Origin of the sequence: Paenibacillus sp. NPDC057967, from assembly GCF_042887015.1 — a bacterium.
Lineage (GTDB): Bacteria > Bacillota > Bacilli > Paenibacillales > Paenibacillaceae > Pristimantibacillus.
In genome coordinates, this window is record NZ_JBHVQB010000006.1 from 115,343 (window position 1) to 173,013 (window position 57,671).

General features: G+C 44.4%; 59 protein-coding genes (2 of these 59 running past the window's edge). 46 read left to right on the forward strand and 13 right to left on the reverse strand.

Going from position 1 to position 57,671, the window contains the following annotated elements:
* Positions 1 to 1,653, forward strand: the end of a protein-coding gene (locus tag ACFVSO_RS16745) for a family 10 glycosylhydrolase (RefSeq protein ID WP_387475525.1). 6,969 nt of this gene lie to the left of the window's left edge; the window shows 1,653 of its 8,622 coding nt (coding positions 6,970–8,622); its start codon lies beyond the left edge, outside the window; its stop codon occupies positions 1,651 to 1,653.
* A 333-nt stretch (positions 1,654 to 1,986) separates the two neighbouring features.
* Here ACFVSO_RS16745 and ACFVSO_RS16750 read toward each other — a convergent pair whose 3' ends face one another.
* The gene (locus ACFVSO_RS16750; RefSeq protein WP_387475527.1) at positions 1,987 to 3,741 is read right to left on the reverse strand and encodes a WG repeat-containing protein; all 1,755 of its coding nucleotides are present in this window, start codon (positions 3,739 to 3,741) and stop codon (positions 1,987 to 1,989) included.
* Positions 3,742 to 4,341: 600 nt separating this feature from the next.
* Between ACFVSO_RS16750 and ACFVSO_RS16755 the strand changes: the two genes are divergently transcribed.
* The 8 genes from ACFVSO_RS16755 (at position 4,342) to glmM (ending at position 15,152) form a co-directional block, all read left to right on the forward strand.
* On the forward strand, positions 4,342 to 5,316 hold the full coding sequence (locus ACFVSO_RS16755; RefSeq protein ID WP_387475529.1) for a hypothetical protein: 975 nt from the start codon (positions 4,342 to 4,344) through the stop codon (positions 5,314 to 5,316).
* 439 nt (positions 5,317 to 5,755) lie between these two features.
* Positions 5,756 to 7,993, forward strand: coding sequence for a hypothetical protein (locus ACFVSO_RS16760; RefSeq protein ID WP_387475531.1), 2,238 nt, complete (start codon positions 5,756 to 5,758; stop codon positions 7,991 to 7,993).
* Between the two features lie 20 nt (positions 7,994 to 8,013).
* Entirely contained in the window at positions 8,014 to 9,183 is a 1,170-nt protein-coding gene (locus ACFVSO_RS16765; protein WP_387475533.1) for a hypothetical protein, read from the forward strand.
* A 68-nt stretch (positions 9,184 to 9,251) separates the two neighbouring features.
* Complete coding sequence (locus tag ACFVSO_RS16770; protein ID WP_119802689.1) at positions 9,252 to 10,652, forward strand: glycosyltransferase family 2 protein; 1,401 nt, start codon at positions 9,252 to 9,254, stop codon at positions 10,650 to 10,652.
* A gap of 32 nt (positions 10,653 to 10,684) precedes the next feature.
* A complete protein-coding gene (locus tag ACFVSO_RS16775; protein WP_387475535.1) occupies positions 10,685 to 11,488 on the forward strand; it encodes a response regulator in 804 nt (267 codons plus the stop codon).
* 29 nt (positions 11,489 to 11,517) lie between these two features.
* Positions 11,518 to 12,870, forward strand: coding sequence for a nucleotide sugar dehydrogenase (locus ACFVSO_RS16780; protein ID WP_387475537.1), 1,353 nt, complete (start codon positions 11,518 to 11,520; stop codon positions 12,868 to 12,870).
* Positions 12,871 to 12,952: 82 nt separating this feature from the next.
* Positions 12,953 to 13,777, forward strand: a complete 825-nt coding sequence (locus tag ACFVSO_RS16785) for a hypothetical protein (RefSeq protein ID WP_387475539.1) — start codon at positions 12,953 to 12,955, stop codon at positions 13,775 to 13,777.
* Between the two features lie 16 nt (positions 13,778 to 13,793).
* Positions 13,794 to 15,152, forward strand: a complete 1,359-nt coding sequence (gene glmM, locus ACFVSO_RS16790; protein WP_387475541.1) for a phosphoglucosamine mutase — start codon at positions 13,794 to 13,796, stop codon at positions 15,150 to 15,152.
* Between the two features lie 15 nt (positions 15,153 to 15,167).
* On the opposite strand, the gene ACFVSO_RS16795 is transcribed toward glmM, so the two are convergent.
* The 4 genes from ACFVSO_RS16795 to ACFVSO_RS16810 form a co-directional block, all read right to left on the reverse strand.
* A complete protein-coding gene (locus ACFVSO_RS16795) occupies positions 15,168 to 15,617 on the reverse strand; it encodes an MmcQ/YjbR family DNA-binding protein (protein ID WP_387475543.1) in 450 nt (149 codons plus the stop codon).
* Entirely contained in the window at positions 15,523 to 15,933 is a 411-nt protein-coding gene (locus ACFVSO_RS16800) for a VOC family protein (protein ID WP_387475544.1), read from the reverse strand. Before ACFVSO_RS16800 ends, ACFVSO_RS16795 begins: the two co-directional genes overlap by 95 nt.
* A gap of 567 nt (positions 15,934 to 16,500) precedes the next feature.
* Entirely contained in the window at positions 16,501 to 17,154 is a 654-nt protein-coding gene (locus tag ACFVSO_RS16805; RefSeq protein ID WP_387475546.1) for a transcriptional regulator, read from the reverse strand.
* Positions 17,155 to 17,362: 208 nt separating this feature from the next.
* Positions 17,363 to 18,934: an MFS transporter gene (locus tag ACFVSO_RS16810; protein WP_387475548.1), complete on the reverse strand. Its 1,572-nt coding sequence runs from the start codon at positions 18,932 to 18,934 to the stop codon at positions 17,363 to 17,365.
* A gap of 136 nt (positions 18,935 to 19,070) precedes the next feature.
* On the opposite strand from ACFVSO_RS16810, the gene ACFVSO_RS16815 reads away from it, so the two are divergent.
* The 11 genes from ACFVSO_RS16815 (at position 19,071) to ACFVSO_RS16865 (ending at position 30,925) form a co-directional block, all read left to right on the forward strand.
* Positions 19,071 to 19,931, forward strand: coding sequence for a LysR family transcriptional regulator (locus tag ACFVSO_RS16815; protein ID WP_387475550.1), 861 nt, complete (start codon positions 19,071 to 19,073; stop codon positions 19,929 to 19,931).
* A gap of 349 nt (positions 19,932 to 20,280) precedes the next feature.
* Positions 20,281 to 22,398 (forward strand): MMPL family transporter, encoded by a 2,118-nt coding sequence (locus ACFVSO_RS16820; protein WP_387475552.1) that lies wholly within the window; start codon positions 20,281 to 20,283, stop codon positions 22,396 to 22,398.
* A gap of 28 nt (positions 22,399 to 22,426) precedes the next feature.
* A complete protein-coding gene (locus ACFVSO_RS16825; RefSeq protein WP_387475554.1) occupies positions 22,427 to 23,098 on the forward strand; it encodes a response regulator transcription factor in 672 nt (223 codons plus the stop codon).
* Positions 23,095 to 24,504, forward strand: a complete 1,410-nt coding sequence (locus tag ACFVSO_RS16830; RefSeq protein ID WP_387475556.1) for a sensor histidine kinase — start codon at positions 23,095 to 23,097, stop codon at positions 24,502 to 24,504. The genes ACFVSO_RS16825 and ACFVSO_RS16830 overlap by 4 nt, the downstream gene beginning before the upstream one ends.
* Positions 24,505 to 24,738: 234 nt before the next feature.
* The gene (locus tag ACFVSO_RS16835; protein ID WP_387475558.1) at positions 24,739 to 25,869 is read left to right on the forward strand and encodes an NAD(P)/FAD-dependent oxidoreductase; all 1,131 of its coding nucleotides are present in this window, start codon (positions 24,739 to 24,741) and stop codon (positions 25,867 to 25,869) included.
* A gap of 168 nt (positions 25,870 to 26,037) precedes the next feature.
* Positions 26,038 to 26,598, forward strand: a complete 561-nt coding sequence (locus ACFVSO_RS16840; RefSeq protein ID WP_387475560.1) for an RNA polymerase sigma factor — start codon at positions 26,038 to 26,040, stop codon at positions 26,596 to 26,598.
* The gene (locus tag ACFVSO_RS16845) at positions 26,582 to 27,271 is read left to right on the forward strand and encodes a DUF4367 domain-containing protein (protein WP_387475562.1); all 690 of its coding nucleotides are present in this window, start codon (positions 26,582 to 26,584) and stop codon (positions 27,269 to 27,271) included. The genes ACFVSO_RS16840 and ACFVSO_RS16845 overlap by 17 nt, the downstream gene beginning before the upstream one ends.
* A 285-nt stretch (positions 27,272 to 27,556) precedes the next feature.
* Positions 27,557 to 28,516 carry a sensor histidine kinase gene (locus ACFVSO_RS16850; RefSeq protein WP_387475564.1) on the forward strand — a complete coding sequence of 320 codons (960 nt, stop codon included), beginning with the start codon at positions 27,557 to 27,559 and terminating at the stop codon, positions 28,514 to 28,516.
* Entirely contained in the window at positions 28,476 to 29,162 is a 687-nt protein-coding gene (locus tag ACFVSO_RS16855; RefSeq protein WP_387475566.1) for a response regulator transcription factor, read from the forward strand. Before ACFVSO_RS16850 ends, ACFVSO_RS16855 begins: the two co-directional genes overlap by 41 nt.
* Before the next feature lie 79 nt (positions 29,163 to 29,241).
* Positions 29,242 to 30,168 (forward strand): ABC transporter ATP-binding protein, encoded by a 927-nt coding sequence (locus tag ACFVSO_RS16860; protein WP_387475568.1) that lies wholly within the window; start codon positions 29,242 to 29,244, stop codon positions 30,166 to 30,168.
* Positions 30,161 to 30,925, forward strand: coding sequence for an ABC transporter permease (locus ACFVSO_RS16865; protein ID WP_387475570.1), 765 nt, complete (start codon positions 30,161 to 30,163; stop codon positions 30,923 to 30,925). Before ACFVSO_RS16860 ends, ACFVSO_RS16865 begins: the two co-directional genes overlap by 8 nt.
* A 310-nt stretch (positions 30,926 to 31,235) precedes the next feature.
* Here ACFVSO_RS16865 and ACFVSO_RS16870 read toward each other — a convergent pair whose 3' ends face one another.
* From ACFVSO_RS16870 to ACFVSO_RS16880, 3 genes are all read right to left on the reverse strand, one after another.
* The gene (locus ACFVSO_RS16870) at positions 31,236 to 32,315 is read right to left on the reverse strand and encodes a saccharopine dehydrogenase family protein (protein WP_387475572.1); all 1,080 of its coding nucleotides are present in this window, start codon (positions 32,313 to 32,315) and stop codon (positions 31,236 to 31,238) included.
* A 94-nt stretch (positions 32,316 to 32,409) separates the two neighbouring features.
* Entirely contained in the window at positions 32,410 to 32,730 is a 321-nt protein-coding gene (locus ACFVSO_RS16875) for an ArsR/SmtB family transcription factor (protein WP_387475574.1), read from the reverse strand.
* Between the two features lie 142 nt (positions 32,731 to 32,872).
* Complete coding sequence (locus ACFVSO_RS16880; protein ID WP_387475576.1) at positions 32,873 to 33,340, reverse strand: winged helix-turn-helix transcriptional regulator; 468 nt, start codon at positions 33,338 to 33,340, stop codon at positions 32,873 to 32,875.
* An 82-nt stretch (positions 33,341 to 33,422) separates the two neighbouring features.
* On the opposite strand from ACFVSO_RS16880, the gene ACFVSO_RS16885 reads away from it, so the two are divergent.
* Both ACFVSO_RS16885 and ACFVSO_RS16890 read left to right on the forward strand, forming a co-directional pair.
* The gene (locus ACFVSO_RS16885; protein ID WP_387475578.1) at positions 33,423 to 33,722 is read left to right on the forward strand and encodes a YciI family protein; all 300 of its coding nucleotides are present in this window, start codon (positions 33,423 to 33,425) and stop codon (positions 33,720 to 33,722) included.
* Between the two features lies 1 nt (position 33,723).
* Positions 33,724 to 34,191, forward strand: coding sequence for a DinB family protein (locus tag ACFVSO_RS16890; RefSeq protein WP_387475580.1), 468 nt, complete (start codon positions 33,724 to 33,726; stop codon positions 34,189 to 34,191).
* Positions 34,192 to 34,287: 96 nt separating this feature from the next.
* Here the strand turns inward: ACFVSO_RS16890 and ACFVSO_RS16895 are convergent, their stop codons facing one another.
* Positions 34,288 to 35,361, reverse strand: coding sequence for a phosphotransferase enzyme family protein (locus tag ACFVSO_RS16895; protein WP_387476220.1), 1,074 nt, complete (start codon positions 35,359 to 35,361; stop codon positions 34,288 to 34,290).
* 334 nt (positions 35,362 to 35,695) lie between these two features.
* Between ACFVSO_RS16895 and ACFVSO_RS16900 the strand changes: the two genes are divergently transcribed.
* The 5 genes from ACFVSO_RS16900 to ACFVSO_RS16920 are packed head-to-tail and all read left to right on the forward strand — an operon-like array spanning position 35,696 to position 38,252.
* A complete protein-coding gene (locus tag ACFVSO_RS16900; RefSeq protein WP_387476222.1) occupies positions 35,696 to 36,004 on the forward strand; it encodes a PadR family transcriptional regulator in 309 nt (102 codons plus the stop codon).
* Complete coding sequence (locus ACFVSO_RS16905; RefSeq protein ID WP_387475582.1) at positions 36,001 to 36,348, forward strand: DUF1048 domain-containing protein; 348 nt, start codon at positions 36,001 to 36,003, stop codon at positions 36,346 to 36,348. Before ACFVSO_RS16900 ends, ACFVSO_RS16905 begins: the two co-directional genes overlap by 4 nt.
* Before the next feature lie 12 nt (positions 36,349 to 36,360).
* Positions 36,361 to 36,711 (forward strand): DUF1048 domain-containing protein, encoded by a 351-nt coding sequence (locus ACFVSO_RS16910; RefSeq protein ID WP_387475584.1) that lies wholly within the window; start codon positions 36,361 to 36,363, stop codon positions 36,709 to 36,711.
* 11 nt (positions 36,712 to 36,722) lie between these two features.
* Positions 36,723 to 37,469, forward strand: a complete 747-nt coding sequence (locus ACFVSO_RS16915; protein ID WP_387475586.1) for an ABC transporter ATP-binding protein — start codon at positions 36,723 to 36,725, stop codon at positions 37,467 to 37,469.
* A gap of 12 nt (positions 37,470 to 37,481) precedes the next feature.
* A complete protein-coding gene (locus ACFVSO_RS16920; protein WP_387475588.1) occupies positions 37,482 to 38,252 on the forward strand; it encodes an ABC transporter permease in 771 nt (256 codons plus the stop codon).
* Between the two features lie 32 nt (positions 38,253 to 38,284).
* On the opposite strand, the gene ACFVSO_RS16925 is transcribed toward ACFVSO_RS16920, so the two are convergent.
* Entirely contained in the window at positions 38,285 to 39,430 is a 1,146-nt protein-coding gene (locus ACFVSO_RS16925) for an epoxide hydrolase family protein (RefSeq protein ID WP_387475590.1), read from the reverse strand.
* Positions 39,431 to 39,926: 496 nt separating this feature from the next.
* On the opposite strand from ACFVSO_RS16925, the gene ACFVSO_RS16930 reads away from it, so the two are divergent.
* The 3 genes from ACFVSO_RS16930 (at position 39,927) to ACFVSO_RS16940 (ending at position 42,507) form a co-directional block, all read left to right on the forward strand.
* A complete protein-coding gene (locus ACFVSO_RS16930; RefSeq protein ID WP_387475592.1) occupies positions 39,927 to 40,391 on the forward strand; it encodes a helix-turn-helix domain-containing protein in 465 nt (154 codons plus the stop codon).
* Positions 40,392 to 40,424: 33 nt separating this feature from the next.
* A complete protein-coding gene (locus tag ACFVSO_RS16935) occupies positions 40,425 to 40,994 on the forward strand; it encodes an SF0329 family protein (protein WP_387475594.1) in 570 nt (189 codons plus the stop codon).
* 322 nt (positions 40,995 to 41,316) lie between these two features.
* Positions 41,317 to 42,507, forward strand: a complete 1,191-nt coding sequence (locus tag ACFVSO_RS16940) for an ABC transporter substrate-binding protein (protein ID WP_387475596.1) — start codon at positions 41,317 to 41,319, stop codon at positions 42,505 to 42,507.
* A gap of 273 nt (positions 42,508 to 42,780) precedes the next feature.
* On the opposite strand, the gene ACFVSO_RS16945 is transcribed toward ACFVSO_RS16940, so the two are convergent.
* Positions 42,781 to 43,728, reverse strand: a complete 948-nt coding sequence (locus ACFVSO_RS16945) for an NAD(P)-dependent oxidoreductase (RefSeq protein ID WP_387475598.1) — start codon at positions 43,726 to 43,728, stop codon at positions 42,781 to 42,783.
* A 91-nt stretch (positions 43,729 to 43,819) separates the two neighbouring features.
* Here ACFVSO_RS16945 and ACFVSO_RS16950 point away from each other — a divergent pair, with 91 nt between their 5' ends.
* Positions 43,820 to 44,200, forward strand: a complete 381-nt coding sequence (locus ACFVSO_RS16950) for a MerR family transcriptional regulator (protein ID WP_387475600.1) — start codon at positions 43,820 to 43,822, stop codon at positions 44,198 to 44,200.
* Positions 44,201 to 44,252: 52 nt separating this feature from the next.
* Here the strand turns inward: ACFVSO_RS16950 and ACFVSO_RS16955 are convergent, their stop codons facing one another.
* Positions 44,253 to 45,008 carry an SDR family oxidoreductase gene (locus ACFVSO_RS16955; RefSeq protein WP_387475602.1) on the reverse strand — a complete coding sequence of 252 codons (756 nt, stop codon included), beginning with the start codon at positions 45,006 to 45,008 and terminating at the stop codon, positions 44,253 to 44,255.
* 436 nt (positions 45,009 to 45,444) lie between these two features.
* Here ACFVSO_RS16955 and ACFVSO_RS16960 point away from each other — a divergent pair, with 436 nt between their 5' ends.
* From ACFVSO_RS16960 to ACFVSO_RS16970, 3 genes are all read left to right on the forward strand, one after another.
* Positions 45,445 to 46,452, forward strand: coding sequence for an alpha/beta fold hydrolase (locus ACFVSO_RS16960; protein WP_387475604.1), 1,008 nt, complete (start codon positions 45,445 to 45,447; stop codon positions 46,450 to 46,452).
* A gap of 387 nt (positions 46,453 to 46,839) precedes the next feature.
* The gene (locus ACFVSO_RS16965) at positions 46,840 to 49,089 is read left to right on the forward strand and encodes a 5'-nucleotidase C-terminal domain-containing protein (RefSeq protein ID WP_387475606.1); all 2,250 of its coding nucleotides are present in this window, start codon (positions 46,840 to 46,842) and stop codon (positions 49,087 to 49,089) included.
* A 237-nt stretch (positions 49,090 to 49,326) separates the two neighbouring features.
* Entirely contained in the window at positions 49,327 to 50,064 is a 738-nt protein-coding gene (locus ACFVSO_RS16970; protein ID WP_387475608.1) for a metal-binding protein ZinT, read from the forward strand.
* 103 nt (positions 50,065 to 50,167) lie between these two features.
* On the opposite strand, the gene ACFVSO_RS16975 is transcribed toward ACFVSO_RS16970, so the two are convergent.
* On the reverse strand, positions 50,168 to 50,581 hold the full coding sequence (locus tag ACFVSO_RS16975) for a MerR family transcriptional regulator (RefSeq protein ID WP_387475610.1): 414 nt from the start codon (positions 50,579 to 50,581) through the stop codon (positions 50,168 to 50,170).
* Positions 50,582 to 50,759: 178 nt separating this feature from the next.
* On the opposite strand from ACFVSO_RS16975, the gene ACFVSO_RS16980 reads away from it, so the two are divergent.
* The 12 genes from ACFVSO_RS16980 to ACFVSO_RS17035 form a co-directional block, all read left to right on the forward strand.
* Positions 50,760 to 51,593 carry an oxidoreductase gene (locus ACFVSO_RS16980; RefSeq protein ID WP_387475612.1) on the forward strand — a complete coding sequence of 278 codons (834 nt, stop codon included), beginning with the start codon at positions 50,760 to 50,762 and terminating at the stop codon, positions 51,591 to 51,593.
* Positions 51,594 to 51,923: 330 nt separating this feature from the next.
* Positions 51,924 to 52,562, forward strand: coding sequence for an NAD(P)H-dependent oxidoreductase (locus ACFVSO_RS16985; protein ID WP_387475614.1), 639 nt, complete (start codon positions 51,924 to 51,926; stop codon positions 52,560 to 52,562).
* 92 nt (positions 52,563 to 52,654) lie between these two features.
* A complete protein-coding gene (locus tag ACFVSO_RS16990; protein WP_387475616.1) occupies positions 52,655 to 52,993 on the forward strand; it encodes an ArsR/SmtB family transcription factor in 339 nt (112 codons plus the stop codon).
* A gap of 14 nt (positions 52,994 to 53,007) precedes the next feature.
* Positions 53,008 to 53,457, forward strand: a complete 450-nt coding sequence (locus ACFVSO_RS16995) for an SRPBCC family protein (RefSeq protein ID WP_387475618.1) — start codon at positions 53,008 to 53,010, stop codon at positions 53,455 to 53,457.
* A gap of 11 nt (positions 53,458 to 53,468) precedes the next feature.
* A complete protein-coding gene (locus ACFVSO_RS17000) occupies positions 53,469 to 53,876 on the forward strand; it encodes a hypothetical protein (RefSeq protein ID WP_387475620.1) in 408 nt (135 codons plus the stop codon).
* 168 nt (positions 53,877 to 54,044) lie between these two features.
* Positions 54,045 to 54,467 carry a DoxX family protein gene (locus ACFVSO_RS17005; RefSeq protein WP_387475622.1) on the forward strand — a complete coding sequence of 141 codons (423 nt, stop codon included), beginning with the start codon at positions 54,045 to 54,047 and terminating at the stop codon, positions 54,465 to 54,467.
* Positions 54,468 to 54,488: 21 nt separating this feature from the next.
* Entirely contained in the window at positions 54,489 to 54,818 is a 330-nt protein-coding gene (locus ACFVSO_RS17010; protein ID WP_387475624.1) for an ArsR/SmtB family transcription factor, read from the forward strand.
* Positions 54,815 to 55,234: an SRPBCC family protein gene (locus tag ACFVSO_RS17015; RefSeq protein ID WP_387475626.1), complete on the forward strand. Its 420-nt coding sequence runs from the start codon at positions 54,815 to 54,817 to the stop codon at positions 55,232 to 55,234. Before ACFVSO_RS17010 ends, ACFVSO_RS17015 begins: the two co-directional genes overlap by 4 nt.
* Positions 55,235 to 55,308: 74 nt before the next feature.
* The gene (locus ACFVSO_RS17020; RefSeq protein WP_387475628.1) at positions 55,309 to 55,902 is read left to right on the forward strand and encodes a YdeI/OmpD-associated family protein; all 594 of its coding nucleotides are present in this window, start codon (positions 55,309 to 55,311) and stop codon (positions 55,900 to 55,902) included.
* Positions 55,903 to 56,090: 188 nt separating this feature from the next.
* Positions 56,091 to 56,708 carry an acetate uptake transporter gene (locus ACFVSO_RS17025; protein WP_387475630.1) on the forward strand — a complete coding sequence of 206 codons (618 nt, stop codon included), beginning with the start codon at positions 56,091 to 56,093 and terminating at the stop codon, positions 56,706 to 56,708.
* Between the two features lie 203 nt (positions 56,709 to 56,911).
* The gene (locus tag ACFVSO_RS17030; RefSeq protein ID WP_387475632.1) at positions 56,912 to 57,520 is read left to right on the forward strand and encodes a TetR/AcrR family transcriptional regulator; all 609 of its coding nucleotides are present in this window, start codon (positions 56,912 to 56,914) and stop codon (positions 57,518 to 57,520) included.
* A gap of 6 nt (positions 57,521 to 57,526) precedes the next feature.
* Positions 57,527 to 57,671: the 5' end (the start) of a GNAT family N-acetyltransferase gene (locus ACFVSO_RS17035; RefSeq protein WP_387475634.1), read on the forward strand. Its footprint extends 449 nt past the window's final position; 145 of the gene's 594 nt are visible here — the first part of the coding sequence; the start codon lies at positions 57,527 to 57,529; the stop codon falls past the right edge of the window.

Below are 57,671 nucleotides of genomic sequence, written 5' to 3' on the forward strand. Positions count from 1 at the left end.
ACTGAGGATGGAAATAAAACAGCAACCTCTGTTGTAACTGTAAGCATGCCATCCGAGACAATTGATACAACTGAATTGGATAATCAAATACAAATAGCTACAGATTTAAGAGACACGGCAGCAATCGGTACAAATCCCGGGCAGTATCCGCAAAGTGCAAAGGATGCCTTGGAAGCTGCAATAACAGCTGCATTAACTGCCAAAGCGGATGCAAAGACCCAGGAAGAGATTGATCGTGCAGTGGAAGGCTTGAAAGTCGCAGTAGAAAGCTTTAAGGCTGCGCAAATACCGGATCCGAATGTTAAAGTCGAGGAAGTGAGCCTTGATAAAGAAACGCTTCAACTAAACGTAGGCGGTGTTTACCAATTCAAGGCGACTATCACTCCATCAGGAGCAGCTAACAAGAATGTCACATGGACATCAAGCGATGATGGAATTGCAGCAGTTGATAACACCGGTAAGGTTACAGCGATAGCAGAGGGTATAGCTGTTATCACAGTGACAACTGAGGATGGAAATAAAACGGCAACCTCTGTTGTAACTGTAAGTGAACCATCAGAGTCAATTGATACAACTGAATTGGATAATCAAATACAAATAGCTACAGATTTAAGAGACACAGCAGCAATCGGTACAAAGCCCGGGCAGTATCCTCAAAGTGCAAAGGATGCCTTGGAAGCTGCAATAACAGCTGCATTAACTGCCAAAGCGGATGCAAAGACCCAGGAAGAGATTGATAGCGCAACTGTAAACTTAAAAAGTGCTGTAGCAAGATTTATTGCCGCAAAAATACCAGCAAAAGTGATACATGTTCCGATACATGTTACAGGTGTAAGTCTTGATAAGCAGACATTGGAACTGAAGATTGGCGATGAATCTCAGCTGACAGCAGCTATTAGGCCAAGTAATGCTGACCTTATGGAGGTGACATGGAAATCCAGCAACGAAAATGTTGCAATTGTTGATCGTACAGGTAGAGTTGTAGCAAAAGGCAGCGGCACAGCAATAATTACAGTAACAACAACAGATGGAAATATGATTGCAACTTGCATTGTGAATGTAAGTGATCCGGCAACAGAAGAAGAGGAAACTAAGCCTGAAGAGAACGTTGAAGTCAAATTTAGCGACATTCTAGGCCACTGGGCGGAAGCAAGTATTAAACTTGCAGCGGCTAAGGGCATTATCAGCGGCTATGCTGACGGCACGTTCAAGCCGAAGAGCGAGGTTACCCGCGCCGAGTTTGCAGTCATGCTGGCTCGCATGCTGAACTTGCAAGGAAACGGAGCCGAGCTGGAGTTTAACGATAAGGCAGCCATCGGCTCGTGGGCGAAACAAGGCATCGCTCAAGCTGTGCAAGCTGGAATCGTGAAAGGCTACTCCGATGGCAGCTTCAGACCGAACGCGAAGATCAGCCGCGTCGAGATGGTGACGATGATCGTGAATGCGCTTGGTTTCGCCGACAACTCCAAGGCAACAACTGTATTTGCGGATGACGCGGAGATCCCGGCATGGGCTAGTGCGGCAGTCGCAGCGGCAGTTGAGAACGGGCTCGTTCAAGGCGTTGGCGGCAACAAGTTCGCTCCGAATCAAACGGCAACAAGAGCCGAGTCGGTGGTCGTTCTGCTTAGAGCGCTAGAGTTCGCAAGTAAATAAAGCTGAAATCGATTAGTAAAACCAGGCCCCCGGCAATTGAGCCGGGGGCCTGGTGATTGATATAACTGGTGATTGGAAAGCGACCTTGAATGCAGATGGTAGGTTAGTCTGCCAATCAATCAAACGAGTCCGTAATATCTCACCAGATCAAAAAAGCAGGTGGAGTTAAAACTTTCGTTTTTCGCCATCTGCTTTTACCTTTTTAGGGCTTATTGGACAGCCCCTGCATGCACAAGGGCAACTAGGCAATCGCCTGCGCCAAGGCTTGGCAAAGCCCAAGTTTTCTTTGTGTATTAATTCAATACGCCGGAACGAAGAAGCCGAGTGGATGGTTTATTTCACCGCATCGTACAACCGCAGGATGGTAATAATGCTCTGTTCTCTTGTGTACGGACTCTTTGGCGCAAAGGTATTGTCGCCGATACCACCCATGATACCCGTTACCTGCATTTGTCCCACTGCTTCAAGTGCCCATGAGGAAATGCTTACCTTGTCCGCAAAGGTAACCGCTTGTTTGGTCAGAGGTTTCCCGATGACATTCGCAAGCCTAGTGAGCATAGTCGCCGCTTGTTCACGTGTAAGCACTGTATTTGGCGAGAAGTTGTTGTCTCCAACCCCCGAAACAACACCGATCCCCGCTGCTTTTTCTATACTACTATCGGTCGTATCAGTGAACTTCGTCCGCTTGGTGATCTCTGCTTCAGTCGTTTTCTCATACAAAGCAACGATAAGTGCAGCGAACTCGGCACGTGTTGTTGCTTGCGTATACCTCGTTTGAAAGTCTTGGGGCACGAGATTTGCCGCTATCGCCGCATGGACTTGCTCTGCCGCCCATGCAGAGGGTTTTTCAGCGACTGCTGAGGAAGCCCTGGTCAATGGGTTTGACATAATGCCGTACCTGCCATCTTTTTCAACCCGCGCCACTCCTCCGCTGAAGGGCGATGTATTATCATAGATTAGCGGGACAACTACTTTGCCTTTTTTGTCGATATAGCCGTTCTTGCCATCTTTATAAACAGCCGCAAGGCCTTCGCTGAAGTCACTTACAATATCATAGATTAGCGGTACAACTTCTTTCCCTGTTTTGTCGACAAAGCCCTGCTTGTAATCTTTTTCAACCATCACTAGTCCTTCGCTGAAATTACCTGCAACATCATAGATAATCGGTACAACTTCTTTCCCTGTTTTGTCGATATAGCCATACTTTCCATCTTTTTTAACCCACGCCAGTCCTTCGCTGAAGGGCGAGGCAGTATCATAGATTAGCGGGATAACTACTTTCCCTGTTTTGTCGATAGATCCATACTTGCTATGTATTTTTCTAACCCATGCCAGGCCTTCGCTAAAGTCAAATCCGGCATAATAGACTATCGGGACAACTACTTTGCCTTTTTTATCGATATAGCCGAAAATACCTTTGCCTTTTTCAACCCACGCCATTCCTTCGTGGAAGTCCCCTGCATCATAATAATTGTGCGAGATTACTACTTTGCCTGTTTTGTCGATATAGCTTCGCTGTCCCTCTTTTCCAACCCTTGCCAGCTCTTCATGGAAGTAACCTCCGCTATCATAGATGATCGGGACAACTACTTTGCCTGTTTTGTCGATATAGCCCCTCTTGAGACCTTTATCAACAGCAGCTAGTCCTTCGTGGAATTCCAACGTGGAATCATAGATGAACGGGACAACTACTTTGCCTTTTTTGTCGACATAGCCGTGCTTGTAACCTTTTTCAACATTCACTAGTCCTTCGCTGAAGTCATCTTTAATATAATAAATAAGCGGGACAACTACTTTGCCCGTTTTATCGATATAGCCATACTCGTAACCTTTCTTCACCTTCGACAGACCTTCGCTGAAGCCATATACTTCATCATAGATGATTGGGACAACTACTTTGCCTGTTTTGTCGATATACCCCCACTTGCCATCCCTATAAACAGCCGCAAGACCTTCACTAAAGTCCATTACTACATCATATTTCTTATCAAGCCAAATCACCCCATCATCCGCCGCCATTGTTGGAGTTATGGGAAACAGCGTAAAACACATCATAAGCACAAGCCCAAAAGATAACCCTCGTTTCATCCTATTCATTCCCCCAATACGAAATTCACATTTCTACTTTTCTCAAAAATCATACACAACTTAACAGAATAACGTCAACATAACTTGACACATTTTTCCCTAGTTTGGAAACATCTCTAGTATAGTTACATATAGAATTACATATATTTACAATCATTTTCCGTCAACTTTTTTGCAACAACTCCTCCTGAAAATTTTGGTTGCGGTCCCTCTATCTGTCGTATCGATATTCCTGACTCCCTTATGTGGAGTGCTGTGTGTTGCTTATCAGGAAATAGCTTGTTGGACATTTACCCATCAACGAAGCTCAGGCGTAGTTGCGCTCGGGCTTTATTATTTTAAAATAGATAAAGTTTTGATTGAGAAATGTTCCCAACAAAGGCAACGAACATGCTAATATTGGTCTATAAGATGGTGAAGTCATCGGAATAGGGAAGGCCTGCGAACAAACGAAAGTTGTTTTTGGAGGCTATACTTACCTGTTTGTATAGATTAAACCAGTTCAAATTGCAGATCAGCCGATTCATTCTGTTGACTTAATGAATTGAGTTTTAACTCACAATATAGGTTAAGTGAATCTGTAGGGGGATAGATGAGAGAATGAAGAAATGTGAATATTGTGGATCAAAGGCTGCAGATGATGTTGTACAATGTGCTGGTTGCGGGGCAAAAGAATTTAAAAATATATGTATAAGCTGTGAAACGACTTTTTTAGGTAATAAATGTCCTAATTGTAATGTTACGATAGGCGATAAGCCCAGAACATGCCTTAATTGCGGTAAGAATTCGTTTGAGCCAGTCTGTCCCGATTGTAGAGTGGATTTGATAAATAGACGAATAGTTCAAGTTAATCCTTATCCAACTGCTGTGCAGCAAATACCAAAAAAGAAAAGTGGAATAGTTGCTAGTCTGATAACGCTATTGTTTATTGTTGTATTTATTGGGGTAATTTTTTCTTCGAATTCTGATAAGAATACGATAAGCGATAAGAATACGATAATCCAGAGTTTACCTGATATGGAACTCTTGACATTAAAAGAGCATCCTAAATTTTATGGAGATTATAAAGCCGCAAAGAGCTTCTGGAAGGAATTTGATAAGGCTATAGTAGTGAATGCGAGTGGAACAACTTTATATGAAGATGCTTTGCTATTGGTTACTACCGGAGACAGCGATGATGGTATCATTACGAATGTTACGATAAATCTTTCTGATTATGAAAAAAAGCATGATCTTGAGCTTGATAACGTCATGCGATTGATTTGTGACTATATCCCCTATGATATTATTAATCAATACTATGATTTCAAAGAAGCGTTCCATGAAGTTTCTAAATATAGCAGATATGAAGCATATCATTATGTAATGGAAATAAATGATAAGGGTAAGGAAGCAAAGAAATCGGGAGAGAGCTATCTTGAATCGAAATTTGCTTTTAAAATCATACATAGAAATGATAATGACTGGATTGCTAAAATGAATTATTTAGCATACAAAGGGAATCACGATAAGTTTCAAGCAGATGCTTATGACGTAGAAGCATGGGATGTAGATTTAGAAAAATACAGGAAATAGGGGATTATGGAGGCTGTTTCGTTACTAAAATGGGCGGACTGTCCAATAAGTCTCTGTTGTCACTATCTACACGTTACATGTGGAGTGCTGTGTATCACTGCTGGGAAAACATTGATTTAGAGCCACATTTACCGGCATAAACCCTAGGTAGTACCCATCCATAAATACAGATAAACGATCTATTTATGAAATTTTGATATCTGTTATCCTGACTTTCATAATCCCAACAACAGCCTGCATTCGCAGGCTGTTCTTTTTGTTATGCAATTAATAATTATTAGAGTTCTAAAAATTTATTAATGTCGTATAGGCCCAGGTTTTATTGAACGGGCTTGTCGCCTTATGCTACAGTATTGAGGGCAAAGGAAGACGCATCAAGCCGATCGGATATATCAATTTTTTAATATACAAATAGAGTACAGACATGAGGAAGAGGGCAATGAAAAAGTTATTCAAAAGTGGTTTTTTCAAAATAGGACTTGTTCTTATAATCGCGGGCGGAGCTGTCGCTTATTGGATGATGCCGCCTGTGGCAAAGGTAGAAAGCACCGAAATCGGTAAAGGATATAAGGTGAAATTTAAAACGAACGGAACTCAAATCGAACAATTTCAAAACCAATCATGGAATCCTTATTTTGCCAAAGGGGTCAATATGGGGGCAGCTGTTCCAGGACATTTCCCCGGCGAGCTTGAGATTTCGAGGGATGACTATATGAGATGGTTTGAAATGATTCAAGATATGGGCGCCAATGTCATTCGCGTGTACACCATTCTAAAACCGGAGTTTTACGAAGCTTTGGTCAGATACAATGAGAAGCATCAGGATAATCCGCTCTTTTTCATTCAAGGGGTATGGAGTCCAGAAGAACAATTAATTGCAGGCCAAAACGCCTTTGACCCGAAAGTAAAACAGAAGTTTGAAAAAGAGGTTCGAGAGGCTGTAGAAGCGGTGTACGGAAATATCGAGCTTGAAGCTGAGGCGCATTCCGGAAAAGCAAGCGGTAATTATGTGTTTAATGCAGGGCCCTATCTCATGGGATGGATCGTCGGCACAGAATGGGATCCTATGATGGTGGACAAAACGAATAAGAACAATTCGGGTGCAGCTGATTATAAGGGAGAACATTTTCAAAGCAAACCTGGTGCTAATCCCTTTGAAAAATGGTTGGCCGAGATGGTCGACATAACAGCCACAACAGAAGCTAAGCACGGATGGCAGCATCCGATCGCATTCTCGAATTGGGTGACTACCGACCCGCTTGAACATCCAGGTGAGCCTTTAATAACTGAAGACATGGTCAGTGTCGATCCGTCGCATATCGAAGCCGTAGATTGGGATGCCGGTTATTTTGCCTCCTATCACGTTTACCCGTATTACCCTGATTTCTTTACCTTCGACAAATCGTTTCAAACGATGAAAAATGATAAAGGTGAAGTGGATAGCTACAAAACCTATCTTCACAAGCTGAAGGAATACCATAACGATATGCCGGTTATGATTACCGAATTTGGCGTTCCCGCCTCACAAGGCATTGCCCATACAGGCATGCTGGGGCGCAATCAGGGAGGACACGACGACAAAACACAAGGGGAAATGGATGCGGATATGTTCTGGCAAATCCATCAGGAGGGATACTCCGGCGCGATCTTGTTTACATGGCAGGACGAGTGGTTTAAGAAAACCTGGAACACGTTAAACTACGACATTCCTGACCGGCGGGCTTATTGGTATAACACGCTCACGAACGAATCCCATTTTGGGATACTCGGTATGTATCCAAGTAAAGATGATGTGATTCACATTGACGGGGATCCATCAGACTGGGACAAGCTCGATGATGGGGATAAGACTAAACTAGATATGCAAATGAAAGGTTTTAATGAAATATGGGCCACGCATGATGAAGGATATTTATATCTCTTGGCCAAGTTATCTGAACCTTTGGATTTAACAGAAAATTCCGTCTATTTAGGATTCGATACATTAAAGGGCGGCAACCGCCATGCGCCGCAGCTCCAAGGAAAGACGCTGGATGAAGGATTGGAAACCTTAATCGAACTCGGAAACAAGGATAAAGGGCAAATGATGATAGCCTCCAATTATGACTTCCATACCCGAATCTATGGCAAGCTGTCAAAAATATTAGCTTACGATCCAATACAATTTGAGGACGATAGCGGACTCTTTAACCCATGGAAATTGGTCGTCAATTATTTGCTCGAATATCCGGATTCCCGTGTCGATCATCCATTCGGCGATATCGAAGTAGGAGACTTGCTGAGAGGAACTAGTGATCCGCAAGATCCGAACTATAATTCGAAGGCCATGTGGCAGGCAAAAGGCAATGTATTGGAAATTCGTATTCCATGGATGCTGCTTGGATTCAGTGATCCAAGCTCACTCAGCGCCATTAGTTACAAAGATACGGGAACGAAACAATTTGAATCCGAGAAAGTCGAGGGCGTTCGCATTGTTCCATGGATCGTCCGCAACGATTCGAAGGAAGTCATCGGACTCGAAGGCAACAATCCCTATCCGATATCGAAACTTCCGCTTTACACCTGGGAAAGATGGGAAGATATCGACGTCAAGTATGTGGAACGCCCAAAACAAAGTTATTCGATTATGCAAAAAGCGATGCGTGAAGTGAATCAACCGGTATCCGAGCATAAATGAAGAAAGGAAGGATTTTATTTGTGTATATCAACATCGAAGTAGCGCTCAAATTTTTGTATGTTCTCATTATTTTGAATGTTGTATTCGTCGCCGCGGTTTATGCCATAAAAATCAAACGCTTGAGAAGAACCAGAATAGAACGCAGGTTTGAGGTCAAAATCAAAGATTACCTTACCTATGTCCTGGTCAATATCGCAGGAAAAGAACCGCTGCAGGCACCGCCGTTTTCATTGAACAAAGTAGAACAAGAAGTGATGCAGGAACGCTTGAATGATATGATCGAAAATTTTACCGGAACACCTCGCGAAAAATGTATGGAGCTGTGCCAACGCTTGGGACTGGTGCACTATCATCTGGATCGTTTGAAAAAAGGCTCTTATGCTGTGAAAATCGATGCAGCGTATCACTTAGGCTGTATGAGAGTGCAGGAAGCTGTTCCGGATTTACTCCAGCTTCTCGCAACGCATAAGCTGAATTCTTCGCTCTTTGTCATCGCCCGGTCGATTGCGAAATGTGCTCGCGATGAGCAGGATGTGAAGGAAATGGTACAGCTTTTTCTGAGCCATAACAAAGGATTTTATGATTTGCTTGTAGACATGATTAAAGAAGCGGATATCGACCATGGGGCGCTGTTTGCTGAATTCATTCAACGGGATAGCAATGAGTATATCCAAATCGGCTTGTGCGGATTGAGAGACTATACCGAGCCGACGGTAGCATCGGCTGTCTATCGTCTCATCGATTCCGAGGACAGAATGATTCAATCTAAAGCCGTGGAAATCTACCTGAAATCCGTTCACTTTATACCTAGAAACGTCGTTCAAAAGCTGCTTCAACATCCGCTGGATGAACTGCGTGTCCTTACGATTGGGGCGATCGCCGATCAGAAGCTGGTTACGTATATCGATGTCATGAAAAACGCATTATTGGATGAAAGCAAGCGAGTATCCGCAGCCAGTGCAAAAGGGTTATTGCTTCTTGGAGAAGACGGCATAGCCACATTATGCGGAGTCACTGCAGAAGTAAGAGGGTCAGAGCAAGGGGAATACCTCCAGATGCTTATTGAGGAAGAACTCAAATTTCTTTCGATACAGCTCCATGACCTTGATAAACTAACACGATATAATTCGCTCACCTACCATTACGAAAAAACGCTAGGCAAGAACAAACGAATCTATCGTGTTGTATAGCTTATAGGTTTAGGAGGGAACAAAGCATGAGGCTTATGGAATATTATTTACAACAAGCAATGGACTACTTGCGCGATTTTTTATTGGGATACGGCTACTTTGCCATGTATTATGGCCTCATTATAACGTTCATTTATTTCTTAATCTTCGGTCTGTCGATTCGTCATACTTTCCCTCTGCAAAGAGGGATAAAATATAATCGCGTACGGAAGCTATCCGGTTCTGAACACGTACCGCCGGTGTCCATATTAGTTCCGGCATATAACGAAGAATTAATGATTAAAGAAAATGTGCGAAATTTATTGGCTTTGAATTATCCGGAATATGAGGTCATCGTCGTTAATGACGGCTCAAAAGACGACACAGCCAAAATTATGATCGAAGAGTTTCAACTAAAAGAAATTAAGCCTTTTGTTGCAAAGCATATTAAAACCAACATGGTCAGGGGTTACTATCACAATCCTGAATATCCAAACTTGTATTTCATTGATAAGGAAAATGGGGGAAAAGCGGACTCCTTGAATGCAGGGATTAACCTTTCTCACTATGGTTTGATTTCTACGATTGATGCGGATTCACTTTTGGAAAAAGATGCTCTGACAAGAATCGCCAGAGTGTATATGGAAAACCCTGAAGATACGGTAGCGGTCGGCGGAAATGTTCGAATCGTTAACAGTTGTACGGTAGAAGACGGGATGGTCAAAAACATCAGATTTCCCAAAAAAATGTGGCCTGCCCTCCAGAACGTTGAGTATATCAAAGCGTTCTTAGGCGGCCGGATCGGCTGGAGCTCCATTAACGGATTGATCATTGTATCCGGCGCCTTCGGTGTTTTTCAGAAGGATAAGGTAATTGCCATAGGCGGCTACCGCGGCGGATACCCTGGGGAAGATATGAACATCGTCATCAAGCTGCATCGTTATTGCTTGAAGAACAAAATACCTTATCAAGTCGGTTTCTGTCCGGATGCTGTTTGTTGGACACAAGCACCGGATACGTACCGGATTTTAAGCAGCCAGCGAATGCGCTGGGGGCGCGGTAACTTAAAAAACATGATCGAGGAAGGAATCCATATGATCTTCCGCCCCCGTTATAAATTGTTCGGGTGGTTAACCATTCCTTATAACATCCTATTTGAAACCTTAAATCCTTATATCCGTCTGAGCGGGCTAATCGCCATGATCGGTTATTGGCTGCTCAATATGGCGGATTGGAAAACAGTCGTTGTGTTTATGCTGGTGAACTTTTTCTCCTGCTTCATTCTTAGCCTTGGCGCTTTATTTATCGAGGAAAAAGCTTTTAGCCGTTATCCTAAATTGAGTGATCTCAATAAAATGCTGCTCTACTCTTTCCTTATGTTTCTCGGTTATCGTCAAGTTGGCGTTCTATGGAGATTCTTGGGACACATCGACTTCTTCCGCAATAATAATACGTGGGGAACGATGGTTAGAACTAATTTCAACAAATAATTTCAAGTATATAGATAAAAGGAGTGGAGAATGTGGCCGTTGTCATTCGAAACAACATTCAGGAAATTACGCTGCAGCTTTTACAATTCATTCATTTGGCAACCAAGAAGAGCGCTTCGTGCGGAGTCATTGTGGCTCCTTGCGCGAATATGAACCCAAAAACGCTCGAACAGGCAAAATTACTTATGAGCAACAACGATGCCTCTCTTTCGGTCCAATTTTTCTATGACGATCCGAATCAGGTGCTGTGTGCGGTTTTGGACAATGGAACCATGGGCAATACCCATTACGCGTCACTGGTGCTAAAAGATTTTCTCCAAGATCAGCATCTGCTGCAAGGGCAATTGATTGTATCCAGCTTTCCGGAGAGCGGGAACCCGACCAAGTCTACGATTGAGAAATTCATGCAACAAGCGATTTGGGGCAAAGGGAAGGAAGGAAACATTCATTTCTTTACGGGGGCCAATACTGCCGCATCCGTTCTTATAGTCGATTCCGACGATATTGTACGCGAATTTATCAAGACCCGGCTGGAGTTTAAGGGGTATCGCGTATATGAGGCCAAAGATGGACAAGAAGCTTACAATGTATTCGTTCGAGAATTGCCGGGCCTCGTCATTACCGAATTGAATTTGCCTATCATCGATGGCTATCAACTCATCCGCAAGATTCAAGCTACTAACTCGTATGAAGGCGAGGTGATTGTTCTGACGGACAAGCAGCTCAAGAAAAACATGAGTCGTGCTTATGAGTCAGGGGCTGCCGACTACGTGACAAAACCTCTTTCGATCTCTGAATTAGAATGGAAAATTAAGAGATTGACTAAAAACAATTAAATTGTGAACTTGAGAGGAGCGGATACGATATGATTTATAACCATTTAAAAGAAAAACTGCAAAATAAAACGGCGAAAGTAGGTGTCATTGGTCTAGGGTATGTAGGATTGCCATTAACGATGGAAATGGTGAAAGGCGGCTTTACCGTCTATGGCATTGATTTGGATAACCGTAAGGTAGAGTCCCTTCTTGATGGAGAGTCCTATATTCAAGATGTGCCAAGTTCTTTGGTGGCCGATGCCGTGGGCAGCGGGAAATTTGTACCAACGGACAAATTTGAAACCATTCGGGAATTGGATACGATCAGCATTTGCGTGCCGACTCCGCTCAGCGAACATCAAGATCCGGACACTTCCTTTATCGTGAGCGTTGTGAATGAGATCAAGAAATATATTAAAAACGGAGCCTTAATCGTCCTTGAAAGCACGACATATCCCGGAACGACGGAAGAATTAATTGAATATGAGCTTGAGGCTCTGGGATTAACGGCAGGCCGGGATTTCTTCCTATGCTTCTCGCCGGAACGCGTGGACCCGGGTAATCCCAATTACAATACGTACAATACACCCAAGGTCATTGGCGGAACTACCGAGAAATGCAAAGAACTAGGCATCATGCTTTACAACAACGTGGTCAAAACTGTCGTTCCGGTTTCTTCTCCGAAAGTAGCGGAGATGTCAAAGCTGCTTGAAAATACGTTTCGTAGCGTCAATATCGCTTTCGTCAACGAATTGGCCATGATGTGCGATCGAATGGCCATTGACGTGTGGGAAGTTATTCGAGCTGCTTCTACGAAGCCGTTCGGATTCATGTCCTTTTATCCAGGGCCGGGAATCGGCGGTCACTGCATTCCGCTGGATCCGATGTATTTGTCCTGGAAAGCAAAAGAATTCCGTTTCTATAGCAAGTTTATCGAATTGGCCCAATCTATTAACGATAATATGCCGGAATATGTGCTCAACAAAACGGCTCAAGTCTTAAATGTATATGCGAAATCAATCCGCAACTCGAGAGTGCTGCTATTAGGGATGTCCTATAAGCCGGATATCGACGATCTGCGTGAATCCCCCGGCTTGGAAATCTATGAATTGTTCAAAAAAAGCGGAGCGAAAGTCGAGTATTACGATCCGTATGCAACCACGTTCAAAGACGAGCAAGGTCACGTCGTTCAGACGGTAAAATACGACCCAGATGCATTTTCCCAATACGATTGCTTGGTGTTGATCACCAATCATCGAAGCTTCAGCTATCATGAGTTAGCCGAAATTGGAGTTCCGATCATTGATACACGTAATGCCTTTGCAGATATCGAGTCGGATAACATTCATAAGCTGGGAACCGGAATGAATCAAAAAGCTGCGAAAGTTCCTGTTGGTGCTTAAGCCCGTAACTCGAAGAAAGATGCCATTACTTAAAATGATCCTGATTACCTTGCTACCCTGCATGGTGATCGGAGCGGTTCTTATGCTGAAATGGGGTTCCGAAAAGCCGCCTGTTAAGGCAACCTGGGTATGGGATACAACGGCTTTGATGAAGGACAAAAACGAAATACTCTCCTTTGCTGAAGACCAAGGAGTGAATGTAATCTACCTGCATGTCGACCGCAAAGCAAGAGACTTTGAATCTTATCGAGCCTTCATCGAGGAAGCTCACGGATTAGGGATTGAAGTCGAAGCGTTAGGAGGAGATCCAGCCTGGGGATTAACCGAATATCAACAGGATATTGAATCCTTTATTGGATGGATTAAAGACTATCAGCTTGCTGCAGGTGAACGAGCCGCATTTGACGGCATCCACGTGGACATTGAACCTTATCTGTTGAAGGAATGGGAGCAGGATCGTGACGATATCGTACGCCAATGGATGGAGAATGTGGAGTATTTGGTCAAAAAAGTCAAGCAAGGCGCGTCCTTGCGGGTATCGGCCGATCTTCCTTTTTGGATTCACAAGATTCCTGCCCGCGATAGCGAGAGCGTCGGTTCTTGGATGATCGAGCAGCTCGACGGTGTGGTGCTCATGAATTACCGGAATTTCGCGATCGGAGAGAACGGAATTATTGCCAATGCTCTGCCGATGATTAAAGAAGGAACTCGAGCAGGGAAACCTGTAATTATAGGTCTGGAAATGGCTCCTTCGGATGAAGGGGAGCATATTTCTTTTTTCGAAAAGGGCACCTCCAGCATGCATCGGCAAATGCAGTTGAGCCATATTGTGATGCGGTGGCATACCGGATATCAAGGCTTTGCCATCCATCAATACAAAAGCTGGAGAGAAGCCGCGAAATCGTAAGGGAAGGACGATACGAATGGGGAAATATTTTGGAACAGATGGGGTGCGAGGAGTAGCGAACAGTAAGTTGACTCCTGAGTTGGTATTTCAATTAGGCCGGTCAGGCGGATATGTGCTGACTCGGAGCAAGCATGGGAAGCGGCCTAAAATTGTAATAGGACGGGATACTCGCATTTCAGGAGAAATGCTGGAAGCGGCTCTTATTGCAGGCTTGTTGTCAATCGGTGCAGATGTTGTACGTTTAGGGATTATCTCTACGCCAGGCGTAGCGTACTTGACGAGAACAAGGGGAGCGGATGCTGGGGTGATGATTTCCGCTTCTCATAACCCTGTGGAGGATAACGGGATTAAATTTTTTGGAGGAGACGGATTTAAGCTGTCGGATGAAATGGAAGCGGAGATTGAAGCGCTCCTTGATACGGATGAAGATCGGATTCCACGCCCAATTGGCGGCGATGTGGGCAGGGTGCAGGATGATCCCGAAGGCGGACAAGCCTATATTTCTTATTTAAAGTCCACGGTTAAAAATCGGTTCGAAGGGCTTAAAGTGGTATTGGATTGTGCCAATGGGGCGGCTTCGATGCTCGCGCCGCAGCTTTTCCGCGATTTGGGTGCCGACACGGTTGTCCTGGCGCATCAACCGGACGGGCTGAATATTAACAAAGAATGCGGCTCTACGCACCCTGAAGCGGTACAACAGGCTGTTTTGGAACATCGGGCCGATTTGGGCCTTTCCTTTGACGGGGATGCGGATCGGCTCATTGCCGTCGATGAGAAGGGAACGATCGTTGATGGGGACCACATCCTCTTCATCCTAGCCGGATTCATGAAGAAGCAAGATCGTTTGAATGACAATACGGTGGTCTCTACTGTGATGAGCAACCTGGGCTTCTATAAGGCGCTGGAGAAAAGTGGAGTAGAGGCCAAACAAACCAAAGTCGGAGATCGCTATGTATTGGAGGAAATGGTACAAGGCGGATATAACCTGGGCGGTGAACAGTCGGGCCATATTGTGATGCTGGACTATAATACGACTGGAGACGGCATGTTGTGTGCGATCCAGTTGATGGATGTGCTGATGTCTGAATCCGAGTCTCTAAGCGGGCTTGCTGAGTGCATGACCAAGTACCCGCAGCTTCTGGTGAATGTTCAAGTAGAGGACAAGTCGATGCTGGCAGGGAATCAAAAAATCGAAGAAGCCATCAAGTCAGTAGAGCATAAGATGGGCGGGAACGGAAGAGTGCTAGTTCGCCCTTCAGGTACAGAATCGATTGTTCGAGTCATGGCAGAGGGCCCGAATGAGCAAGAGCTTTCCAGCTTTGTAGGTCTTATTGTCGATGTTGTTAAGGAAGAATTGGCATACAATCTGGTTTGAAACTCATGTGTTTTATCATTGCATAAACTTCACTGGATCGATTGACTCGTGTTCATCATAAGCTTTTATAATACGTTTAGGGGCAACCAAGCGCCAGGCATGGACAAGGACTGATCGGAACTCGTCCGTGCCAATGCGCTTCGTATTGACGACCATGTAATTCAGCCGCTGAAAATTTGGAGGGACGCTATAAATATCCGGTTCAAGTGTGGTTAACGCTTCACGCTCATCCCTTGTCGTTTTGATAACAACGGATACTCCGTCCTTGTGAATGACGGCATAGATTTTACCGTTGACCCGAAAGGAAGGTTTGTCCCAATGGTCTGCTTCTTCCGTTTTCGGGAGGGAAAGCGCCATTTGGCGTACATCGTCAATCGTAATAGCCACGCCCATCACCTCTTTGAAACGTTGCAATAAACCAGCTGTTTCCGAATTCATCTTTGATACCGCCGTTTCTTTCTCCATACGGCATGTCCGCCGGTTCATAAAGAGAAACCGCTCCCGCCTCCAATGCACGCTTGTAGCACTCATCCGTATTTTGGACAAAAACATGCAATGAAGTTTCATTGGCCGGCCACTCCTCATTGGCATCCGATACTTCAACGATGCCATGTCCGATACGCACTTCGGCATGCGTAATCTTCCCATTATGATCCGTTGTGCGGTGAAGTACTTCCGCATCGAAAACGGATTTTAAAAAATCAAGCAATCGATCGGCGTCTTCCGCACGCAGCGTCGGAACAACTGAAGAATATCTTTTCGGTGTCCATTCATTTCCCATCTTAATGTCCTCCTCGTAAGGTGTAAAATGCATTCATTAAGAAGCTGATGATTTATTTCGTCTTGTTCGCACCTTATTTTAAACATTACACACCGTTTTGTAAATAATTGACCCCATCCGTCATAATGGCACATGATTGTAGTTTTGACATGAATATTTTTGGCTTTCCATATACCAAAAATAATCCACGAATGCTGATAATGGCCTATTCGGTTTGCTGGTGTGCATGATCATGCCAAAACCCCTTATTTTACTATATATGAATAATTATACCTCACATTGGAATGCGGAAACATGATGATACAGCGAGGTAGTAGGCCGAGCAGTGTCCCCCTTGGCTCCATAAATGATCCACCGTAACGGAACAGAATGATCTTATTTCTATGAACAAGAGCCAAAATAGTATGTAACGGAACTCAGCGCCGTTATTTGAGCAATTTGAGGTGAGAAACAAGAAATTTGCAACAATAACGCACCTGAGTTCCGTTAGAATTTATTTTCGTCTATTTTGATCCACATAACGCTTCTTAGTTCCGTTAGGCCCCATCTAGGTTTTGCTAGCTCCTTCTAAGTTCCGTTAGTCCCATCCAAATGTCGCAAACTCTCGCCAACATTCAGCTGATAAGTCCGATATCTTATATTTCCACCTGCAACTACTAAATGATTGGACTCTACCAGACTACGTAATACACTTCGAGCATATCGATCTGTAACCCGAAGATGTACAGCAAGTTCATTCGGCGTGAAAGGCTTGAGTAGTCTGCGTGCATATCGAACCGCTTCTGCTTCTATACAACCCAACCGGCCATCCACCTCGAATGACAGAAACTTTCCAATGAACGATAAGATTAGTTGCTTGCAAAATTCCGGTTCTTCACGAATCGACAAGTACGCAATCGGCAAAAAGACCCAATCATCGAGAGACAATAAACTTTGTCTGCGGCACAGATCCATAAACCTTCGAGTGTCCAAATCCCGGGCATGCGACCGGTAATCTTGAATTTCAATATCCCCTTTCATATTTCCCGGTAAAAAAGCCAAATCGAGATACCTGTATCCGTTATTGAAATCACGAACCTCCCATTCGGGATATAAGTAATCGAAATTACCGACGGCTGGATACCAAATGGAACGCAGCATTTCCACCGTCCCGTGGCTCAAGCCTTTTTGCAACAACTCGCGTCTTCGGTGATTCTTCTCCTGCTCAATCTGCTTCTGCATCCACAACTCATACATTTTCTTAAATATGTACGGCCCCTCCTTACCACTTGAAAAATAGAAAAGCCGCTTCGATACATCTAGTATCAAAGCGGCATGTGCTTCATGTCCATTGGTTCGAGTATAGCATTGAAGTCAGTTCTGATTCAAGGTAGATGGAATAAGGTGAGGGGCGATTCGTCTCCAGTCGGATTGTTAAACGCAGGTTCCGTTAATTTGATTCCACTGCTTCTTCGTCTTCGGCTACAACAATATGACGCAATGTTACTGCCGCGAGTATGGAGAGGATCGCGATGCTGATTGCGCTCGTTGCCGCTGCCACATTGAATCCAGCCGTGAAAGCAGTCTTCGCCTCCTCAAGCAAACCAGAAGGAAGCTTTTGCGACACCGAAGAAGCCCCCGCGAGGCTGTCTCGGACAGCATTATGTACATCGCTTGCCATCGTGTCAGGTATCTGGTCGAATATTCGACTGCGATAGACAGCAGTTGTAAGGCTTCCCAGCGTGGCAATACCAATCGCCAGGCCAAGTTCCTGCACAGTCTCGGAGATAGCCGAGGCTGATCCTGCCTTCTCTGCCGGAGCGGTGCCGACCACCAGATCTGTGCCAAGAGCGGCGATCGCGCCAAGGCCAAGATAGACAAGTGAAAACGCGGAGGAGACTTGTACAATTCCGGATGGCTCGCTTCCAAGGCTTGCTAGGATCAAATATCCGATAACCGATAGACCGAGTGCACCCGCGATCACAAAGCCGGGGCGGATGCGCCGCGATGCAAGCGGTGCCGCTATGCCAGCGGCTAGCATAGCGAGTGCCGGCGGACCCATCCACATCCCCGCCACAAGGGGAGTTAGGTCCATGACCAGTTGGAGGTACTGGGTGACTAGCAGCATGTTTCCGCCAACACCGATAAGGCCCACAAGAAGAACGACCAATGCGATGCTGAACGCCCGGTTTGCAAAAAGATTCAGGTCGAAGAGTGGACTCTTTAGTCGGCGTTGTCTCCGAACAAATAAGAGCAAGAAGGCGAACCCGGCGGCAAACCCAAGCACGTTACCGGCACTGAGGCCGCTATTTGAAAGCTTTTTGATGCCGTAGATAATGGGCAGCAGTGCCAGAAGTGAAAGAGCGACGCTCAGAATATCCAAGCGGCCGGTCTGCAGTGCCCGATATTCCGAAAGGAGAAACGGTGCAGTTGCAAGCAAGAGCCCAACGACCGGCACCGCGACGAGAAAGGCCGCCCCCCACCAGTAGTGGTCCAGCAAAATACCGCCCACAATAGGGCCAGCCGCCATGCCGAGCGCGAACATGGTCGCCCACACCCCAATCGCTACCGCACGCTGGCGAGGGTTGACGAACATGTTGCTAATAAGTGCCAGCGTTGACGGCATCAGTGTTGCGCCTGCCACACCAAGCACAGCGCGTGCTGCGATAAGCATGGTGGCACTGGTCGAATAGGCTGCGATTACGGAAGCGACTCCAAAGGCAAAGGCTCCGATCATTAGCAACTTGCGACGTCCGATGCGATCACCCAGCGTTCCCATCGTGATGAGGAAGCCGGCGATCATGAAGCCGTAGACGTCCACGATCCATAAAGCCTGTGAGCTTGTTGGCTGCAAATCAATAGCCAGCGCAGGGAGTGCCAGATGCAATAACGTCAGGTCAAGTCCGAGCAGGATGGTTGGCAAGGAGAGCAGCGAGAGCCCGACCCATTCACGCGGGCCGGCGTTCTTTGCAGACTGAGGTGTCTGTCCGGCATGCCCTTCAGTCGTATGTGAATATGCCAAGACAATCACTCCTTTTTAGGTTTAATATAGGAAATATTTTCACCTCCATCCGCTTTGTTCTATGTCGAGTATACGTGGATATTTATGTTAAGTATAATGATTGTTAATGATCTTCATATCACTGAAAATGATGGAGGTGAATATCTTGGAATTAAGTGATTTAAAGCTATTTCAGGCTATTGCTGAGGAGGGTAGCATTTCCGGGGCAGCGAAGCGACTAGAATACGTTCAGTCTAATGTAACAGCAAGGTTGCGTAAACTTGAGGATGAATTGGGGGTGCTTCTTTTTTATAGAAAACCCAGAGGAGTTCAAATAACAGAAAAAGGCGAGTTATTTCGTAAGTATGTCGTAACCATATTGCAGATGGCAGATGAGTCGATTAAAGTACTCCAAGATCACGATAAACCAACTGGTTCATTAAAAATAGGTGTTGTTGAAACGGTCACATGCGGTAATTTCATGAACCTAATTGCCTCTTATCAGTCACAGCATGAACAAGTAACTCTCAGTTTAAAAACAGGAACTTCAGTTGAGTTAATGGATAAGTTAAAAAACTTTGAACTGGATGCTGCTTTTGTAACGGGTAAATTGAATGCAACAAATTTTGTTATCGACTATTCAGTAACGGATGAACTTGTCATTCTATCCGGCAAGTCATTAGAGGTCTCTGCTTTAAGAGAGCAAAAGTGGGCAATCTCTCCAGACGGTTGTCCTTTCCGAATGAAATTGGAGCAATGGTTGGAGGAAGAGGGAGTTGCTCTAAGTCATTTTATTGAAATTAGTTCATTAGAAACTATTTTAGGCAGTGTGAGAGCTGGATTAACGTCCACCATTCTACCTAGATCGGTATTAAAAGGTGCATATGAAGATTTATATGTGTACCCTATGCCAGAAGCATATCAACATATTGAAACCGGTCTTATTAGAAGAAGAGAAGATTATGTGAGCAATGCTTATAACTATTTTGCAAATCTAGTAAAAAAAGAAGGCTTGTAAATTAGGTATCCATATCGTAACCATAAATTCGAAGTATACAAAGATCTAGCCTTAGCATTACACACCTAACGCGACCTGAAAGGGTTGCGTTTTTTTATTCGATGGATGACCAGGAAAGACAAATCCCTGCAGGTTATCTGCGCGGACAGAGTAGATGTGTTCAGCTTCTTGCGCGTTTTCGAATGGAGAAGCACGGCATCTGGATGGATTTACAGCTGATTTCCTCGTTGATAAATCAACATATGATCTGGCGCAGCTGGGATTTTAGCCAGCAGCAACTTAAAGTTTATATATAATTTATATGCTTGTGCTAGAGTAAGTCCGACTAGTGAAAGAGGAGGAATTAACATTGAAGAAGCTATTAAGTCCCATCACCGATTGGGTTTCGACGAAAAGGGGGATGTGGGTAACCATTTCGGTCTGGCTGATCGTTATGATCGGTCTCAGTGCTGGTCCCATGCTTAGCGACTATAAAGTGACCAGTTTTCAATCCTTGCCTGATGATGCAAAGTCCATCATTGCCGAGAAGAAATTGGAGCAAACATTTCCGAACGAACAAGGAATGCCAGGAATTCTTGTTTTTCATAACCAAACAGGTGAGGTTGAGCTTGCTGAGGTAAAGCAAATCCTGGATGGAATCATCTCCGCTCATATCCGGGGCGTTACATCCATTACCGATATTGCTGCGCTGCCATCTCAAGCCTTAGCGGCTTTCACCTCAGAGGATAAATCAACGATGATCGTTCCCGTGAGCTTGGAGGTTGGACTAGGGAACAATGAATACGCTGAAATTAACGACGAAGCGTCCAGGATTGGCAATGAAATTGCCAAGGGGTTGAGTACGGATTTTTATATCACTGGCCCTGCCGGAATAGCCGGCGATACGATCAAGCTATTCGAGCAGGCGGACTTTGTATTGCTCCTTGCTACAATTATCATCATACTCGTGTTATTGATTGTGATCTATCGGTCACCGCTGCTAGCGTTCATTCCGCTGCTGGCTACGGTCATCGTATATCAGGTTGTGAACCAATCCGTTGCCTTGATGGGAGCAGGAGGACTCGAGATTAACAACTCAACAACCTCGATTATGAGCATTTTATTGTTTGCAGCGGTTATTGATTATTCGCTGTTCGTATTCTCGCGCTATCGCGAGGAATTTAACAAACACGAGAGCAAATATAAGGCGATGCAGCATGCCATGCGCGCTACCGGAGAGCCTGTCTTTTTTGCAGGTGGTACCGTGCTTGCAGCCATGCTGGTATTGTTCTTTACGGATTTTCGCGATTATCAGAACTTTGCTCCGGTGTTCGGTACTGCCATGTTCGTAATAATGCTGGCATCTGTTACGCTTGTTCCTGCTTTGTTCACCCTGTTTGGAAGGAAAGCATTCTGGCCTAAAGTTCCTAAATTCGGTCAACAGACAGAAATTAGACACGGCTTCTGGGGACCTGTAGCCAAATTCGTTGTGAACAAGCCTGTATTGACCGGAGGTGTCGTGGCGATCTTGATGGTCGTTACTGCGCTGAATGTGTTCAACTTGAATTATGAATTTGACACAGTCAAGAAATTCCCAGAAGACCTGCCTTCGCGCGTCGGCTACGAGATCGTAGAGTCCAAGTTTAACAAGGGAGATCTTGCACCCACCACGGTTTTGGTTGAATCGGAGAAAGCTCTAACGGAAGAGCAGCTTGATCAATTCCAGAAGAGTCTGGAGAGTTATGGTGATATCGACTCGGTCCGATTGGCAGGCGTCTCGGAAAATTCCAAGGCGGCGAAATTCAGTGCTGCTATGACATTGAATCCGTATTCAGCTGAGGCGATTGATTTTATTGAAGAGCTTCAAGGCCAATCCAGCGGTATTCTTAGCGAGCTTTCTCTTCAGGGGGAGGTTTATTATGGCGGCGTTACAGCTAAGCTAGTCGATGAACGGACCACAAACAACGACGACATTATAAAGGTAGTTCTTCTGGAGACGATCCTCATTCTGTTGTTGCTTATGGCCATGACACGTTCGGTAAAAATGTCAATATATATGATGGCTACAATTCTGTTATCCTATGTATCCGCACTTGGTTTAGGCATCTTCCTTGTAGATGCGCTATTTGGCTATGATTCCATCAGCACGCGGGTTCCAGTATATGCCTTTATTTTTCTGGTTGCACTGGGTATCGACTATAATATCATTCTGATATCCCGTTTCCTGGAGGAGAAAAAATCAAGGAAGGTTAAAGACGCGTTGGAGGCAGCCATTCGCAATACCGGCGGTGTCATATCCTCAGCTGGTGTGATCTTGGCTGCAACCTTCGCAGCACTAACCACAATGCCAATCGCCGATCTCTTCGTATTCGGCTTTATGGTTGCGATTGGCATATTAATAGACACGTTCCTGGTGAGAGGTCTCTTGCTTCCTTCCTTAATCCTTTTTTTCGAAAAGGATAAGGATCAAAAAGAACTCGCAAATTAATCATTAAGGAATAAACGGAGGGAAGTTCATGAAAATTTTAGTCGTTGATGATGACTACGATATCCTGCACCTTGTGAGCATTCATCTGGCAAGAGAAGGTTATGAGGTCTTGAAAGCGCAGAATGGACAGCAAGCGCTGAAGATTCTGGAGGAGACAGTAGTGAACCTTGTCATTGTGGATGTCATGATGCCGGGGATGGATGGTTTCTCTCTGACTAAAATATTGACCGAAGAATTGGATACCCCCGTCATTCTATTGACAGCGAAGGGACAGCTATCCGATAAGGAGCAGGGGTTCAGTTCAGGTTCGGAAGATTATATTGTAAAACCGTTCGAGCCGAAGGAGTTGCTGTTTCGGGTTGCCGTTGTCCTTCGCCGCTATGGGCGAGCAATGGAAAGCGTCCTTAAGGTCGGCAATGTAAAGATTAATCGGAACGATTATGAAGTGATTATCAATGACGAAACGATTCTTTTTCCGTTAAAAGAATTTGAGCTGTTGACGATGCTAGCTATGCGTGCCAATAAAGTCACGCCTCGTTCCGCGCTCATTGAGCAGGCATGGGGAGAGGATTATCAAGGAAACGAGCTGACGTTAAATACGCATATGAACAGAATACGGGATCGTTTGAAACGTTATAACGCTTCGATTGAAATCCAGACTGTACGAGGCATTGGTTATCGCTTAGAGGTAGGCGAATGAAAACCTTATACCGGGAATTTATGTCGGCTACGCTGCTTATTCTGGGAGTCAGCGTCCTTATCGGGTTTGTCCTGGCGAATGTAGTGTACGTGGTTTTCACAAAGGATAAGATGACGCAGCATAATCTGGAGGTTACCGAGCAGATCCTGCACGTGCTAGAGGGGATGCACGTGTCGGGCCATACTGTCCATCCTTACCTGGAATCTGTCGGACAATTAGGTTATCAGATTTATTTGGTAAACCGATCAGGCGAGGAAGCATTCTTCGGCGAATCTTTCGATCGCAGACAGCTGCCTGATGAAACGATGGCCCAAGTATTAAACGGCATTCCATATAGAGGAAAAGAAGGTTTATGGGATCAGATTTGGATGATGGGTCATCTTTCCAACGATATTCGAAACACCGTCGGGCTATCCCTGCAAATTGGTAATCAAGATTATGCGCTATTCGTTAAACCGAATAGCAAAATTCTATTCTCGGATTTTCATGCGATACTCGCCATATTTATTGTCGCGATCGCTCTCGTCAGTTTACTGGGTGTAATTATTTTGACCAAGCGACTCATTCATCCGATCACCAAGTTGTCCGAAGCAAGCAAGGCAATCAGCAATGATGATTTCACCTATTCGCTGGAGATTCGCCGTAAGGATGAGCTGGGCCAGCTGGCGGAGAACTTCCTTCAAATGCAGAAGCAGCTAAAGCATAATGACGTAGCCCGGAAATCCTTCATCACTAATGTGTCTCATGATTTCCAATCCCCGTTGATGAATATCCAGGGGTATGCAGATCTACTCCTAAGTCCGAATCTGGATGAGAAGGAGCAGCTGCAGTACGCCGGCATTGTAAGTGATGAAGCCAGGAGATTATCGAATCTGACCAAGCAGCTTCTGCTGATTACATCATTGGATCAATCAGGCTATCCGGTGAGAAAGCGGCAGGTTCGACTAGATATGCAGATTAAGGATGCTATTAAAAAACATCAATGGAGCATGCAGGACCGAAATCTGACGATCTCTTATAAACTGGATGAGTCAGTGCTGTTCGCTGACCGAGAACTGCTGGCGATCGTATGGGATAATTTGATTACAAATGCCGTCAAATACAACCAGCCGAACGGCCATATCTATATTACTTGCACCAACGATGAGGACAAGATCATTCTTACCTTCGAGGACACTGGTGTGGGATTGTCGGAAGAGTCAGCTAAGCAAGTGTTCGAGCGTTTCTATCGGGTGGATACTACCCGAAAGAGAGACGGGACGGGCCTAGGCTTATCCATTGTTAAAGAAATTGTAACCATATTGAGCGGTACGATAACTCTTGAGAGCGAGCTGGGGAAAGGGACGATTTTTACCGTTATGTTACCAAAGAAAAGCCCAACCCCCTTGGGGTTCGACCACGTGTAGGAAGTGAAAGGATGCTTCGAAGATATAGCTTTATACGATTGTGCACGACCTCCGAATATTCCGCTAAAAGTCATCGTCGAGTTGGCTTTCGTCAGCCATTGAATCGGAGCTCCCATTTAAACTGAGGTTATTATTTGTTATTTGATATAATGAAAGGAGAAAGGCTCAAGAAAGGGTGAAATACGCTCAGCCATATAAAAACTTGATCGATACACGGCAGAAAGGATTTCAGAAATGAAAAAGGTTATTGTAATTGGTGCAGGAATTTTAGGGGCTTCAGCGGCCTATCAGCTAAGTAAGTTGGGTGCTGAAGTCATCATTATAGATCGTAAAGATGCAGGACAAGCAACGGATGCGGCAGCAGGGATTATTTGCCCGTGGTTGTCACAACGCCGAAATAAAGCATGGTACCGTCTTGCAAAAGCGGGGGCAAGCTTCTATCCATCACTTATTCAAGAGTTGGAGGATGCGGGAAATGCAGGGACTGGATATGCAAAAGTGGGAGCGATATGTATTCATGATGATTTGAAAAAACTGCTCGCGATAAAAGAAAGGGCGGAACTTCGCAGAGAAGATGCCCCTGAAATAGGCGAACTTACGCTGCTGACGGATCATGAAGCGAAAGAGAAGTTTCCATTATTGTCGGAAGGTTATCATGCTCTTCATGTAGCGGGTGCGGCAAGAGTGGATGGACGCCAATTGCGTGAAGCGTTATTAAGAGCTGCACAGCGTAATGGGGCACACATGATAGAGGGAGATGCTATTCTGGAGCATGATCATCATGAAATTAGTTGTGTTAGAGTAGGACAACAGACATTCTGGGCTGATGAGGTGATGGTGTGCGCAGGCGCCTGGTCCAATGCACTGCTTCATCCGCTAGGGATAATGGTCAATGTGCGTTATCAAAAGGCGCAGATTATGCACTTGCATTTTAACGGGCCAGACGATACTGAGCAATGGCCTGTTATCATGCCGCCAACAGATCAATATTTACTTGCATTTGCTGATCAAAATATTGTGATAGGCGCTACTCATGAAAATGATGTTGTAGGATACGATACTTCTGTAACCGCAGGCGGAATGCAAGAATTATTAAATAAAGGTCTTCAAACAGCTGCCGGTCTTGCGGATTGCAGCCTAAATGAGATAAGAGTAGGATTCCGTCCATTTACTGCGGATTTTCTTCCAGTGCTAGGGAGGGTTCCTGGATGGAAGAAGCTTATTGTTGCTAATGGGCTCGGTTCATCTGGATTAACGATGGGACCCTATCTGGGAGAGCAGCTAGCCAAGCTAGCGATGAATCAACAGGTAGATATTCCGCTTGAGGACTATGCGGTAGAGAAAGCCATGAGCGAGTCACTATAATTAATGGATGCAGCGAAGAGGTCAGGGGTTCGCCCGCACAAAAGCCGCATGAAACAGGCATACTGTTCATGTGGCTTTTTATTGTATGAAATTCATTCGCGTTAGATTAAAACGAAGTGCAGCGAAAAATGCGCTCAGGCCGTCTAAATAAGTGGAGGTGATGATTCAGTGAAGCCGGCCGGCTTGAATAACAAGGATAAATTCTCGAAAGATCCCTCTCAAGCGCTAGAGCAGCTGATGGAAGGTTTCGGCTCGACGGTCATGTACACCGCTTATTTTTATACCGGGGATCGGCATCTTGCCGAGGATATCAGCCAAGAGGTATTCCTGCGCGCTTATCGCAACTGGAACTCGTTCCGCGGAGACAGCACGGTCAAAACCTGGTTGACGACGATCGCCATCAACGTTTGCAGGGACAAGATGGGTGTGCGTATGTTCGCGGAACAGGCGACCGATCCTAGCCAGATGGAGCGGGGACGTACATTCAACGTGGAAGAAGAAGTGCTTAGAAGATTGCAGAAAAGCGAGATTTTGCGGCATTTGCTGTGTCTGTCTCTGCGCTATCAGGAGGTTTTGTATCTATATTATTATCTGGACCTGAGCACACGGGAAATAGCGGAAGCGACGTCGTCGCCCGAGGGCACCGTGAGAAATAGACTGCACCGGGCGCGCGAAGCGCTGGCTCGGGAACTGCGCAAGGAGGAGACAGCTAATGAAGGATATAGATAGTAAATTGCGTCAACAATTGCGAAAGGAGTCGGATGATATGTTGTTTTCAGGAATGGAATTGAGCGATAGCGTTAAACAGAAAATAAGGAAGCAAGCCGCTGTGGAGCAGAAAAGCCGCAGATTCGTTCTTCCGAAAGCATGGTTTGCGGGATCGGCTGGGCTGGTCGCTGCGGTCGTCATTATCGTGGCGGGATTGCCGATGCTGCAAGAGCCCGCCGCAGTACCGACGCCAACGGATTCGGCGGGAATCGTGATGCCCGGAAACGGAGGAGCCACAGGTTCTGAGCTTTCCCAATTGATTACGACTTCGTTCGAAACGGCGGAGGCAGCGAAAACGGCATTCGGACCTGGAGTGCTTGCTCCTAGAGTCGCCCCGGAAGGCTTCCAATTGACTGAAATCGCCGGCGTGGGGATGAAGGACCAGCCGCTCAGAGATTTGAACTTCACATACGGCTCGGGTGATAAGACGGTGACGTTCAGCGCGAGCCGCATGCCGGCGGCATTCCCGACGGACCTGTTCACACGGACGGAAGTGGGCGGAGTGGACGGTTATATTTTCGAGCAAGCCCAGTTCACGGAGCTGTTCTGGGTGGTTGACGGGATTCAGTATAGTTTGGCCGGCCCGATCTCTGGCGACGAGGCAATGAAGATCGCCGAATCGGTCGAGCCTTAATAAGTGGATACGTATATTTCGTGTGTTTAATGATAAGGCCCACCCGTCGAGGTGGGCTTTTTTCGGCTGTAATAAACTTGCTTAAAAGGATTGATAGGAGGCTTTCCCAAAAAGCCATCAGGGTGGCGATGCCCCTTTTCTCATAATGTCAAGCAAAAGGAAGCTGTTTCTTGGTAAAATGGAGGTACCGCTCAACCTTTTACGAATGGGATGATTTCCCTTTGAAAAGAATGTTGATGCTGTATTTTTTGATTTTGCAACAAGGTCAAAAGGGGGAGTGATCTTATGCTGTACATGGTTTTAATTGTAATAACGGTTGTTTTAATCATTCAATCGGTTTACCTTGTGTATTACAAAAGCCAAATTAAAGATATCGGCAACCAATTATCCTTTATATCGGAGCAACATTCATTCAAAATGATTCAAACGCAGATTAAACCAAAAGAAATTCATCGGTTAATCCATTTATGTAACGCAATGCTTCGTGATCAACGAAAGCTGAACCAAAATTTTATTGAGCAAAAAGAAGAAATCAACGCCACAATTATGAGCTTGTCCCACGACATACGAACCCCACTGACTTCACTTGACGGTTATCTTCAATTGGCGGAAAGATCCCGGAGCTCCAAAGAAAAAACAGAGTATGTCTTGATGGCTCAGAGCAGAATCAAGCAAATTATTACACTTATGGACGAACTGTTCCTGTACACGAAGCTGAAAAACCCAGACTACAATTTGGAGCTTGAACCGGTTGATGTGATTAAAGTGTTAAATAAACGTCTGTTTACGTTTATTGACGATTTTTCGCGTATTGGCTATGAACCAGACATCTCCATAGCGGAAGCACCGCTTTTTATAGAAGGAAATGAAAGCGCGTTGGAAAGAGTGTATGAGAATATTATGAAAAATTACTTTTTGCATGGTACAGGCGCTCTAAGCATTCGTTATGAAGAGAATCAGAACAAGGTTTTATTTCATTTTTCCAATATGCAAAAGCGAAATCAACCGCTTAATCTGGATAAAATATTCACTCGTTTTTACAAAGAAGATCCGTCGCGCCCTAATCAATCTTCCGGACTGGGACTCTTTATCGTAAAATCGCTGATGGAGAAAATGAATGGTTATGTGCAAGCTGACCTAAAGGATGACCAATTTTACATTAGCGTGGCTTTTAATAAAAGCGCAAAGGAGAATCGACGTGTACATGGACACGACCCAGCCCAACATTTTAATAGTCGAGGATGATGAGCATATCAACAATATTATTTTTGATGTGCTCCAAAAAGAAAATTTCATAGGCACACAAGCGTATTCCGGAAGTGAGGGAATCATGAACGTTACCCGCCAAGAGTATCAGCTTATTATTTTGGACCTTATGCTGCCTGGCTTGTCGGGAGAAGATTTTATGCATCAATTAAGAATAAACCTAAGCATCGACACACCGGTTATTATACTTTCGGCGAAGGACAAATTGGATCATAAGTTAAACTTGTTTAAGCTCGGAGCTGTTGATTATGTCACGAAACCGTTCGATGTGGAGGAATTGCTTGCCCGAATCCATGTACATTTAAAAAGAACATCTCGAACATCCGTCACTCGATATCGTCATAAAAATCTAGTTTTAAATAGCGAAGCTATGAGTGTAAAAGTCAATCATACAGATTTGAAGCTCACAAGACAGGAATACAAAATCCTTGAGCTGCTGGTAAAAAATCCTGAGCGGGTGTTTACAAAGCAAGACCTGTATGAACTTGCATGGGAAGATATATACATAGGTGAAGATAAAACGATTACCGTTCACATTAGCAATATTCGCAATAAAATAAAAAAGCATGACGAGGAAACTTATATCGACACGATTTGGGGAATTGGCTTCAGGTTGAAAAAATAAAATCTCTTTGAACATTCTTAATGATTTATTGACGATATGTTAGCTTCTTTTTGTTATTTTATTGCAAGGGGGTGTAAATATGTCGGAAGCCATTATTGAAGTTAGTCAATTAACGAAGCAATTTAAATCGAAAATTGCTGTGAATAAGGCGGATTTCAAAATAGGCAAAGGTGAAATTTTTGGCTTGATTGGCCAGAATGGAGCGGGGAAATCTACCTTGCTAAAGATGATTGGAGGTTTGATGTACCCGACATCTGGGGAAATTAAATTATTTAATCGTACAGTGAAGGATAGTCATCCTTATTTTGAACGAATAGGCATACTCATTGAAAATGCAGGGTTATTTCCTCATTATAATGCGTATGAAAACTTGGATTTAATAGCTATTTCCTACGGACTGACTAATCGGAAAAGCCATATTAACAAGCTGCTGAAGCTTGTAGGATTGGATGATTCAAACAAGTCCAAGGTGAAAAATTATTCAATGGGCATGAAGCAAAGGCTAGGGATTGCTGCTGCATTAATTGGAAGCCCGGATGTTTTGATACTGGATGAACCGATTAACGGGTTGGACCCGCAAGGAATTTCCGAGATCAGACGAATGATTTTGGAATTGAATAAAGCAGGGATGACCATTATTATTTCAAGCCACATTTTGGAGGAGCTGTCGAAAGTAGCGACCCAATATGCCATCCTTCATCAAGGAGAGGTTATTGAACACCATTCCAGGGAGCAATTGCTGCTTCAATGTGAAGACCGTATTGAAATAGAAGTGGAAAAAGCAAGCTCGGCTGTTCCCGTCTTAGAGCAACGTTTGAACATTAATCATTACAAAGTGATCAGTGAGCATATTGTGTATGTATATGATTCCCATATTGAAAACCAACAAATCATTAAGAGCTTAGTAGAAAACGGAGTAACTGTTCATTCCATCACCAAGCATAAACAAAGCTTAGAACAATATTTTTTGGCACGGACGGGAAGCGAAGGTGATAGCCATGATTAATATTTTCAAAATGGACTTTCACCGTTTTAAAACAAATAAAATGATCTATATATTACTGCTGATCTTTTTTGCTTTTCAAATTTTTGGCATTTATATGCAAAAGAAATATGAGCAGCCCGGAGAAAACGGGGGGATGCTGATCAGCACGATGAATGAAAGTCAATTCATCCAAGTCATAATGGCTCAAACCCCATCGTGGATGCTGGTTTATATTGCGGTATTCAGCGTTTATTTTTATATGAGCGAATATAGCTGCGGGTTCTATAAAAATTATATAGCTATGAAGAATGCCCGGATGTACTCCGTCATATCAAAAATCTTAATTACAGGTCTATTCACGCTTTTTATGTTCATCGTCATGTTCGCTGCGGATATGATCGGAAGATCGCTTTTCTTTGATCAAGCAGCTCTTGGAGATGGGGGGTATTTAGCGAAGTTATTGATCGGACAATTTTTACTTCATTGGGCATTTTCAATTGTAATCTTATGCATCTCCATCATTAGTAAAAGCTTGATTGCCAGCATTGTAGTCGGATTTGTTTTATCATTGAATGTTTTTGGAATGGTTATAAGTGCTTTGGAGTCCTTGATTGGTCAGGTTAATTTGTCCCCCTTCTTATTAGTCAATACGATCGTCAGCCCAAGGGATTTTCATCATATAAATGATCTTGTTCACGTAGCTGGCGTGGCGATTGTCTTCATCCTTATATTCTCATTTATTGCTGTCAGATATAAGATCAAAGAGGACTTGAGATAATCGTTGGACGGTGTTGGTTATAGATCCGAACTCTTGATTTTGGGAGTTCGGATTTTTTTAGCTACCCCCACTGATAAAAATCTATAAGAATCAACATTAGCGATATATGGAATCAGAAGCGGCAGAGATGCCGTTTTTTTGTTGATCTTTTACGTTCTATAGACATTTGGAGTATGGTAAAGGTTTATAAACGTTGACATGATACTAATAACTCTAATTCAATTCTTCCGCGAAGTGCTCAGGGCGCTTCGCGGACCGTTGTCATTATGATAAAGTAACAAATCAAGAGTGCCAATTAACTAAAGAAGATTTAGGAAGAGATAAGAACCCCATATTGTTTGAAAAAATGATTAATTGCAGAGCTATCCATGTTCACATCAGGCAGGTCTTCCGGATAATAAATACCAGGAGCTAACGGATTTTTTTCTAATCTAAGCAAAAGCTTTTCTGCTTGCACAGCAGCTCCCAAGGCGGTGAGATGAGTCTGTCCCAGCGGATCAGAAATCCCTATTCTCCGTTCAACCCAGTGCCCGTTATGGTCACGGCCCTTTAGATGAATAAGCAAGTGATGTGCGCTGCCAGTGCCCGGATTGTAGATCAGACTTCGTCTAAATGAAAGGAATCGTTCCCCGCTAATCAACTTCCATATTCCGCTCTTGACCAGTCCAACAAGTCCGTAGGTCGATGCTTTACTATCGAAGGAAATGCGGAAATTGGCGGAGTCGATATGATCTGGCTTGAGCAGAGTCACATGATCGGGGGTGTCGAGCCGATAACATTTTGTTGCGTATCCGTTAGGAAATTGTACTTTCACCGGGTCGGTCATTGGAAATACAAGACGACTTCCTGTTGGTTCTGTAATATAGAATGGAATGCTCATACGATCCATATACGCCATAGAGTCGGGTCCCGCCTTGTCGCGCAGAGAGTAAAGAGCATGAATATCCACGGAGACATTTTGAAGTGATGCTGAATTTAGCATAGCGAACAGTGAAGCAGTCCCCGCCATCCATCCGGAAGATAGAACGACAGGTGCATGGAGCTCCCTGTTGTTCAATTTAGCGATCGATTGTTGAAATATCTCTGTCCAACGCGTGAGATCAATAAGTGGAATCTTTCTTCTAACGGCAGACAGAAGCAGCCGGTCCTGTAGATCGTTGACGGCGTTAACGATCAGCGATATATTGTCGCCTGCATAGAGCAGCGGATCTTCCGCATTATTATCAACAACGACGGTTTGGACTCGTTTAGAATCGAATGGTGCTGCTTTTCCCGGTGATCTTCCACCTAGTGCAATATCCAGATCGGGATGCCGATCGTGTAATATTTGGGCGATCTGTTTGCCTACTTCACCGTATCCGCCTACAATAAGAACCTTTTTTTTACTCATAAAACAAACCTCCAATTAAATGTTTAAGTGTTTAATTTATTCGACATAATGGTCTTGAAAAAAGGAATGACATGTGCCAGCCAAGTTAATGGCATTAGTACTGGCATTCCACTTCAACGAAATGTACAAGTTGTTTCATAAGTGCTATCACTTCGTTAAACTCAAGACTGTAAAACATCTCGGTACCCTTTTTCTGAACCTTAATCAGTCCTGCTTGCCGTAAGATTTTCAGGTGATGAGAGACAGTCGGCCGTGACATGGGAATATGCTCTGCGATCTGCGACACATTCATAGTCTCTCTATCAATCAACAGCGATATGATCTGCTGACGAATAGGGTCTCCCAAGCCTTGAAAATAGGGACTTAGATTCTCAAAAATATGAATTGCCTTCTGATTCCCGATAAATTCGCTCATGGCTCACTCCGTTATAATGTTTAATTGCTTAAACGTATTATAATGTGTTTTGTAAAATAAATCAATGTGAGTAATTGGGGTAGTGCAAGTTCTAACGCACCTAATAAGGGTTGCGTTTTTTATATACATTCTAACTAATCCGCTAGCACTGCTCCAACTGATCAATCAAATTCCCTGGCCCAACGAATACAGATCCGCCATTTTGAACCGTCTTCCGTATAAGTTGAATCAAACTGTCCTTGTCCATCGGGATATCGGCTAACCCAGCAAAGGTTTCTGCCGTTTCGGGTTCATGCTTCGCTCCCCAGGCTGATAACTCCCACAGGACTGGCAATAAATCCAACCCGGCCTCCGTTAATGCGTACAGGTCTTTTCTTTTGTCAGTGGGATGAGGGCTCTTGGTAATCAGTCCCATTGCTTCAAGACGGGACAAGCGATTCGTCAGTATATTTCTAGCAATCCCTTCATCCGAAGCAAGGAATTCTCCGAACGTTTTCTTTCCTGCAAATATGATATCCCTAATGATAAGCAGTGACCAGGAGTCGCCTAATAGATCAAGAGAAAATGAGATCGGACAATCCGATCTTCTTTGTGGTTTGGAATTTTGCATAGGGCCTCCCTTGACTTCATGAATTGATTATAATTATAATAAAGTTAGTTTCAAAATGCAACTGAAATGGAGGGGGATGCAATTGAAATTTATGTTGGTGTATAGAGGCGGTGCCGTTCCGGAAGATCAACTTGATCGGAACATTAATGAACTATGGGGATGGCTCGACAATCTAAAGGAGAATGGGTACGAAAAGGTTCGTTTTGCGGGAAGCGGTCGTAAAATCATTTCGCAGGATTCGATTGATGATTACTCCGGGGACATATTCGGCGTTTCCATTATCGAAGCTGGTTCTTTGGAGGAAGTGGTCTCGCTGACTTCAGATTGGCCGGAATTGCAATATGGGGGCAGGATTGAGATCGTAGAAGCGATAGGTGATTAACATGTCCGATACGTATATATTGAATTTGTTCGCAGATCTCAGACAACAAATATTGAGTGTCATAACAAGACTGTCAAAAGATCAAATGGAGCACATTCCTAAAGGCTTCAACAACAATCTCCATTGGCAAGTCGGACATGTGTTGACCATTACGGATGATCTAATATTTGAGTTTTCGGGTGTCGGGGCAAGGATTCCACAGCACTATAGAACTTATTTTGCTTCAGGCACAAGTCCCTCAAGCTGGCCGGGGCAACCGCCAGGGATTGACACGCTTCTTACAGAATTGGAGAATCAGATGGTGGAAATAGGCAAGAAGTATGACGGACTGCTGGCACAGCCTGTAGCAGATGAGAACAACTTTCTTCAAGCAAGGGTAATCGGCGAATTATTTCATGTTCTAATCGCCCATGAAAGTACGCATCTAGGCATGATCATTGCGATGGACAAGGTATTGCAGCATGAATAAGTGGATAACGCTAGCTGTGGTAATCTGTGTTCAGTCATGCAAAAAAGCGATGAGAAATAAATCTCATCGCTTTCGTCTCAAGGCATTACAAAAGCACTATAGATCACCTTTTACATATTCAAAGGGATTTTCGCATGAATAAATTTCATCGAAAAATCCCCTATACGGGATATCGTCTTCCAGACATTTGATGCGATACGACAAATCCTCGTCACACTCTGGATCCTCGCCGTTGTTCCGCATGACCTCGAATGAATCTACAATCCCTTCCATAAGGGTTGCCTTTAAAAACAAAGGAAACTTATCCAGCATCGAATTGTCGATGCTGGTCTCGGATCTGTATCCCTCGATGACCGTTGCGAAATAATCATCCATAAACTTCTTGCGCTTGCCGGCGTCTGGTTCGAATTGTATCCAGCCCACACCGTTGGTCCATAGATCTGTCAGGTCATACATATACCAGCCGAAACATGAATTATCGAAATCATATACCGTGATTTGCCCGTTACTGAAATCAATCGAATAATTCCCATCGTTGAGATCAAAATGGAGCATCCCATAAGACTCACGGTCCATATCCAACTCTTCTAAGCTCTTCAGGAGCTCTAACATCTTCTCCTTAAGCAGATATAATGAGTCGGGGATCAGCTTGTCGATATATTGGGTGTTATATTTATCAAAAAAACGATACCGTCGATGGACGGGCGTATAGCCCTTCGATATATGGTGGAGCTTCCCCAGCACCTTCCCGCAATTGTAGAAATACTCGGAAAGCGGTACGCCTTCCCGGTACTGATAGTGGTTTTCGACCATCATTTTTCCTTTGGCCTTTACAAACAGGCAGATAACAAAGGTATGATGCTGAAGGACGATCTCTTCCAGCAGATTCCCGTTCCGGGAGCTGACTACATCCGAGACGCTTCCGCCATGCTCAAATAAATACCGGATATACTCCACCTCGGCCAGATAATCCTCCCGGCTCCTGTCAGGCAAGAATGAAATTCTGAGTATGAATGCGTCTTCGCTTTCTTTCCCACAGGTAAAAACGACATTCCGACCCCCGTCATGCGCAGGAATCAGCTTGAATTCATAGCCTTCCAATCCATACAGTTCTAATACTAATGGAAGCAAATAGGCATCACTGATTTGAACAACCTCGTTATGATTTATACAATCTCCTCCAGTCAAAATGTTTTACAACGACTTCCCGTAAACCACCTTGTTTGACATGAATAACTCACTCTTTTCAGTTGTCTTTTACTTTACCTATAAATGCCAGCCGCATTCCAGGGAAACTTTGTTTATAATTGATTTTTTGTTGCGGAAGTGCGCCACGAAGAACCATCCAGCAGCTTTCTTGTTTAGGGACAAGGTTTCAAAATTTTAGCAAAACATGTATTGACAATTCAGCTACTACGTAATACTATGTAGAGGTAGTAAGTAATACTTGATACCAGTCATACAGAATAGCGAAGGAATGATGAGGTTGGAAAACTTAACAGAAATGCTAAAAGGCGTGCTGGAGGGCTGCGTTCTTGAAATTATTAGCCGCAATGAAACCTACGGATATGAAATCACGCGGCAGCTGAACGCCCTTGGCTTCCAGGATGTAGTGGAGGGAACGGTGTACACAATCCTGATCCGTCTTGAAAAAAACAAGTTAGTGGAGATCACCAAGAAGCCTTCCGATATGGGACCGCCGAGAAAGTTCTTCTCGCTCAACGACGAGGGGCGCAAGGAGCTGCAGAAGTTTTGGGAAAGATGGGGATTTGTATCCTCAAAAATGAATGAGTTAAAGGAGAACAGACAATGAACTTTTGGGAGAAAATCACTGGAAGCGACATGACTAAAGAGTTTAAAGCTTTTGAAGCGCGAGCGGCAATGCTGCCGGCTGATTATCAAGCGGCATGGGACAAAATCAAAACCAATCTGTGGCAGCACTCCGATTTCACTGGGCGCAACCTTATGCCCATTCTTGACGGTGTGCTTGGCCTGCTCGAAGAAACGGCTGCTGACGGCCAGAGTGTCGGGGAGGTTCTGGGCGACGATATCAAAGGCTTCTGTTCGGCGCTAGTAGGCGAAGAAGGGGCAAAGTCTTACCGCGACAAGTGGCGCGCGCAGCTCAACCATAATATCGCCAAAAAATTAGGCAAATAGGAGGAAAATATAATGAGCATTCAAGATATCATCCAAGGCAGAAAAGAGTGGCGCGCGCATGTGGCGCGTGTCAAAGCGCTCCCGCAAGATTATCGGATTGTGTACAAGGAAATTCAAAAATATCTGATTAAGGTTGGCCCTGTTGAGTTAAGCGAGGGGACGGGATTGCTTTCGGGGATTGTAGATTTATTTGAAGAGGGTGCGGCCTCGGGAAAAGGTGTCCTCGAAGTGACGGGCAGGGACGTAGCGGCTTTCTGCGACGATCTTATCAAAGACTCCAAAACTTACGCTGACCTCTACCAAGAAGAGATTGACCAAAAAGTGAACAAGGCCATGAAAAAGGTGACGGATAAATTAAAGTAAGGGGGATTCACATGGGAAAAGCAATTGAAGTAAAAGGCCTGCGAAAGTCTTTCAAGGACAAAGAAGTCCTGAAGGGCGTCGATATTGAAGTGAAGCAAGGTGAGATATTCGCTCTGCTCGGCTCCAATGGCGCTGGCAAGACGACGATTGTTAAAATTCTTACCACACTGCTTGCTCAGGACGGAGGTACCGCCGTCATTAACGGCTTTGACGTCGCGTCAAAGCCCAGCCATGTAAGGCAGTCGATCAGCCTGACCGGCCAGTTCGCCGCCGTGGATGAGATATTGACCGGGAGGGAAAATCTTATCATGATTGCGAGGCTGCGGCATCTCGATAACCCGCGTCAGGTGGCGGATAACATGCTGCAACGCTTTGGACTGACAGACGCCGCCGACCGCAAGCCGTCCACGTATTCGGGCGGTATGCGCCGCAGGCTCGACATTGCCTTGAGCCTTGTAGGAAATCCGCAGATCATATTTCTCGACGAACCGACGACTGGGCTTGACCCCGAGGCACGCATCGAGGTTTGGAAGATTGTCAGGGAGCTCGCCGACAGAGGCACGACGATATTCCTGACCACACAGTATCTGGAGGAAGCCGAGCAGCTTGCCGATCAGATTGCCATCCTTCATGAGGGCAGGATTATTGCTGGCGGCACGCTTGCGGAACTGAAAAAGCTGTTCCCGCCCGCAAAGGTGGAGTATGTGGAAAAACAACCGACTTTAGAGGAAATATTCCTCGCCATCGTCGGCAAATAGGAGGAGAAGTTAATGGAGTCCACCAAAAACTACTTTTTCAGCGATATGCGTGTGATGCTGGGACGTTCTATGCATCATGTATTCCGCAGTATGGATACCATCATCACGGTCTGCATCACTCCGATTGCGATGCTGCTGCTGTTCGTCTATGTGTTAGGAGGCGCAATCCAGACCGGTACGGATAACTATGTGAACTACTTGCTGCCCGGTATTCTGCTGATTGCGATTGCAAGCGGGATATCCTATACGGCTTACCGCCTGTTCCTCGATAAGCAACGGGGCATTATTGAACGGTTCCACTCCATGCCGATCGCGCGTTCCACTGTGTTGTGGGGGCATGTGCTGACCTCTGTCGTATCCAACGCCATTTCCGTTATCGTCATTATTCTAGTAGCACTCCTTATGGGCTTCCGTTCATCGGCTGGGATACTATCTTGGCTTGCTGTAGCCGGTATACTCGTGCTGTTCACGCTGGCTTTGACCTGGATCGCGGCGCTTGCCGGACTGTCGGCAAAAACGGTGGAAGGTGCAAGCGCGTTTTCTTACCCCCTAATATTCCTGCCTTTTATCAGCTCGGCGTTTGTGCCGACGGAGTCGATGCCGATGGTCGTCCGCGTCTTTGCCGAAAACCAGCCGGTAACTTCAATCGTGTCAGCCATCCGCGCATTGCTTGCCGAACAGCCTGTCGGTCATGATATTTGGGTTGCGTTAGCATGGTGCTTAGGGATACTGATCGTCGCCTATTTCTTTGCAATGCGCGCCTACAAACGCAAAGCCGTTTAATGTTTGCAAACTTAACATGATAATTGTTAGTCCTATTTTCTAAGTGGTCTATAAAACGCACAAATATCATCGGCCATCGCCCTAGGCTCTTCCATAGCTGTAAAATGTCCGCCGCGAGGCATGACAGACCAGCGTGTTATATTCAAGTTGCGCTCGGCCCATTCCTTGGGAGGCAATAGGACATCTTCTGAAAATAGGGCTATGCCTGTCGGCACGTCGATGCGGCCTAATGGCGGCAGAGAATGTGAGTTTTCATAATACATTTGTGCTGTTGAACCAATGGTATTGGTAGCCCAATAGATCATAATATGAGTGAGCAGCTCATCCTCGCTAAAGACTTGACTAAGGTCTCCCTTACAATCGCTCCAGGAACGGAATTTCTCAATGATCCAGCTGGCCAGCCCTACTGGCGAATCAGAAAGTCCATAAGCTAGAGTTTGCGGTTTCGTGGACTGAATGGACATATACCCGCCCTCTCGATTAATCCAATTTGCAGCATTTATTTGATATTGCCGCTCTTCTTCCGAAAGGTTTTCCGAGTTATTGGAGTTCAGGAGACTTCGAATAATACCGACATCCGTCAGATGGATGCCGATCAGTCGCTCAGGATAGTTGGCTGCCAGGTATCTTGTGACACCAGAGCCCATGTCACCGCCTCCGGCAGCGAATTTTGGGTAGCCTAATTCTGTCATGAGTTTCGTCCACATCTCGGCGACACGAAAGTTATTAATGCCAGGGGAGGCAGGCTGACTAGAAAAACCAAACCCGGGCAATGAAGGGACGATGACGTCAAACGAGTCCTCAGGATTACCGCCGTAGCTAGCTGGATCAGTCAGAAGAGGTATAATCTTTTCGTAACGAAGGTAACTGTCAGGCCAGCCGTGGGTCAGGATAATGGGCAGAGGATTGGGGCCTTTGCCGCGCTCATGTATGAAATGCACCTTTATATCATCAATATCGCAAGTGTATTGGGCAAATTCATTCAACTTTGATTCTTGTGCGCGCCAATCATAATGGTCCCTCCAGTACGAAACGAGAGATTGCAAATAACCTAATTCAGTTCCCCGTTCCCAATCGGAGTTCTCTAATTGCTCCGGCCAACGAATATGTTGCAGTCGGTATTGGAGATCATCAAGCAGCTCATCGGGGACATGAATATGAAAACGTTCGACAGTCATAATAAATTCCTCCTTTGTTATTTGCATGTTCATTATATCCTTTGATAGGGTATGGTACACTGTTATATATGAAGCAATGAACTATACGATTTGATAGGTGATTACGATGCCTCAAGTAGATCGGTACAAGAATCGAACCGTAAATATTGAGTTTTACGCAGTTGAGGATTGCAGTCTGCTCCCTTACACTGACCGGTATTCGCTAATTTTTATTACTTCTGGCAGTATGAAGGGGATATTAAACGATCGTCCTATATCTATTCATGCGCCTGGTATATTTTGTTTAGCTGGAGATGATGAATGGCAAGTTACAGAGAAGCATGAGCTTGCTGCACAATCATTTAATTTCCATCCCGAGTTTCTCATATCTGCCGTTCATGTTGAGACACAGGATTATTCGCAGGCGGCTCCAAGGATACAAACAGGTCGTTCATTTTTTCAAAGAGAACATCCGTATAGGGCAGTTCCTCGTATAACCGAAAAAGCATATCCGTATTTGTTCCAGTGGTTTTTTGTTCTGGGCACAGAAGTACAGGCGCAAAGTGATGAACGCTGGGCATGCCGAATCAAAAAGTATCTGATTCAAATAATGGGATTGTTAGAGGATTTGAATCGGGATAGCCAGCACTCGCCTGTTGATGCCGTATTAGAATATATTCACACCCATTATCCCCAAAAGATTTCATTAGAGGATCTGACGAAGTGCGCTCATATGAATCGTGTGACGCTTAATCAATTATTTCAGGAACGATGCGGCTATACCGCGATCGGCTATTTGCTTTCACATCGATTGAAGATGGCATGCGATCTGCTGACCCATACCGATATGAGTCTTCATGATATTGCTGGCGCGATCGGATTCCAGTATGACACTTATTTCATCAAGCAATTTACAGCTAAAAAAGGCATGTCGCCGACATCCTACCGGAACATCTCGCGAAAGCTCGCTACTAATGTGTAAGAGCGCATAATAAATCAAACATAGGAGAATATCATGTCTTGGAGCAAATTAAAGCAGCAATTGGAGAGCTTTCTTAGTCCTTCATTACAAGGAAAAGTAGAATATCGCGCAACCGGCTATCGGTATTTGCCCGATAAAGCAGGGATTTGTTATATCGCAGTTGATAAAAAAAATATGTTAAACATGAACGATGCGGCTACTTTAATCAAATGGTATACATCGGAGCAGGAAATCAAAAGCGATTCGAGTATTGATATTCGGATCAGCTCCGAACAAATAGAAGATGTCAGAAAGGATACGGATGGCAAGATTCCGGAGGATCGTCTAATCGTCATTGCGCGAAGCAGAAAGCTATCCGAATTATCCAAAGAGCTTATGGCAGCACAAGCCTCGCTAAGCAAATCCAATTTTATAACGGTGGCTAATCAATTTTTGTCTACGCCTATTGAGGAAAGCATTGAAAGCAAGGATATACTATTAAATATTTTGGCATTGGTGGACAGGCGAGTCGGAAAAAAACGGATTTTGAACATGTCCGAAAAAATTAAGCTAAAGCATCCGGCTGTGCAGTATTTTTATGAATTAAGGCTTGGCACGGTCTAAACCGGGCTCTCAAAGTAAAGATAGATGTATATCGAACACGTCGTATTCGGCGTGTTTTTTTGTTGTCACAAAATAAGGTGTATCGCTAGTTATAGTTATGTAGTCTTTATAAATCACATATGAAAAGGGGAGTTGTATCGAATTGCACAAGCATAGACTCAAATCATTAATTGTACTCATCATATTGATTTCACTAACCGTCATAACTGCGGGATGTACACGGCCCGAAGATCCGCTTTCCATATCCAATGAGGAGAATGTCCAATTAAAGATTCTATATGAAGGAGGGAAAGCATTTTACTCCACATACGGAGCACTTTTTATGAGTAAGTATCCCAACGTGGATATCGAGATCATACAGATGCCGTCCTTATATGAAGAAAGCCCGCAAGAACAAAAAAACAAATTGATTCAATTCATCGAATCTGAGCGACCGGATCTAGTATTTCTTTACGACCATCAATTTAAAGAAGTTTCTTCGGAAAATATGCTTATGGATCTGGATACTCTGCTTAACCAAGACAAGGATAATGGGATACTCTCCGGTATGGTTCCTGTGATCACCGACTATCTTCGTTCCATCGGCTCCGGCAAATTATACGGATTAGCTAATGGATTCTATAGTCGGGCGCTGTATTACAATAAAGACCTGTTCGACCGTGCGAACGTGCCTTATCCCCGAGATGGCATGAGCTGGGAAGAGGTCCTGCAGTTGGCCCAGCTGTTTAACCAGGAGGAGACCGGATCGTCTGGATTAAGGTTATTTACAGCATCAACTCCTTTTCAATTAGCGATTGAAGTTGGACTCAGCAAAAATTTGCGTTATGTGGACAACAAGGGAGAACAAGTCACTATCAGCGGCGAGCAGTGGAGACATGTATTCGAAATGGTCATGCAGTCCTTCCAATCCAAGTCGATCTATGAGTCAAGTGATGACCATCTTCCTCAACCAGGGATGAGCTACAAAGATGTTCTAAGCTTAAATCCGTTTATTTCTGGTAAAACAGCTATGGCGATTAGCGGAAATGATTTGGCAGACACCATTAAACAGTTGCAATTGTTGGACAGTGAACATCATTTGAACTGGGATATGGTGACAATCCCAAGTGATCGTCAGACAATCAATATTTCTAGCTATATCTGGCTGCAGCATGTTGTGGCCATCAATGCAAAGGCTACTAATTTGAATGCGGCTTGGCAGTTTATGAAATACATGAATAGCGATGAATACGCAAAAATTTTTACAACGGCTCAATTGGAAAGCAACCTCACTTCTCGCATGGAATATCTAAAGGATGCGGAGGGGCATAATTTCGCGGCTTTCTATGATTTAACGATTGACCCGACCGATTCGAGTTGGATGGAGAGCTTGCCGCAAGCCTTTCATTCAGCTTTTAATGAAGCGGGGGAGAAGGAATTAACCAAAGTATATGAAGGACAAGCATCTATAGATCAAGCGTTGCAAAATTTAGAGGCAATTGGTACGCAATTGTTGATACAGACAAAAGATTAGAATTGTATCTGTTAGGATGTCAGGGGGTTGGTTATGCGAACGGAGTAAAAGACCAGCACGGTATCTGAATCTAACGCTAAAAGTCTTCGACGTTAACGCCTAGTCAGCAATGAGATCAGAATTCGGATATCCCCTAGGCTCCACTATAGATATGAATTCATTTATGGTGGAGCCCAGCAAAGGGGACGCCCAGGGTTCAGACTGCGGAGAAAATGGATGAAGATGATTCCTCTAGGCTCATATAGGCGAATACGGAATATGCTGTAGTTCAGATTATCTGTTTTGATCGAGGGGTGTCGCTACAGAACGGTTGATCATCGATTCAAAGACGCGTTCGAAGCCGTCATTTCCGAAACCTTGGGCTAACATCCCATCGGTAACAGTCTGGATGGGGAGCAGCCAATCGACAGGTACCCCCAACTCCCGGCTGCTATTTACAATATGATCTAGAGTGAGCTTGTTGACCGTTATGTTGGATACGTCGGTTTCATACTGGCGTTCATCCAGTATTCGGGCGGCGTCCGAACTTGTTAGCGAAGGCACAATCATGTGCTGCAACCAATCTTTTGTATACGGCAAGAACTCCTCCGCAGAAATATTGGCCGTTCGCAGCAGCGCGTGTGCGTGAAAATAGCTGTACCAAGCCCCGTACAACATCGTAAGCATTGCCATATCATACAGCAGCGCAACACCCGTGTCTTCACTCAGATAAGTCGTACCTCCCCCCATCACTTGAAGCACCGGCTGATACGTTTCAAAGAGCTCCTTTCTGCCGCCATAAAGGATAAGCGCGTTAGGCGTTCCAATCATCGGGGGAACCGCCATGATCGCCCCGTCTAAATACTCGATGCCTTTTTCCTTAGCCCACGTATCAAGGAGGCGCGCTTTATTTGGCGTCCCTGTGGTCAAGTTGACGATGAAACGGCCGGCCAATTTTGCTGCTAAAGGAATCAGCGTGCTTTTTACAACTTCATATGTCGACAAGCAAACCACAATCACTTTGCTAGCAGCAACTGCCTCATGAGCTGTTTCAGCTTGAACCGCCCCGTTGCCGACGAGGAGGTCGGCTTTGCCCGCCGTTCGATTCCAGACGGTAACAGGATGGCCGGCCCGCAGAAATGCAGCCGCCAGCGCCTGTCCCATATTCCCAAGCCCAATGACGGTTACTGGAATTCGATCGTTTTCTTTCACAATTGCGTTGGTAAACAAATGTTGGTCCATATTTTAATTCCCCTTTCCATTGAGTACTTTCTTTCCATAGAACAACCACATATAATTGGAATAAATCTCGTGCGAGGAGGCCTCGAAAAAAATGAAAATAAGAGAATTGTCCCGCCTGACAAATGTCAGCTCGCGCGCAATACGACATTATGAAGAAAAAGGTCTGCTTACGGCAGACAGACTCGATAACAACTACCGTGAGTTCAGCGAAACTGCCGTCGAACGCGTCCAATCGATTCAACTCTACTTGAAGCTGGGATTTACGACAGATGAAATACGAAGCTTGTTCCAGTGCGATGCAGCGGCTCCGGATGATTACGAATATTGTGAAGAAATGCAGGAAATCTACGAGGAAAAACTTCGTAAGGTGAACAGCCAGATCGATTCCATGCTGCAATTGAAGCGGCTGCTGGAGCGGCAGATTGCGCTGACCGTTGCCAGCAAAAAGCAGGAACTACGGATATCCATCTAGCGCAACCTTTTCAAGTCATAGACATGACGAGCGTCTGCGCCAAAGTTGCTTTTTATACAGAAAGACCTTGACCTAGACCGCCGTCTACGGTCAGTTTTGCGCCTGTTGTGAAGGTGGCTTCGAACGCGAGAAAGAGCACTGCCTTGGCCACCTCGTCCGGGGATCCGTGACGTTTCATTGGCGTAATCTGGTCGCCAAGCCTCTCAAAGGCTTCCCGCTCCGATTCCGAGAAGCCTGCTACGCCCATGGTCGGCGTATCAATGAATCCGGGACTGACCACGTTGACGCGAATACCCCGCGGCAATAGTTCAGCGGCAAAACCTGAGGCAAGCGAACGCAGCGCAGCTTTTGAAGCGCCGTAAACGCTCATTCCGGGGGTTCCGCCTTCATCTGCTACGGATGAGGTGAATAGGATCGAACCGCCTTCTCGAATGTACGGAGCCAGACGCTGAACCGTAAAGAATGCCCCCTTCGTATTAATGCCAAATGTCTTATCGTACGAGCTTTCGGTCACTTCCGTGAAAGGTTCAAGCTGAGCGATTCCTGCATTGATGTGGACGAAGTCGATCTCGCCGAACTGTTCAGCGATGTAAGCACCTAATGCATCAATATCCGTCATGAGCAACACATCGGATTGAATAACATGCGCCCGTTCCCCGAGTTCTCGTCTCGCTATTTCTACATTTTTCTGACTGCGTCCAGTCAGTAGAACTTCTGCTCCCTGCGCCAGCAATGATTTGGCCACAGACATTCCGATTCCGTGCGTACCGCCCGTTATTACAGCTTTCATGCCTTCATACTTTCTCATGATCTTGTTTCTCCTCGTGTAAAGTATTTTTTTTCGATGTTCTAGTGACAGTATAAAGGTTCACGCTAGTGTGAAGGTCAATACAAAATTTACGGCGATTAATGGAATGCCTCTGTGTGACAGTCTCTGCAATTTCGCTGGGTGACTGCTTTAGGTTATAGCAGAAATTAATCCTGGACATCTAACGCAACCTGACAAGGGTTGCGTTTTTTATTTGGTTGATTGACTAGGAGAGATGAACAACCACCTATTCATTCGCCTTCGCGGACGTAATGAAGTGAAATGACTGCGAATTTACATTATTGCGGATGAGCACGATCTGTTCAGTCTGTTCATATTTCGTTCATATTGTCGTAATAGAGAGTACATATCCGTCATGTAAGATTTCCTTTAAGGCTTGCAGCTAATAAATAGACAATGTCAGGAGTCGATACGAGTGAAACAAAATGAAGTCATAAAAGGGGAAAACGATCCGGCTACAGATAAGAAGCCAACGTCAATGATGAAAAAAGTTCTTATTCTTATACTGAAAGCAATAGCAGTATTGGCCATACTAGGAATTGTATTTGTCGCGATTGTTTTTATCGTGGATAAGGTCTCCAGTAAATCGGAGCAGGGAAAGATACAATCTTATGGTCAATTAGTGCCAGTAGACGGTAAAAAGATGAATGCTATGATTCAAGGAACAGGGGAGGAAACAATCGTAATTTTACCTGGCTTTGGAACAGCGGCACCAGCACTTGATTTTAAACCGTTAATAGATGAACTAACGCCGTTCTACAAAGTGGTCGTGATTGAGCCTTTTGGTTATGGATTAAGCGATAAAACCGACAAAGAAAGAACGACAGAAAATATCGTAAGTGAAATCCACGAAGCCTTGCAGAATCTTCAAATTGACCGTTACATTCTCATGGCTCATTCCATTTCAGGTCTGTACGGATTAGATTATGTGAACAAATATGAAAACGAAGTGAGTGCATTTGTTGGGCTCGATAGCAGTGTTCCAACGCTTAGTGAACAGGAGGTTGGAACTTCAACACTTGGTGCTTTGAGCCTGCTCAAAAAATTAGGATTCACCAGATTATTGGTGAAATCAGGTGACGACCCGTATGCTGGGCTGTCCTATGATGAGGAAACAAAAGAACAAATGAGAATGCTTGGTCACAAAAACATGGCAAATCCAAACAATCTAAATGAAATTAAATGGATGCCTTCTAATTTTAAAGGGGCTGAACAGTTAACATTCCCCAATAAGCTTCCTGTTGTTTTCTTTATCCAAGCGAATCATCCTGTAACAGACAGATGGTTACCAGAGCATGAAAAGCAAGCAAAAGATTCTGATTATGGTAAAGTAATCACCTTTGAAGCGGATCATTACTTGTATCGTACCCATGCAAAAGAAATTGCAGAAAAGTTCCGGGCGTATATGGAAGAAATTAAATAAGGAAAGCTGTTGCGGCATCCTATGCAAGAGTTCTTGCATAGGATGCCGATTGTTTTTCGCTGATCATACTCTGAGGATCTTCCCCAGGACATCTGAGCGGATTGATTAAGACACGGACGTTACTTCAGGTTCGCTCTACTTTGTTTGATTTTGATTCGACAGGGCATTTGAGTGATCCGATTTCAATTAATATCAAGGTAACATTTACCTTAATTGTATATATAACGAAGGGGCTTTAAGTGAAATTTTATAACGAAGTGAGGTCTTCACATTGAAATAAATCATTAATTAAATCCAAATACTGGGTTTATAAAAATTATGTTGTGAAAAGTAATTCGAGATGCTAAGATAATCTTGAAATTCAGATTAATTAGGGGGCTAATTAGAATGAGTAAAATTAATAAAGGTATTGCAACTCTTTGTATTGCGGTATTGTTTTTTACAAGCGTTTTCATTCCGCAAGCAGTTGTAAATGCTCAAGAAGAGAAGGACGTACATATTACACTTCTTGCTACATCGGATATTCATGGTCGCTCTATGCCTTGGGATTACGCGACAGATGGCCCGAATTTGACTGGGAGCTTAACACAATTATATACAATCATCAAAGATATTCGTAAAGAGAACCCAAATACAATCTTGTTGGAAAACGGTGATTTGATACAGGATAATTCTGCTGAATTGTTCAATGATCAACCACAATCTCCGATGATGGTTGCTATAAATGAAATGGGCTATGAAGCTTGGACGTATGGGAACCATGAATTTAATTTCGGCTTGGATGTGCTGGACAAGGTTTCTAGTCAATTCAATGGAGCAAGACTTGCCGGAAATGTTTATAAGGAAAATGGCGAACGCTATTTACCAGCCTATACAATTATTGAACGTGAAGGTGTTAAAATTGGAGTTATCGGGATGGTAACGCCAATGATTACAGAATATGAGAAAGGCACAGACCATCTAAAAGGATTAGTCGTAAAAAATCCAGTAGAGGAAACGAAGATAGCAGTTAAAGAATTAGAGGGTAAAGTAGATATTATGATTGGCCTTATTCATATGGGGTTGGAAAATGAAAACGGTGTCAAAGGAACGGGCGTAAGGGACATTGCTAATGCTGTTCCAGAGCTAGCGGCTATTTTTGCGGGTCATAATCATGTGCTGATTAATAAAGAAGAAGTTAACGGAGTTATGATTACAGAGCCTAATCGATACGGAACGCATATTTCACGAATCGATCTAACATTTACGCGTCAGGGTGAGCAATTAATATTAAAAGAAAAAGATGCATCAACGATTCCTGTGAAGAACGAGGATGGGTCATTTGTTGAATCAGACAAAGGATTAGAAGAAACATTAAAGCCATATCATGAATTTACACGCGCGGATGCGAATATCGAAGTAGCACAGCTAAAGGGAACAAATCTTGTTCCGAAAAACGAAATTATTGGTATTCCTTCTGTTCAAATTCAAGAAACGCCTCTATCAGACTTTTTCCATGAGGTCATGCTGCATTATAGTAAGGCAGACGTTGTTGCACATCAGATTGATAATGACAAAGCTGCATTAAATGTAGGGCCTATTAAGAAAAAGGACATTGCATATAATTATCAATTTGCTGGTGGAGAAGTATCTGTCTATGAAGTAACCGGTAAAGATTTAAAGGATTATATGGAATGGGCTGTCAGTTATTTTAATAGCACACGCGATGGAGATGTGACGGTTAGCTTTGACAAAACTAGACGTGCATCTAAATATAGTACAAATGACTTTTTTGGCAATGTAAAATATGATATTGATTTAACTGAGCAGTCTGGCAACAGAATAAAAAATCTTCGCAAATTAGACGAAACGCCAATTAAGATGGAAGATCATTTAAAGCTTGGTATGAATGCATATAGAATGGACTTTCTTCTATCGAAAGGTCAAGCACTTGAAGGACGCAAATTTAATATGATTTGGTCTTCAAAAGATGAAAGTGCTTATGGAGAAACAGGCGGTACAATCCGAAATCTGGCCATTCGATACTTAAAGGAAGAAATGAAAGGTGTCTATGAGCCAATTATCAAAAATAACTGGAAAATCATTGGTGTGGATACAAAATCGCCTGCACGTGCAGCAGTTGTTGAGCTAATCAATAAAGGTATTTTAGCAATTCCTGCATCAGAGGATGGAAAGTATACAAATATCGCATCCATTAATGTGAAGGATTCAATTACAGGGCAAGAAAAAGAACAATTAGCAGCAAAAGCAAACGTAGATGCAAGCCAATTCGCAAGAGTAAAAACAACTGGAGAATTTTATCAGAAACTAGTAAAGGCACTAAATGCTCCTAAAGCTGAGCAAGAAAAAGAAACAGAAAAGCCTGCGGAGAAGCCAACGAATCCAAGCAAACCAACACCTGAAAAGCCACAGTCAGAAAAGCCTGCTGTGACTCAGCCGAAATTAACGAAAGGTGTCGTTACAGCTTATCACTTAAACGTTCGTTCAAATCCATCGAGCAAAGCGAAAATATATGGAACGATTTCAAAAAATACTGAAATTACGATTTTAGGCGAAGAAAAAGGCTGGTATAAGATTTCTTATAAAGGCAAAACGGCCTACGTTTATAGCAAATATGTAAAAGTTAACGGTAAGTAATAAGGAAGAAGCAACCAATGATGAAATTGGTTGCTTCTTTTTAATTGCTTTTGGGATTAGCAGTATTGTATCGTGGATAAGGTCGCCACTAAGACAATCGTGATTGAACCTTTAAGTGAAATACCTAAAGTAAGTAAAATGGTTTATTAGTAATTATTACGATTTATATTGACGGATCTCCCCAACCTCCGTATAATGCTTAATAGTAAACATTACTATTAGTGGAGGAGAGAAAAAATGAAAGAGACAATTAGAACAGGAATTTTTGTAGTGGCATTGGGGGTATTGCTTGCAGGCTGCCAGAGCTCGAACACTAACGGCAATCCATCGAAGGAAACAGCGCCAGAAATTGAAATTCATGAAAGCAGTAACAAACACGACCACGACCATGATCACGATCATGATCACGAGCATAGCCACGACCATGATGAAGAGGAAGCGGCGATATACAAGGGATATTTCGAGGACGGCCAGGTTCAGGATCGCACGTTAGCGGATTGGGAAGGGGATTGGCAGTCTGTGTATACGTATTTGCTGGATGGAACGCTGGATGAAGTGTTCGCTCACAAAGCTGCGGATACCGCAAAAATGACGGCAGCAGAGTATAAGAAATACTACGATGTTGGCTACAAAACCGATACGGAACGCATTGTTATCGATGGCGATACCGTTATCTTTTTCAAGAATGGCAAGGAGTATTCAGGCAAATACCAATCCGACGGTTACGAGATACTGACATATGAAGCGGGGAACCGCGGGGTGCGGTTTATTTTCAAATCAGTGGAAGCGATCGATGGGCTGCCTACTTACATACAATTCAGTGATCACCGCATTGCTCCGGTCAAATCCGGCCACTACCATCTGTACTGGGGAGATGATCGCGAAGCTTTGCTGAAGGAAGTGACCAACTGGCCGACTTATTATCCGTCCATCATGGATGGCCACAGCATTGCACATGAGATGATGGCGCACTAGTCTTTTCCCGGCTCAGTGATTGCCAGACTTAAAAAACACGCCAACTTCGGCGTGTTTTTTATTTATGGTAAACCAGAACCAGTGGGAAACGTCTGATCAAACTTTACTCATCAAATGTCCACACACAATTGCTTTGTGAGATGACCGACTCTGTCCCGAGATCGATAGCCGTTTTATAATACCATATCTTGTAGTCGATCTTATGTATATACGATTCAAGCTCCGCAATTTTATCTGAAACAAACTTTTTATGGGCTTCAAATGCTTCAAGACGCTGATGCAAGGTGACGTCTCCCTCCATGCACCAATCCATGTATTCCTTGATCTTCTTTACCGGCATTCCGCTTTTTTTCAAACAAGTGATGATGGCAAGCCATTGAAGGTCACTCTCTTTAAAAGCCCGGTTGCCTGCCTTATCGCGATCAACAAAGGGCAACAGGCCCTGCTTGTCATAATAGCGCAAGGTATGAGCGGTCAATCCGGTGATTTCGGCAATTTGACTAATGGTGTACCCCAATGTATAAACCACCTTTTTACAAGAAAGTTACTCCTATTGTATAGGTTAGAGTATGCTCTAAGTCAAATCGGTATTCGAGGCTCCATTCACCCCAATATAAGGATGCTTGACTTAGACTAAGCTCTAACGTTTAGAGTTTCACTTGCACCTCAAACTTTACATTAAAGGAGATAATGATATGAATAATAATAAAGTTTGGATCATTACGGGATGCTCCACCGGATTCGGCCGAGAGCTGGCGAAGGCTACTATAGAAGCAGGCTACAATGTTGTTGTAACTGCAAGGAATTTGAATGCTATTGCCGATCTTGTGGACGAAAATACGGAAAATGTTCTTGCTATGGAACTTGATGTGACGATGCCTGATCAGATTGAAAAGACAGTGAAGTCTGCGATCGAGAAGTTTGGAAGGATTGATGTGCTGGTCAATAATGCAGGAATCGGTTATTTCAGCTCCATTGAAGAAGCGGTTGAAGAAGAGACCCGGAAAATGTTCGAAATCAACTTCTGGGGTCTTATGCACATGACGGGCGCAGTCTTGCCGTATATGAGAAGCCAGCGCTCTGGGCATATTATTAATATCTCGTCCATTGGAGGGTTAGTGTCGTTCCCTGGAGTGGGCTATTACAACGGTACAAAATACGCGGTGGAAGGCATCTCCGAAAGCTTGTCCCAAGAGGTAGCTCCATTGGGCATTCGTGTAACGATCATTGAGCCAAGCAATTTCCGTACGGATTGGTCTGGACGTTCAGCTGCGAAAACAACTTCGGCCATCAAGGAATATCAGGAGCTCATCGCTCCATTCGTAACAGGCGAAAACCACGGAAACGAGCCGGGAGATCCTAGAAAAGCTGCGGAAGCCATCATTAGCGTGACTGAGACGGAAGAGCCGCCGCTTCGATTGCTGCTTGGAGCGGATGCTTACCATATATCGGTGAATAAATATACGAAGACGTTGAACAACTTTGAGAAGTGGAAAGAAGTATCGTTGAACGCTGATTTTCAAGAGTGAGTGAATTTCATATATAACCATGAACGAAAACACGCCAGATCACGGCGTGTTTTTTATTTAGCATGTAAGGGGCGATCCCCGAAGTTTAAATTCTTGTGTTCTCAAGACTTCCGGCTTGACAATGAGCACAAACAGCATTATATTTAACTGATTAGTTAAATAACCAAAAGGTTAAATTTAATCTGAATCAATGCAGAGGTGTACCAAAAAAGTAAACGGGAGTTGGTGAATGAAGGAAACGAATGCAGAACAATAAACGTGCAATGTCGCAAAAATTGACCGTTATTTTCGCGTGACTATCATTCCAATAAAAAAGGCAGGTAAAGAATCATGGCAACAGTACTTTACATCACAGCAAATCCCAATTATGAATCCTCTTATAGCTTGGCAGTAGGGCAAGAATTCGTCTCGGCTTATCGATCCGCAAATCCGAATGATGAGGTTGTCCATCTAGATCTTTATAAAATGAACATTCCTGAGCTTGACGCCGATGTGTTCAGCGGTTGGAGCAAGCTCGGAGCTGGCACTGGCTTTGAAAATTTGGCCGATGCAGAGAAAATGAAGGTAGGCATTCTTGGTCAACTGGTTGAACAGTTCGTTGCCGCAGACAAGTATATTTTTGTAAATCCGATATGGAATTATTCATATCCTCCTGTTATGAAAGCATACATCGACTCCATCTGTGTGGCTGGCAAGACGTTTAAATACGTTCCCGGGCAAGGCCGGGTTGGCTTGTTGAGAGATAAAAAAGCGGTTCACATTCAAGCGAGCGGCAGTGTGTTGTCACCTGGAACAGAGCATGCAGATTACGAAATGGGACACCGTCACTTGAATGCGATTATGGAGTTTTTCGAGGTTCCTAGCTTTGAGAGCATCTTTGTGGAAGGAATGGCTGCAGATCCTGAGCAGGCTCCGGCGATTAAAGACAAGGCGATTCAACAAGCTCGCGAGATTGCTCGCAGCTTCTGACGATTGCAGAGCAGAGCCGGCTGAATTCGGCATTCAATTCGTCCCGTCTGGCTCTGCTTGACTTTCAATTAAAATCGCATTAACTTAAACATATGGTTAATTATAATGATGAGAAGTTAAATGATGTGTTCCAGGCGCTCTCTGATCCGACGAGACGAGAGATCATACAAAGTTTGGCCGCCAGCGAGATGACGGTGATGAACCTGGCCAAGCCTTTTGACATGTCCTTGCCTGCCATTTCCAAACACCTGAAGGTGATGGAGAAGGCAGGTTTAGTTTCCGTTCGCAAGGAAGGAACGTACCGGTATTATTATCTGAATCCACAAGCGATGGAAAACGCTCACGAGTGGTTGATGGACTTGAGGAAGTTCTGGACGGCGCAGGTGTTTAACCTTGAACAGTTCCTGGAGAATCAGTCCAAAGAAGACTAACGGAGGCACAATACATGATTTCAATGCATGACGGGAAATTTCTCCTCAAGCTTCATCACGTTTACAACGCGAGCATAGATAGAGTGTTCCAGGCTTGGACGAAAAAAGAACAGCTAGAGCAGTGGTGGGGGCTGACAGGTTTTACGACGACCATTGAACAGATGGAGGTTTCAGTTGAAGGGAACTACCTCTTTCATATGCAAGCCCCCAATGGCAACATTCATACGCTGGCGGGCCGGTATGTGGAGATTGTTCCGAATAAGAAGCTTTCGTTCACTTGGAAGTGGCTTAATGAAGGAGCGGGCGCTGAGGAAACGGTTGTCACGATTGATTTTGTCGAGAAGGAAAGCAAGACGGAGCTTATCATTACACACTCCAAGTTCTCCACGATGCAAGTGGCGAAGAGACATAATAATAATTGGACGAATGCTCTAGAAGGCGGCTTGTGTGATTATTTGCATTGATGATTTCGGAGGTGATTCCAGTCAAAAAAGCGATGTTAGCTTTATTGATTGTATTAGTCATCATTGTATTATTCGAAGTGATAAGAACGTTAAGCAACCCGCTGACTCCATCGGATGACCAGCTAAGAAGCCGTTTTTTAGAGCAGACACCGCTGGGCACATCTATGGAGGATGTTATTCAGTCTATTGATTCGAAAAAAGATTGGAGAATTAAATATATAGATAACGATAACGGATTTACTCACCAAAGAAAAAGACCTGCGGAGAAGATTGGAGTTCGGCATATTCGGGTACACATTGGAGAGTACAGGGTTTATTCGAACCTATACTTTGCGACGGATGTGGTTGTATTTTATGGATTCAACGAGAACAATGAGTTAGTAGATATTTGGGTTAGAAAAGATACAGATGTATTATAAGAGATGAAGAAATCCACATGCGAGTGATTCCACTCCATGTGGATTTCTTTTACTCGACAGCATAAAAAAATAATATTTACACGACACCAAAAGGTGTCCTATAATCAAAACATCAAATAGACACTAAAAGGTGTCCAATCAAAATTAGCAATAAAGATGAGGATGCGAATGAGCAATATATTAGGCGCAGAAATGTTCACGAAAGCGGAAACACAGTCCAGAGGCAAAATCATTGCATATTGGACGGCCGCATCACTGCTAGCTGCGGCTATGACTTTAAGCGGGATCGGGCAGCTGATGCAATTAGGGGGCAACGTCGAGCTGGTGACAAGTATCGGATTTCCATTGTATGTCATGACCATTCTGGGGATATGGAAGGTGCTTGGAGCGGTTGCGATCGTCATGCCTGGCTTTCCCCGGATGAAGGAATGGGCTCATGCGGGAATCTTCTTTTTGATGACGGGGGCGGCTTTGTCTCATATGTTCGCCAACGATTATGGCGATGGCAGCTTCCATGTTATCCATCCGCTCGCCTATGCTGCCCTTAATATCGTTGCTTGGGCACTGCGTCCGAAGAACCGCAAGCTTTAGAGACGATGGAGGGAGGCTGTTATGAGTGAAAACAACCGGTTAAGGGATGTATTTGATGCCATTGCCGATCCGACCAGACGCCGATTGATCCGCTTGCTGGCAGAGGCAGAGGAGGTTCCGCTTCATGACTTAACGGCACAGTTTGAGATTGGCCGAACAGCGGTATCCAAGCATTTGACCATTCTGAAAAAAGCTGGGCTGGTGCTCGACAGGAAAGTAGGGAAAGAAACGCGATTCAGGCTAAATGCCACACCGCTTAAAGAAGTGCAAGATTGGGTGGCTTATTATAGCGATTTCTGGATGAAGAATATGCAACGCTTGAACCAACTATTAGAGGAGGAAGAAGAATGAGTTTAACATTAAATCTGGAGTATCAGTACAAGACGTCAATCGAGAGGCTGTGGTCAGCTATCACCAATTCAACGAAGCTGTCGAAGTGGATCGCCAATATTCATACGGGGGAGCCGATGGAAAATGATTTTAAACCCGCCGTAGGCCATCAGTTCCAATTCCGCACCCAGCCGAATGAATGGTGGGATGGCATTATAAGCGGTGAAGTGCTGATCGTCGAGGAGCCCAAACGGGTATCCTACACCTGGTCAAGCGGTGCAGAGAAGCATACCGTAACATGGACGCTGCAGGATCTAGGCAACCGAGAGGTGAATCTGCATCTGGAGCAAACCGGACTGTCCAATCCGCAAGCACTGGGCGGAGCGAAGTTCGGATGGAGCAAATGGTGCGGCGAGCTAGAGAAGATGCTGGTATAATCGAATAAAGCGACAGGCACAATGGAAGTTATGGAAGATCATATTTGCTACTAGTGAATGAGGAGTGTTCCTGTATGACAACAAGCAAGCTGAATGCCAAGGTTGACGGATTTTTGAGAAAGGCCAAGAGCTGGAAGGAAGAATTTGAAGCGTTGCGGGAAATCGTGCTCGATTGCGATCTGACCGAAGACTTCAAGTGGATGCATCCTTGCTACACATTTGAGGACAAAAACGTTGTCATCATACACGGGTTTAAAGAATATTGCGCGCTTCTGTTCCACAAAGGCTCTTTGCTCAAAGATCCCCATGGTATCCTCATTCAGCAGACGGAGAACGTACAGGCGGCACGTCAAATTCGTTTCACGAATGTCCAGCAAATCGAAGATATGCAGCTGATGATCAAAGAATATATCTATGAAGCGATTGAAGTGGAGAAAGCCGGCTTGCAGGTGGAGTTCAAGAAGACGACAGAGTATACCGTCCCTGAGGAACTGGATAATAAGTTTGTGGAGATCCCCGAGCTGAAAGAGGCATTTGAAGCCCTGACGCCGGGAAGGCAAAGAGCGTACCTTTTCTACTTCTCCGGAGCCAAACAATCCAAGACGCGGGAGGCACGGATCGAGAAGTATTTGCCGCAAATTTTGGACGGGAAGGGCTTGGATGATTAAATCCTTTGCCTTGTAACGATGGTGCAATGGAAAGAGCGTCAGACTGAACTTTATTAAAGTTCTTGTCTGACGTTTTTTTTCGGCTGAGCTCAAATATGACAATCTATACACGGATATATTCAGTTTGATTGTGATGTGATAGAATAGGTCCTTGATTGTTTTATTAGAAATCGGAGGCATCTTAGTTCATGACATCACAGTCGCAACAACATGTAAAAATCGTAACAGCAGACCCCAGTGCAATTGGACTATTCGGTCTGGCTATCGTCACGCTGGTGGCATCATCACAAAAGCTGGGCATCACATCAGGATTGGGCTATGTTATTCCTTGGGCTATATTTCTCGGCGCATTCGCTCAGTTATTCGCCTGCATTCAAGATGCGAAGCATAACAACACATTCGGCATGACGGCATTCGGCGCTTATGCGTTCTTCTGGTTTGGCATGGCAACCAGCTGGCTGATTAAACTGGGGGTATTCGGGACAGAGCTGGCATCCGGGCTTGATGTGAAGCAGCTAGGTTTTGTCTTCCTTGGCTATCTGATTTTCACGCTCTTTATGACCATTGGAGCCATGGAAACCAACAAAGTGCTGTTTATCATCTTTGTATTGATTGATTTCTTGTTTATTGGATTAAGCCTGGATTCATTTGGGGTAGGAAATGGAGCTTTTCACTCCGTGGCAGCTTATGCAGAACTGGCCATTGCCATTGTATCCTTCTATGGATGCGGAGCTGCTGTGCTGAACATACACTTTGGACGAGTTTTTCTGCCGGTGGGTGCTCCCTTCAAAATCTTCAAGAAATAATAGCTTGATTATAGAATAGAAAGCTATGACATAAACAGAAGAATGGTGACCCGCAGGATGAACACTTTCAAGTGTTCATCCTGCGGGTCTTTTTATGCAGCGTATGATGCAACGTGGAACAAGGGTGGAGATGAAAGGGTATTGCACATCCAGCCTACATATTTTATAATGAGTGAAAACTCACTCAAAAAGATGGTGAAGAAATGCCTCGAACTAAAGAGCAGTATGAAGAGATGCGCAACGCGACACGGGCAAAAATACAATCCGCAGCGATGCAGCTATTCGCCCAGCAGGGATTCGGCATGACGAATGTGCAGGAGATTGCCGACAAAGCCGGAATCAGCATCGGTCTATTGTACAGACATTACAAAACAAAAGATGAGTTATTTCATGAGCTGACGGAATTTGCAGCAGCTGGTCTCGCTCGGGTTGCGGAACGATTCCAATCAGACGAATCGCCTTCTGTGTTGATGAAAGGTTTTGTCCAAGAAATCTATGAGGACATGATATCCGGTGATGATCTGGCTAATCTGATGATTCTTATGTCGCAGTCGTTTCATTCTATAGGCGAAACTAATGATGGGCCGAATGATGTGGTTACAGTAAACAAAAACCTGATTATGGCTACCAGCAAGTTGATCAAACGAGGGCAGGAGCTAGGCGAATTCGGCGATGGTGATTCGTGGGAGATGGCTATGTTCTTCTTTGCATTCATTCAGGGGCTAGCTGAAATGAAAGTGAAGATGAAGGCTGACTTCGTTATGCCGTCACCTTCCATCCTGACAGCTTTTTTATTCACAAAAGGGGGCTGAATACTGATGTTCACGATCATCAGAGCGGATCAAGCAAAAGTTGATGTAAGATCGCAAATGGCTGATATATTCGCAGACGGGTTTACGCAGTGGCTTGGTTTTTTTTCAAAAGACAAGCGGCGGATTGCCCGAGCTTTTGCACATATATTCG

Bases quoted from the DNA above. Each gene is read 5' to 3' on its own strand.
- ACFVSO_RS16750 (WP_387475527.1), bottom strand. From the start codon at position 3,741: ATGAAACGAGGGTTATCTTTTGGGCTTGTGCTTATGATGTGTTTTACG.
- ACFVSO_RS16755 (WP_387475529.1), top strand. From the start codon at position 4,342: ATGAAGAAATGTGAATATTGTGGATCAAAGGCTGCAGATGATGTTGTA.
- ACFVSO_RS16760 (WP_387475531.1), top strand. From the start codon at position 5,756: ATGAAAAAGTTATTCAAAAGTGGTTTTTTCAAAATAGGACTTGTTCTT.
- ACFVSO_RS16780 (WP_387475537.1), top strand. From the start codon at position 11,518: ATGATTTATAACCATTTAAAAGAAAAACTGCAAAATAAAACGGCGAAA.
- ACFVSO_RS16785 (WP_387475539.1), top strand. From the start codon at position 12,953: ATGCTGAAATGGGGTTCCGAAAAGCCGCCTGTTAAGGCAACCTGGGTA.
- glmM (WP_387475541.1), top strand. From the start codon at position 13,794: ATGGGGAAATATTTTGGAACAGATGGGGTGCGAGGAGTAGCGAACAGT.
- ACFVSO_RS16795 (WP_387475543.1), bottom strand. From the start codon at position 15,617: ATGGAGAAAGAAACGGCGGTATCAAAGATGAATTCGGAAACAGCTGGT.
- ACFVSO_RS16800 (WP_387475544.1), bottom strand. From the start codon at position 15,933: ATGGGAAATGAATGGACACCGAAAAGATATTCTTCAGTTGTTCCGACG.
- ACFVSO_RS16805 (WP_387475546.1), bottom strand. From the start codon at position 17,154: ATGCAGAAGCAGATTGAGCAGGAGAAGAATCACCGAAGACGCGAGTTG.
- ACFVSO_RS16825 (WP_387475554.1), top strand. From the start codon at position 22,427: ATGAAAATTTTAGTCGTTGATGATGACTACGATATCCTGCACCTTGTG.
- ACFVSO_RS16830 (WP_387475556.1), top strand. From the start codon at position 23,095: ATGAAAACCTTATACCGGGAATTTATGTCGGCTACGCTGCTTATTCTG.
- ACFVSO_RS16835 (WP_387475558.1), top strand. From the start codon at position 24,739: ATGAAAAAGGTTATTGTAATTGGTGCAGGAATTTTAGGGGCTTCAGCG.
- ACFVSO_RS16845 (WP_387475562.1), top strand. From the start codon at position 26,582: ATGAAGGATATAGATAGTAAATTGCGTCAACAATTGCGAAAGGAGTCG.
- ACFVSO_RS16850 (WP_387475564.1), top strand. From the start codon at position 27,557: ATGCTGTACATGGTTTTAATTGTAATAACGGTTGTTTTAATCATTCAA.
- ACFVSO_RS16855 (WP_387475566.1), top strand. From the start codon at position 28,476: ATGGACACGACCCAGCCCAACATTTTAATAGTCGAGGATGATGAGCAT.
- ACFVSO_RS16860 (WP_387475568.1), top strand. From the start codon at position 29,242: ATGTCGGAAGCCATTATTGAAGTTAGTCAATTAACGAAGCAATTTAAA.
- ACFVSO_RS16865 (WP_387475570.1), top strand. From the start codon at position 30,161: ATGATTAATATTTTCAAAATGGACTTTCACCGTTTTAAAACAAATAAA.
- ACFVSO_RS16870 (WP_387475572.1), bottom strand. From the start codon at position 32,315: ATGAGTAAAAAAAAGGTTCTTATTGTAGGCGGATACGGTGAAGTAGGC.
- ACFVSO_RS16875 (WP_387475574.1), bottom strand. From the start codon at position 32,730: ATGAGCGAATTTATCGGGAATCAGAAGGCAATTCATATTTTTGAGAAT.
- ACFVSO_RS16880 (WP_387475576.1), bottom strand. From the start codon at position 33,340: ATGCAAAATTCCAAACCACAAAGAAGATCGGATTGTCCGATCTCATTT.
- ACFVSO_RS16890 (WP_387475580.1), top strand. From the start codon at position 33,724: ATGTCCGATACGTATATATTGAATTTGTTCGCAGATCTCAGACAACAA.
- ACFVSO_RS16900 (WP_387476222.1), top strand. From the start codon at position 35,696: ATGCTAAAAGGCGTGCTGGAGGGCTGCGTTCTTGAAATTATTAGCCGC.
- ACFVSO_RS16905 (WP_387475582.1), top strand. From the start codon at position 36,001: ATGAACTTTTGGGAGAAAATCACTGGAAGCGACATGACTAAAGAGTTT.
- ACFVSO_RS16910 (WP_387475584.1), top strand. From the start codon at position 36,361: ATGAGCATTCAAGATATCATCCAAGGCAGAAAAGAGTGGCGCGCGCAT.
- ACFVSO_RS16915 (WP_387475586.1), top strand. From the start codon at position 36,723: ATGGGAAAAGCAATTGAAGTAAAAGGCCTGCGAAAGTCTTTCAAGGAC.
- ACFVSO_RS16920 (WP_387475588.1), top strand. From the start codon at position 37,482: ATGGAGTCCACCAAAAACTACTTTTTCAGCGATATGCGTGTGATGCTG.
- ACFVSO_RS16925 (WP_387475590.1), bottom strand. From the start codon at position 39,430: ATGACTGTCGAACGTTTTCATATTCATGTCCCCGATGAGCTGCTTGAT.
- ACFVSO_RS16935 (WP_387475594.1), top strand. From the start codon at position 40,425: ATGTCTTGGAGCAAATTAAAGCAGCAATTGGAGAGCTTTCTTAGTCCT.
- ACFVSO_RS16940 (WP_387475596.1), top strand. From the start codon at position 41,317: ATGAGTAAGTATCCCAACGTGGATATCGAGATCATACAGATGCCGTCC.
- ACFVSO_RS16945 (WP_387475598.1), bottom strand. From the start codon at position 43,728: ATGGACCAACATTTGTTTACCAACGCAATTGTGAAAGAAAACGATCGA.
- ACFVSO_RS16950 (WP_387475600.1), top strand. From the start codon at position 43,820: ATGAAAATAAGAGAATTGTCCCGCCTGACAAATGTCAGCTCGCGCGCA.
- ACFVSO_RS16955 (WP_387475602.1), bottom strand. From the start codon at position 45,008: ATGAGAAAGTATGAAGGCATGAAAGCTGTAATAACGGGCGGTACGCAC.
- ACFVSO_RS16965 (WP_387475606.1), top strand. From the start codon at position 46,840: ATGAGTAAAATTAATAAAGGTATTGCAACTCTTTGTATTGCGGTATTG.
- ACFVSO_RS16970 (WP_387475608.1), top strand. From the start codon at position 49,327: ATGAAAGAGACAATTAGAACAGGAATTTTTGTAGTGGCATTGGGGGTA.
- ACFVSO_RS16980 (WP_387475612.1), top strand. From the start codon at position 50,760: ATGAATAATAATAAAGTTTGGATCATTACGGGATGCTCCACCGGATTC.
- ACFVSO_RS16985 (WP_387475614.1), top strand. From the start codon at position 51,924: ATGGCAACAGTACTTTACATCACAGCAAATCCCAATTATGAATCCTCT.
- ACFVSO_RS16990 (WP_387475616.1), top strand. From the start codon at position 52,655: ATGGTTAATTATAATGATGAGAAGTTAAATGATGTGTTCCAGGCGCTC.
- ACFVSO_RS16995 (WP_387475618.1), top strand. From the start codon at position 53,008: ATGATTTCAATGCATGACGGGAAATTTCTCCTCAAGCTTCATCACGTT.
- ACFVSO_RS17005 (WP_387475622.1), top strand. From the start codon at position 54,045: ATGAGCAATATATTAGGCGCAGAAATGTTCACGAAAGCGGAAACACAG.
- ACFVSO_RS17010 (WP_387475624.1), top strand. From the start codon at position 54,489: ATGAGTGAAAACAACCGGTTAAGGGATGTATTTGATGCCATTGCCGAT.
- ACFVSO_RS17015 (WP_387475626.1), top strand. From the start codon at position 54,815: ATGAGTTTAACATTAAATCTGGAGTATCAGTACAAGACGTCAATCGAG.
- ACFVSO_RS17020 (WP_387475628.1), top strand. From the start codon at position 55,309: ATGACAACAAGCAAGCTGAATGCCAAGGTTGACGGATTTTTGAGAAAG.
- ACFVSO_RS17025 (WP_387475630.1), top strand. From the start codon at position 56,091: ATGACATCACAGTCGCAACAACATGTAAAAATCGTAACAGCAGACCCC.
- ACFVSO_RS17030 (WP_387475632.1), top strand. From the start codon at position 56,912: ATGCCTCGAACTAAAGAGCAGTATGAAGAGATGCGCAACGCGACACGG.